Origin of the sequence: Buchnera aphidicola (Pemphigus obesinymphae) (genome assembly GCF_026122815.1) — a bacterium.
In the GTDB taxonomy this organism is placed as follows: domain Bacteria; phylum Pseudomonadota; class Gammaproteobacteria; order Enterobacterales; family Enterobacteriaceae; genus Buchnera_C; species Buchnera_C aphidicola_BJ.
In genome coordinates this window covers 1-57,671 of sequence record NZ_JAIWQW010000001.1, presented here as the reverse complement: position 1 = coordinate 57,671, position 57,671 = coordinate 1, and the positions used below count along the sequence as shown (strand labels likewise).

Below are 57,671 nucleotides of genomic sequence, written 5' to 3'. Positions count from 1 at the left end.
AGTGATGTACATGGTCTTAGTGTAGGTTTTTTTTGACAAAGACATCCTATATTATATGGATGGAATCCGTCTACATCTTTTTCAGGTAAAATTTTGCTAACTATGTTCATGGTGTTGATATGTTCAGGCAGAGGAAGTTGTATTAAAATTCCATCGATGCTATTATCTTTATTTAATAAATCAATTAAATCTAATATTTTTTTTTCAGAAGTTTTAATTGGTAAATTCCAATTTTTTGAAATAAATCCTACTTTTTTACAGGCAAGTATTTTTTTGTTAACATAAACTTCAGAAGAAGAATTATTTCCTATTAAAATAACTGCTAAACCGGGAATTCTTTTTCCGATTTTTAATCTTTCTTGTACTTTTTTTAAAATATTTAATTGTATAGAATTAGCTATTTTATTGCCATCTATAATTTTAGCGAATGACATAAGAGTACTCTTTCAGTATGTGAAATGTGATATTTATAATTGGTATAATGGAAATTATTTTTTTCTAAAATAGATTTTTAATCTAAATTGTGTTAATAATTATTTTACATACACATGTAAAATTTATATTATATATGGTATAATAATTTAATTGTTATTAATAAAATTATGCACCCTTAGCTCAGTTGGATAGAGCAACAGCCTTCTAAGCCGTAGGTCACAGGTTCAAATCCTGTAGGGTGCACCATATTATATCAGGTTTATTTTAATACATTATTTTTTATGATATTTTCTATATTTTTTTTTATTTCAAGTGTCGTATAAGATGCGTCTATTTTATAATATTTTATGTTATTTAATTTTGCTGTGTGTCTATAGTATTTTATTAAAGGTATAGTAAATTTTTTATATTCTTTTATTCTTTTTTTTATTTTTTCTTCTTTATCATCATCTCGAATTATTAATGGTTGTCCTGTAATATTATCTTTATTTTCTACAATAGGTGGATTGAAAATTATATGATAAATTCTACCTGATTCAATATGTATTCTTCTTCCTCGGATTCTTTCTAATATCAATTTTTCTGTCAGTGAAAATTCAATTATACAATCTATTTTTACATTTATTTTTTCTATAGCGTTGGCTTGGTTTACAGTGCGAGGAAATCCATCTAATAAAAATCCTTGATTACAGTCTTTTTCTTTAATTCTTTTTCTTATTAATTGAATCACAATATTATCATTGATTAATTTCCCACAGCTTATAATTTTTTTTATTTTTTTACTTAATTCAGTTTTTTTTAATGTCTCATTTCTTAATATATCACCAGTAGATATTTTAGGAATGTTATATTTATCTGTAATCCATTGAGCTTGAGTTCCTTTTCCTGTCCCAGGAGCACCAATAAAAATAATACGCATTATTATCAGTTCCTAAAAATACTAATTGTTGTTTTATATTATATATAATATTTTTATTGAAAATTGTTAATTAATAAGTAATTTATTAATTCTATTAATAAATTGATTAGGATTGTCTAAATTTCCTTTTTCAATTAGCAAAGCTTGTTCTAATAACAATTGTATCCAATCATATAGTAAAATATCATCTTTTAGATTCATTATTTTTTTTACCAAAATATGATTCGGGTTAATTTCAAATATATATTTTATTTGAGGAACTTTTTGTCCAGCAGCTGAAAATAATTTTGCCATTTGAGTGGTCATTTCGTTAACATCTGTTAATACTACAGCAGGAGTATCAATCAATCGGTATGTAAAACGTACATCCTTTACTTGATCTTTAAGTATTTCTTTTACTTTTTTTATGAAAATTTCAGAATTTATTTCTGAACAGTTTTCTTTCTTTTTATCTTTTTTTATTAATTCATTTAATGATTCATCGATTTTACTAATAGATTGAAATTTTTTTTCTTGAAATTCTGTTAAATAATTCATCATCCATTCGTCAATACGGTCAGAAAGTAGAAGAACATCTATTCCTTTTTTTCTAAAAAATTCTAAATGAGGACTAGTATTAGCTGATAGATAACTATCAGAGGTGATGTAGTATATTTTTTCTTGTTTAGGAATCATGTTTTTAACATAATCTTTTAACGATAATGTTTGTTCTGGACTATTGTTTTTGATTGAAGAAAATCTTAAAAGATTGGAGATAGTGATTTTATTTACAGTATCTTCGGCAGGTCCTTCTTTAAGAACTAATCCGAATTGATTCCAAAATATTTTATATTTTTTATTGTCATTTTTTGCTAATGATTCCAACATTTGCAAAACTCTTTTCGTCAGTGCTTGACGTAAATTATGAGTAATACGATTATCTTGTAATATTTCTCGAGATATGTTTAAAGGAAGATCATTAGAGTCTATTAAACCACGTACGAACCTTAAATAATTAGGTAAAAAATGTTCTGCATTATCCATTATATATACACGTTTTACATAAAGTTTTAATCCATGTTTATTTTCTCTATTCCATATATCCCAAGTTGCTTTTTCTGGAATATATAATAAACTTGTGTATTCGTTATGTCCTTCTACATGATTATGACTCCATATTAGAGGATTATTAAAATCATGAGTAATGTGTTTATAAAATTCTTTATATTCTTTTTCAGTAATATTGTTTTTATTTATAGTCCATAAAGCTTTTGCTTTATTAATTTGATCCCAGGTACCAATTTTCTTTTTTTCATCATAATTGAATATTTTTACAGGTACCGATATATGATCTGAATATTTGTTAACTATATTGCGAATCTTCCAGGTATCTAAAAATTCTTTTTCTTCTGATTTTAAAAATAAAATAATTTCTGTTCCTGTTTCTTTTTTAAGAATTTCTTTGACTGTGTATTCTCCATTTCCTGATGATTCCCATTGAACTCCTATTTCTTCGCTAGTAGTTACAGAACGAGACCGAACAATAACTTTGTTAGATACAATAAATGATGAATAAAAACCTACACCGAATTGTCCTATTAATTGGTGATCTTTTTTTTCTATTAAATTAATAAATTCTTTTGTTCCTGACTTTGCAATAGTACCTAAGTTTTCGATAATTTCTTGTCGATTCATACCAATACCATTATCACTGATAGTTAAAGTATTATCTTTTTTATCAATTGAAATATTGATCACAAAATTAGTATTTTTCTGATATAATTCAGGTGAAGAAATAGCTTTAAACCTGAGTTTATCTATTGCATCAGAAGCGTTGGATATTAATTCTCTAAGAAAAATTTCTTTATTAGAATAAAGAGAATGTATCATTAAATGAAGAAGTTGTTTTACCTCTGATTTAAATATGTATTTTTCTTTTTTTTCAATATTCATATATTTGTTCCAATTTACATATACATGTATTTTTTACAATGACTTATAAATAATAGGAGAGTGGCATTCATATATTTGATTTTTACTGCTTTACAATGGTAAATTGAATTCAGGAGGTAAATTTACTCCGGTAGAAATAGATGCCATTTTTTGTTTATGGGCTTCAGAAATTCTTCTTTCAGCATCATTGAATGCAGCTGCAGTTAAATCTTCTAACATTTCTTTGTTATCTTTTAATAAACATGGATCTACTTCTACTTTTTTGCAATTATGTGCTCCATTGATAGTCACTTTAACTAATCCAGCTCCTGCTTCTCCTGTAACTTCCATGTTTGTAATTTCTTTTTTTATTTTTGCCATTTTTTCTTGCATTTTTTGTGCTTGTTGCATTAGATTACCTAATCCATTTTTAGTAAACATATTATTCTTCTTCAATTAAATTTGTTTTTTTAAATAAAAAATTTATTAGAATTATTTTACCATATTTTTTTATTTTAATTGCAGATTAATTCAATTTTTTATAGAAAACTTTGTTTTTTATTATATACATGTGTTTCAAATGCAGAATTATATTCTGTAACTTTTTTTATCCTAATTTATTTTTTTTAATTAAAGTTTTTTATAATTATGTAATTAAAATTGTATTAGTTTTTATATTTAATGTTCTTAATAAAATCATTTCTACGCCAATTTTATAATTAGGTGCCATGTAGAGTTCTTTTCTACCTAATATTAACATTTTATAGTAAGATTGAATATCTTTATGATCCATAGTATTCGTTATTTTTAATAATAAATTATTTTCAATTTTATTGTAAAGATTGTTATGCCATAATGAAGGAATATTTTTTAACATAGTTATGTGATGTAAAGTTCTTAGAATTTCGATGACAATTTTTTCCCAATTACTGCCTTGTAAATTTAGTGCATTAAGTGATGAGATAATTTTATGTGCATCTTTTTTTAATATAGCTACGGTTAAAATTAAAGATTGTGTTTTGTCGATAGTTCCTAACATATTAGTAACGTTTTTAATAGATATACTTCCTTGTCCTATAGATACTGCTTGTTCAATTAAATTTAAAGCGTCTCGTAAACTTCCAGAAGCATTTTGAGATATTATTGTTAAAGATTTTGAGTCATAAATTATTTTTTCGCTATCTAATATTTGTTTTATTTTTGTATATATTTCTTTGGGCGTTAATTCTTTTAAGTTAAATTGTAAACAACGTGAAATAACAGTTTTTGGAATTTTTTCAGGATTTGTTGTGGCTAGAATAAATTTAACATGTTCAGGTGGTTCTTCTAGAATTTTAAGAAGAGAATTGAAACTATGTCTTGATAACATATGAATTTCATCGATTAAGTAAATGATAAAACGACCTTGTACCGGTGAATATTTTATATTATCTAATAATTCTTTAATATCTTCTACTTTAGTTTTAGATGCTGCATCTATTTCTAATAAATCAAGACAAATACCTTTTTCTATATTTTTACAATTTGAACATGTTCTACATGGTGTAGGTGTAATTCCGCGTTCGCAGTTTAAACTTTTAGCTAGTAATCTTGATAAAGTTGTTTTTCCTGTTCCTTTTGGTCCGTAAAATAACCAAGCATGGTGAATTTGACCAATAGATAAAGCATTTGATATTGCAGTTAATACATATTCGTGACCAATAACTTGATCAAAAGATTGGGGTCTCCATTTTCTTGCCAGTACTTGATAATTCTTCATATATGTAAAATGTTGTTATAGGATGTTTTATCCTAGCATAATATTATATTTTTTTAATAGTAAAGATTGTTTATTTGAAAAATTAATTCAAAAATAAACTTGCAATTTGTAATTTTTTAGGTAATTATAGTTATGTTATAAATTTATTTTTTAATTTTTTGGTACTCTATTAGCGGTTTAGTACTGAACATTTAAAAATTTGGTCAGATTTGGAAAAAAGCAGCCATATTAAGTTATCAGGTACATAAATTTAGCTAATAGAGTCTTGTTTATGATTATAATCATATATTTCTTAATGTCTTATTTGATTGAGCTTGGTGCATATTCCAATATTTACCTTTTCTATCTATTAACATGTTATGATTTCCTTCTTCTATGATTTTCCCTTGATGTAATACCACTATTTTATCTGCTTTCATGATAGTAGATAGTCGATGGGCTATTACTACCAGAGTAGAAAATTTTTTTACTGAAAGTAATGTTTTTTGTATATTTTTTTCAGTTTCTGAATCTATATTTGCTGTAGCTTCGTCAAGAATTAATATTTTGGGATGAATAATTAATACTCTAGCAATAGCTAACAATTGTTTTTGTCCAATAGATAAATTGTTTCCTCTTTCCCGGAGATTTTCGTGTATTCCTTTTGACATCGATTTTACTAGATTGGCTAATTGTACTGTTTCTAGTATTTTCCAAATTTTATTTTCCGATATGTTTCGCCCAAGTGTTATATTCTTTAAGATGGTATCTGCTAGTATTAATGGTTCTTGTTGAACAATAGAGATTCCTTTTCTTAAAGTTTTATGACTTAAAGATTGAATAGGACGTTTATCTATATATATTTCTCCTTGATTAATAGGATAGTAACCCATAATTAAATTAGCAAGGGTGCTTTTCCCACTACCAGTGTGTCCGATAAAGGCAGTAAAACTTTTGGAAGGTATGGTGATATTAATATTATTTAAAATATTAGGTTGTTTTTTTTTATAACTAAAATTAAGGTTTTTAATCTGAATTAAACCGCTTTTTAGATGTGCACAATCGGATCCATAAATTTGTTTAGGTGTATCGATTAATTCGAAAATTCTTTCTCCTGCAACAATAGCTTGCTGTAATATAGATTGTTGAGTAGTGATAGCTATCAAAGGTTCATTTAATCTTCCTAAATAACTTATAAAGGCATATAAAATTCCTACTTCAAATAAATTTACAGAAAAGAATTTAAAAGATGTAATTAAACCACATAAAACAATAGCTGAAAATAAACTTAGTAGAGGTCTGAGTAGTAATCCATCTAATCTTAAAATTTTCATACGAGATAAATAATGTAAATTGCTGGTTTTTTGAATAGATTTTTGAAATTTAGATTCTTGACTGAATTGTTGAATAATTTGCATTCCATTAATAATTTCATTAAATTTATTGTTTATGTGTTCTACATATTCTCTAACTTTTCTTAAAATTGGAGTACTTTTTTTTTGGTAAAATAACATCACAATTATTACCATTGGAAAAATGATAGTTGCAATACTAGCCATATGCCATTCGAGAGTAAACATAGCAAATAATGTTACAACAATTAATACTATACTACGGAATACTGTTGCTATTACTGTATCATAAAGTTCTTTAACTATTTCTGTATCGTTAGTAATTCGAGATATGATTTGTCCTATAGGTTGAGTATCAAATACATGTAATGGTTGTTTTAAAGCAGATTTAATTACATCCAATCGTAAATTTTGGACAATGTTTACAGCAGTTTTATTAAAAATAATAGTTTGAAAGTAATTTAGAATTACCGAAGTTATTTGTAACATTATAAAAACAACGATTAATGATAACATTAATACGTTATTAATATTATGGGGTACGATTATATGATTTATAAAATAACTGATTAATATTGGTCCTAATACTTCAGTAATTGAAGCGGTTAATAAGCAGAAAAAAGCTATAATTAGCTTTTTTTTCCAAATTTTAATATATTTTAATAAACGTTTTAGAACTGTCCAAAATCTTATTAAATTAGGAGTATTATTTAATAACATATTAACATTTTATCCTTATTTATTTAAATGTTTAATTTTTGATAATTATACATTTTATTGTACCATTTTTTTTCTTTCATTAACTCAGAATGATTTCCTATTTGGGAAATTGATCCATTTTCTAATACAACGATATTATCAGCATTAATTAATGTGGATAATCTATGGGCAATTATTATTAAAGTATGCTTATTTGTTTTCCATTTATTAATATTTTTTAGTATTATTTGTTGACATTCTCCGTCTACAGCAGACAATGCGTCATCTAATATGAGTATTTCAGTATTTGTTAATAATGCTCTAGCAATGGCAATTCTTTGTTTTTGACCACCAGATAACATAATTCCTCTTTCACCAACTTGGGTATCGTATCCTTTAGGTAAGTTTAAAATTTCTTGGTGAATATTGGCTAAATAAGCTGATTTTTCAATTTCTTTTTTAGTAGCATGAGGTTTTCCTAAAGATATGTTATTGTATATGGTGTCTGAAAATAAAAACGAAGTTTGATTTACCATGGCAATGCGGTGACGCCATAGTTTTATTTCATAATGAGACAAAGGAATATTATTATAAGATATATTTCCATTTTTTATATCGAATTGTTTTTGTATTAAATTTAAAAGTGTACTTTTCCCTGATCCTGTTGGACCACATATTCCTAATATTTTCCCAGGATAAAGTTTAAAAAAAATTTTGTTTAATGCATTTTTTTTACTTTTTGGATAAGTAAAATTGTTAATTTTAATTTCTAAGATACATGGAGTAGATGGAAATTTTTTATTATTTTTTTGGGAATTAGATATTTTATCTCCTATAATTAATTGTATTCTTTCCCAAGCAGCACTACCTCTTTCTACGATATTAAACATCCAAGCTAAAGCCAACATCGGCCATACCATGAGTCCAAGATACATAATAAAACTAGTTAATTGTCCCAATGTAATTTCTTTATTCCAAATTAAATAACCACCACCTGTAATAGCAATGAGGTTAGACAATGAAATACCTAAATGTATGGTAGGATCAAACTTAGCATCTATTTTTGCTACTTCCATATTTTTTTGCCCAGCTATTTGCGCAACTTGATCAAATTTTTTACATTGTTCTAATTCTAATCCGAAAGCTTTTATCATGCGGATGTTAGTTAAACTTTCTTGTGTTTGATTTGTTAGTACGGAGAATGCTGCTTGTGCTTTACGAAAGGTACTGTGTAGTTCTTTCCCATATGTTTTTATAATTAAAGCCATAATAGGCATGGGTATTAAGGATAATAACGTTAATTTCCAGCTAATTTGGGTAAACATGATTATCAATACTGATATTCCCATTATTAATGAATCTACTAGTGTTAAAACTCCTTCTCCAGCAGCAAATACCACTTTATCTACATCGTTAGTTGCTCTGGCCATGAGATCACCAGTTCTATTTTTTAAATAAAACATAGAATTTTGAAAACTAAGATAATTATAGAATTGTATTCTTAACTCTACTGCTAATTTATAAGCTGCTCCAAAAAGTAAAACTCGCCACATATATCTAAGAATATAAACTAATAAAGCAGTAAACAACATAACAATAATCCAATATAAAATTTGCATGTTATTTATTTTATTTTTCATTACTAAATCAACAAGCATACCTACTACTTTAGGAGGTAATAATTGTAAAATAGCAATAATAATTAGTAGAAATATTGCTCCTAAATAACGTTTCCATTCACGTATGAAATACCAACTTAATTGATTAAATAATTGCACGAAAGAATCCTAAATTTTTTGTTTTTAATAATTGTTATATGTAATATATAATATTTTATTTATAATATCTAAATACATTGTAATAATTTATATATAGCTTTTTATTAGATATTTAGAAGGTATTAAAGATTAAATATATGATTTTATTGAATTAAAATTTGATTTTAAAAATTTTTTTATGATTTTTGCATTTTACTAAATAATAATTGATTTTATTAAGATAGTTAAAAAATAATTTAAATAAAAAATAAAAATATTTTAATTAGAAAAAATAGTTTAATAAAAAATTTTATATTAAAAAATAATTTTTTAAAACTATTAATATCATTTTTTGTAATATAATTATTACAATATGCAATTAAAGATTTATTTTTATTTTTTTAAAATTTATATGATAATATCATGTATATAATACTTAATTAATTATTATATGTTGAATTTTTTTATATGAATCGATATTTCATATGTTTAAAAAATTTTATTTATATAAATACATTTTAATTTATTTTAAATAAATTACTGTTATTTTGGAATTTTTATTTAATAAAAGTATTATATATAAAAAATTCTTAAAAAATATAAAAACAAGTTGAAAATTAATACATATGTTCAACTTGTTTTTGTTTTTTAAATAATATATTTTCAATTTTTTAAAAAAATATAAGGTTTATTTTCTAAAGCAATATTAAATACTTCTTCTATATTTTTTACAGGATGTATTTCTAAATTAGAAATAATATTTTTAGGTATTTCTTCTAAATCACGTTTATTTTCATAAGGGATTAATACTTTTTTTATTCCTCCACGATGAGCAGCTAACAATTTTTCTTTTAGTCCTCCTATTGTTAGAACTTCACCTCTCAGAGTAATTTCTCCTGTCATTGCAATATCAGCATGTACTGGATTTTTTGTAAGAGAAGAAACTATTGCTGTACACATAGCTATTCCTGCACTAGGTCCATCTTTGGGAGTAGCACCTTCTGGAACATGTACGTGTATATCGTGTTTTTCATAAAATTCTTTGTTTATTCCTAATTTTTTTGCTTGAGCTCTAACTACTGTTAAGGCAGCTTGTATAGATTCTTGCATTACTTCTCCTAGAGATCCGGTATAGGTAAGTTTACCTTTTCCTGAAACACAGGTAGTTTCGATGGTTAGTAAATCACCTCCAACTTCTGTCCATGCTAATCCTATCACTTGTCCAATTTGATTCTTATTTCCTGATTTTCCATAGTCAAATCTTTGAACACCAAGATATTTCTTTAAGTTTTTGCAGTTTATTTTAACTATTTTTAGTAATTTATTTAATACCAATGTTTTAACTGTCTTACGACATATTTTTGATATTTCTCTTTCAAGATTTCTTACTCCTGCTTCTCGGGTATAATAACGAATAATATCAGTAATAGCATTATCTGATATTATTAATTCATTTGAGTTTAAAGCATTTTCTTTCATTTGTTTTGGTTTTAAATATGCTTTAGCTATATTTAATTTTTCGTCCTCGGTATAACCAGATATGTGAATCACTTCCATTCTGTCTAGTAAGGCAGCTGGAATATTAGTTGAGTTAGAAGTAGCTACGAACATAACGTCAGAAAGATCATAGTCTATTTCTAAATAATGATCATTAAAAGCAAAGTTTTGTTCTGGATCTAATACTTCCAATAAAGCGGAAGCTGGATCTATTCTGATATCACATGACATTTTATCTATTTCATCTAATAAAAAAAGAGGATTTTTTACTCCTATTTTTGCCATTTTTTGAATTATTTTCCCAGGCATAGATCCAATATATGTACGGCGATGACCTCTGATTTCAGCTTCGTCTCTTATGCCACCTAATGCCATTCTAATATATTTTCTTCCTGTTGCTTTAGCAATAGATTTTCCTAAAGAAGTTTTACCTACTCCAGGAGGACCTACCAAACATAAAATAGGTCCTTTTATTTTACTTATTCTATTTTGTACAGCCAAATATTCTAAAATTCTTTCTTTGACTTTTTCTAATCCAAAATGATCTTTATCTAGTATTTCTTGAGCAACAAGAATATTTTTTTTTATTTTGCTTCTTAAATGCCATGGTACTTGAATCATCCAATCTATGTAACTTCGGACAACTGTAGCTTCTGCAGACATTGGTGACATTAATCTGAGTTTTTTTAATTCAGATTTTGTTTTTATTTTTGCTTCTTTTGGCATTTTAGCGGCATTAATTTTTCTTTTTAGAATTTCATTTTCATCGGGAGTATCATCTATTTCTCCTAGTTCTTTTTGAATAGCTTTCATTTGTTCATTTAAATAATATTCTCTTTGACTTTTTTCCATTTGTCTTTTTACACGGTTGCGTATTCTTTTTTCGACTTTTAATAAATCTATTTCTGATTCCATTATTGCCATTAAATATTCCAATCTTTTATCAATATTAGGAATTTCTAATATGGTTTGTTTATCTGATAATTTTAGAGGCATATGAGCTGCTATGGTGTCAGCGAGTCTAGCAGCATTATCTATATTTCCAAGAGAATTTAATATTTCTGGTGGTATTTTTTTATTTAGTTGTATATATGATTCAAATTGGTCAATAGTGGTACGTACTAGTACTTTTTGTTCTTTATTATGAATTTTGGGAGTTTTAATTATTTCTATCTCTGATGTAAAATAATGTCCATTATTGTTTAATTGATTTATTTTTGCTCTTTGTAATCCTTCTACAAGTACTTTTATAGTACCATCTGGTAATTTTAACATTTGCAAAATTGAAGCAATAGTTCCTATATTAAATAAATCTTCAAATTTTGGTTCATCTATTGATGCTTCTTTTTGTGAAACCAACATAATTTTCTTATTTTGAGCCATAGATGCTTCTATGCATTTAATTGATTTTTCACGACCTACGAATAGCGGAATTACCATGTATGGATATACGACAACATCACGCAATGGTAAAACAGGAATTTCTATCTTTTCGGAAGATATATTGTTCATAAATATTTCTCTGAGTTATATTTTTTTATTAGAAAGATACGATTAAGATAGATAAACATAAATTTTATAGTATGTGGTGAGTATATAGTAATGGATATCGGATATTCAATGATAAGTACTTAAAAAAATGAAAGGGGAAATTCCCCTTTCTAATAATATTACTGAGTATTTTAATTTATATTTTTTCAGATATTTTTTTTGATATATGATTTTCTTTTATTAATAATGGTAGTGATTTACCTTGTACTACTGATTTATCAATGATTATTTTTTTTACATTTTTCATAGAAGGTAATTGGTACATAATATCAAGTAAAATATTTTCAATAATTGAACGTAAACCTCTGGCTCCTATTTTTTTTGTTTTTGCTTTTTTTGCAATAGTTAAAATTGCTTCGTTGTGGAATTCTAATTCTACTCCTTCTAATTCAAATAAAATTTGGTATTGTTTTATTAAAGCGTTTTTAGGTTGACATAAAATTTTAATTAAATTTTCTTCGTTTAAATCATGTAATATGCTAATTACCGGCAGACGTCCTATAAATTCTGGAATTAAACCAAATTTAATTAAATCTTCTGGTTGTATTTTTTCTAATAATTTATTTTCGTTATTTTTTTCAGATTTGTTTTTTATAATTGCGTTGAAACCAATATTTATTCCTATTTCTGTTCTTTCTGAAATTATTTTATTTAAACCTGGGAATGTACCTCCACAGATAAATAGTATTTTTGATGTATCTACTTGTAAAAATTCTTGTTGAGGATGTTTTCTTCCGCCTTTAGGAGGTACAGATGCTAGAGTTCCTTCTATTAATTTTAATAAAGCTTGTTGTACACCTTCTCCAGATACATCTCGAGTGATAGAAGGATTATCTGATTTTCTTGATATTTTATCAATTTCATCTATATAAATAATGCCAATTTGGGCTTTTTGAATATTATAATTGCTTTTTTGTAGTAATTTTTGAATAATGTTTTCTACATCTTCACCTACATATCCTGCTTCTGTTAAAGTGGTAGCATCTGTTATTACAAATGGTACATCAAGAAATTTTGCTAATGTTTCTGCTAATAAAGTTTTTCCACTTCCTGTAGGACCAATTAATAAAATATTACTTTTACCTATTTCAATATTTTTTTTATTTGAAACATGATAAATTTTTTTATAGTGGTTATAAACAGCGACTGATAATATTTTTTTTGTTTTATTTTGTCCAATAACATAATTGTCAAGATGTGTTTTAATCGTATGAGGAGTAGGTAAAATTTTGTTTTTATTTTTTATTAATGTATCGTTTGTTTCTTCTTGTACAATTTCATTACATAAGGTAATGCATTTATCACAGATATATACTGAAGGGCCAGCTATTAACTTTGATACTGATTTTTGATTTTTTCCACAAAAGGAACAGTATAGTATGTTTGCAGTGTCGTCTTTTTTTTTGTCAGACATTAATTAACCTCTTTTTCTTATCGTTAATTCTTTTACTTAAAACTATTATAGATTAAATTACATATTTAATATGTAATGATATAAAAAATATGGCTAACTACAAAAATATTTTTTTATTTTCGATGAGTTAATATTTTGTCTACTAAGCCATAATTTACTGCTTCTGATGCGGAAAGAAAATAATCTCTTTCGGTATCTTTATTGATTTTCTTAATAGATTTTCCAGTATGTAAGGATAGAATTCTATTCATATTTTTTTTAATTTTTATTATTTCACGTGCATGTATATCAATATCTGATACTTGTCCTTGGTATCCTCCTAAAGGTTGATGAATCATTACTTTCGAATTAGGTAAACAGAATCTTTTTTCTTTTTCTCCACTTGCTAATAATAATGCCCCCATTGAGCAAGCTTGACCTATGCAAATGGTGTTTACTTGTGGTTTTATAAATTGCATAGTATCGTAAATAGACATGCCCGATGTAATGATTCCACCTGGAGAATTGATATATAAATGTATATCTTTTTCAGGATTTTCAGCTTCTAGAAATAACATTTGTGCTACAACAATATTAGCTTTAACGTCTTCAATATTACCGGTAATAAATATTATTCTTTCCTTTAAAAGACGAGAATAGATATCAAAATATCTTTCTCCTTGTGATGTTTTTTCTACAACAAAAGGTATTAAATTCATGTGAAATTTTTCTTTTTTATACGACATATAATCTCCAAAAACATTTTGATTTGTTAATATTGGATTTTAAAATATTAAAACATTTTATTGAAATTTTTAACGGTTATTTATTTTTTACATGTTCGTTTTTATAAGATGTATTTTTTATATTTAATAAATTAAAGATTAGATGTGTTTGTATACAAATTATTTTTTATAAAAAATAGTTAAATTTTATTTAATTAGCATTAAATTAATATTTTATTATACGATGTATAATAATTTTTATTATAAAAGATTATTATTTATTTTTTGATATGGACAATGAGCGATAATATTTTTGTATTTAATATTGTTTGTTAAAAAAAATAATATACATTAATTTATTTGATTTTTTAAAAAAATTATATTTTTTGTTAATTATTTTTTTAGATATATGATGATTTTATGAGGAATTGATTTACTAATCATTTAGTAGAAAACAAAAAATTTATGTAACTTTAAGATTTATGTTTTTAAAATAATTTTTTTTTTAATGGTTGTAAATGATCTTATTTTTTAATGTTAATATTCTTTTTGAGTAAATATTAAAGAGTACTTTTTATACACTTTATTAAAAATGTTTTTATGATAGTATTACGGTTTTATAATTAAAATTAATTTTAATAAGTTTTTAAAATACATATGCTATGTATAGCATAAAATTGATTAATAATTTTTACGTTTGTGATGTACTTTTTATTAAATGACAAAAAAATTTACATTACTATTAATATCGATTGGGATTAAATGATAATTTAATAAGAGTAATTTAAATAAGAAATATACATTTTCTGAAGTAGATAAAATGTAAATTTTTTATTTTTAACATTATTTCATTTTTTTATACAATGAGGAGATTTAAAATTTTTATTTTTTATATTATTAAATTCTTCTTTAGTGTAAGTATGAATAGATATTCCATGAATATTATATGTACAAATAATAGTCGATAATAAAGTATAAACTTTTTTATGTCTTATAATTAAACTCTTTTTAATAAATTTGTCACTTATTATTACAATTTTAAAATGACTAAATGGTCTATTTAATAAATTATGTTTTTTACTTTCATTATGAATAAATACGTTATTTTCACCAAATTCTTTTTCTAATTTTTTTAGTATTTTATATTTGATCATATTTTCACTTGATTATTTAGGATAATTAAAAATTTTAATATTTTAATGTTTATTAAACATTTTTATTTTGAATTTATTTAAAATCATTAATTTTATTTAATTAAATTAAAAAATTATAATGTTTAATTTTATACGATAATTTTGATCAATAATTTTTATTTTCGATGTTTTAAAATAATATATTTATATTATAGAATATAAATATATTATATGTATTTCATTTTTATGATTATTGTTTTTTAAATAAAAATATCAATTACATAAAATATATGTTATTTCATTATACTATATATAAATATATTTAGTAATTATATTCAGACTTGCAATCTATACTCTTTTGGAAAGCGTTATTTTTAAAGTATATAATTATGATATTAAGATTTTTGTTATTGAGATTACGGAATAAATATCAATGAAAGTAAAAAATTTTTTTAGGGTTTTATTATTAGTTTGTTCTTTTTTATTTTTAAGTGGTTGTCAAAGTGTTATATTAGATCCTAAAGGTTATATTTCAATGGAACAAAGTTCTTTGATTATTACATCTTTTTTGATGATGTTACTTGTTGTTGTTCCAGTTATTTTGATGACTTTATTTTTTGTGTGGAAATACAGAGATACAAGTAAAAATACGAAATATAGTCCTAATTGGGATCAATCATATAAAATAGAGATGTTTATTTGGATTTTACCTGTTTTAATTATTTTTTTCCTTGCTTGTTTATCATGGAATTCTGCTCATAAATTGGAACCTAGTAAACCTTTACATTCTTTGGTAAAACCGATAGAAATAGATGTGGTGGCATTAGATTGGAAATGGTTGTTTATATATCCCGCGTATAATGTTGCTACTATTAATGAAATATCATTTCCGATTAATACACCGATAGTTTTTAGGATCACTTCAAATTCAGTAATGAATTCATTTTTTATTCCTGCTCTTGGTAGTCAAATATATGCAATGGCAGGTATGGAAACAAAATTGCATTTATTAGCTAATGAATCAGGTCATTATAAAGGTTTTTCAGCGAACTATAGTGGTCGTGGTTTTTCTGATATGAAGTTTACAGCAATAGTAACTAGTAATAAAAAGTTATTTGATAAATGGATAAAAAATGTTAAAAAATCTCCTTATACGTTAAATACTATAAAAATGTTTCATTATATAGCTTTATGTAAAAATAAATTTTCTGTGCAATATTTTTCTCACGTGAATCATGATTTATTAAACAAAATTATACATCAATTCAATAAATAATTTTTTTATTAAAATGAAAAATAAAAATTTAATGTTCTTAACAGTGCGCATTACATTTAAGGAATAGATATGTTCGGTAAATTAACATTAGATGCAGTACCGTATAATGAGCCTATTATTATGGTGACTTGTGCTATTATATTTTTTGTTCTTTTATTTATATCAGTTAAATTAACTTATTCGGGTAATTGGAAGTATTTGTGGTCAGAATGGCTGACATCTGTTGATCATAAAAGAATAGCTGTAATGTATATTGTTCTTGCATTTGTGATGTTATTTCGTGGTTTTGTTGATGCTGTTATGATGCGTGTTCAACAAGTTTTAGCATCTTCAGGAAATGTTGGTTTTTTACCTCCTCATCATTATGATCAAATTTTTACTGCACACGGTGTGATTATGATTTTTTTCGTAGCTATGCCGTTGGTAATAGGATTGATGAATTTAGTAGTACCTTTACAGATAGGAGCTCGTGATGTTGCATTTCCTTTCCTTAATAATTTAAGTTTTTGGTTAACCGTTAGTGCTGCTGTTTTAATTAATTTATCTTTAGGTATAGGAGAATTTGCACAAACTGGTTGGTTAGCATATCCACCATTGTCCAGTATTCAATATAGCCCAGGGGTAGGTGTTGACTATTGGATTTGGAGTATCCAGATTTCTGGTATAGGAACAACTTTAACTGCCATTAATTTTTTAGTTACAATATTAAAAATGAGAGCACCGGGAATGACTATGTTTAAGATGCCAGTATTTACATGGACAGCTTTATGTACCAATGTATTAATGCTTGTATCTTTTCCTGTATTAACTTTAACTCTTTGTTTGTTATCTTTAGATCGTTACTTAAATTTTCATTTTTTTACTAACGATTTAGGAGGTAATGCTATGATTTATATTAATTTAATTTGGATTTGGGGACATCCTGAAGTATATATTTTAGTATTACCAGTATTTGGTGTTTTTTCTGAGATTGTTTCTACTTTTTCAAAAAAATCTTTATTTGGATATCATTCTCTTGTATGGGCGACTATTGTTATTACAATTTTGTCATTTATTGTGTGGTTACATCATTTTTTTACCATGGGTGCAGGTCCTGATGTAAACGCATTTTTTGGTATTACAACAATGATTATAGCTATACCTACAGGAGTTAAGATATTTAATTGGTTATTCACTATGTATGAAGGACGCATTTATATGCATTCTGCCATGTTGTGGACCATAGGATTTTTGATTACATTTTCGATTGGTGGCATGACGGGGGTATTACTTTCTTTACCAGCCGCTGATTTTGTATTGCATAATAGTTTATTTTTAATTGCTCATTTTCATAATGTTATTATAGGTGGTGTTGTTTTTGGTTGTTTTGCTGGAATTACATATTGGTTTCCGAAATTATTTGGATTTACTTTAGATGAAATTTGGGGGAAACGTGCATTTTGGTTTTGGTTTATTGGTTTTTTTGTTGCTTTTATGCCGTTATATTTTTTGGGGTTTATGGGGATGACTCGTCGTATTAGTCAAAATATTGATCCTGAATTTCACGTAATGTTGGTTATAGCATCTTTAGGTGTATTTTTAATTATGATAGGAATAATATGTCAAATTTTTCAAATTTATATTTCTATTCGAAATTCTCAAAATTATTTAGATAATACAGGAGATCCATGGGATGGTAGGACTTTGGAATGGTCTATTTCTTCTCCACCTCCTGTGTATAATTTTGCCAATATTCCCATAGTATGTGATAGAGATGATTTTTGGAGAATAAAAAAATTAAAAGAAAAAAGAATTAAAAAAGTTGTTTATTCTGAAATTATTATGCCTAAAAATACTTCTTTTGGTATATTTATTAGTTTTTTTTCTCTATTATGTGGTTTTTCAGCAGTGTGGTATATATGGTGGTTATTTTTATTTTCTTTAGTATCTATTTTATATTTGTTAATTTTAAAAAGTTTTAAAAATAGTACACATTATACTATTTCTATAGAACAAATTAAGAAAATTGAGAATAAACATTTAAACAATTTAAAAATAGCAGGTTTAAAATGATAACAAATGATTTAATACCTATTATTGAAATGAATAAAAAAAAATATATTAATGGTGTAATAGAATCAAAAAAAATATTTGGTTTTTGGTTATATTTAATTAGTGATTGTATTCTTTTTGCAACAATGTTTTCTGTTTATTTTGTTATGGTTAATAACATATCTGATGGTCCTGTTGGAAAAGATATTTTTAAATTATCTTTTATATTATCAGAAACTATTTTATTATTATTTAGTACTATTTTTTATGGTATAGTTAAAATATCAGTGTACCAAAAAAAAATAATGAATACTGTTATTTTTTTATTCATTACATTTTTTTTTGGTTTAGGTTTTATCGGATTAGAATTTTTTGAATTTTATAGTTTAATTATGGAAGGTTATGGTCCTAGTCGTAGTGGATTTTTATCTGCTATTTTTACTTTAGTAGGTGCTCATGGGATACATGTATTTTTTGGTATTATTTGGGTTTTGGTGATGATATGTCAGATAATTAAATTTGGTATATCAAAAATAACATATGTTCGTATAGTATGTCTTGGTTTATTTTGGCATTTTTTAGATTTAGTATGGATTTGTTTATTCACTTTTGTATACTTAATTTGTTTTATTTAATTTTAGGTTATTAAAATTTTATTATGAAAAATATCATTAAATTGTACATATTAGGAAGTATTTTTTCTATTATTTTAACAATGTTGCCGTTTGTATTTATTATGGGACATTATTTTTCTAAAGTAATGTTATTTTTTTTCATTTCTTTTTGTGCAATATTACAGATTATCGTGCATTTACGTTATTTTTTAAATTTAAATACTGCTATTGAGAATAGATGGAACTTTATATCAGTATTATTTTCTACTGTGATTATTTTTATTATTATTTCTGGTACAAGTTGGATTATGTCAAATTTAAATTCTAATTTAATGCAATGTTAAATAATATTTTTATGGTAAAAGTATATTTTTTATATTTCTTAGAGTTGATAAAACCAAAAATTATATTAGGTAATTTGATTTCCCTTATGGGTGCTTTTTTTTTAGCGTCAAAAGGTAATATTAATTATAATTTATTTTTCTTAACTATAATAGGAACATCATTGGTAATTGCATCGGCTTGTATGATGAATAACATCATAGATAGAGATATAGATGCAATAATGAACAGAACTAAAAATAGAATTTTAGTACAAAAATTATTATCAATAAAAATAATTTTTTGTGTTGCTATGGTGTTTTTTTTTATAGGGATATATATATTTTATTATTTTATAAATTTTTTATCAATGTTTTTTGTTTTAATAGCATTTTTTATATATGTTTTTATATATAGTATGTATATGAAGAGGAATAGTGTTTATTCTACTTTGATAGGTAGTTTATCAGGGTCTATTCCTCCAGTTATAGGATATTGTTCTGTTGTTAATTTTTTTGATTCTTGTGCTTTTTTTTTATTTTTTATGTTTGTTTTTTGGCAAATAGTTCATTCGTATTCCATTGCTATTCTTTATTTTAATGATTATGAAAGAGTTAATATACCTTTGTTCCCTATAGTAAAAGGTATATTAGTTGCTAAATATCATATTATTTTTTACATTTTATTTTTTATTTTTTTTTCATTGATGTTAACTATTTTTGGTTATACCGGTTATATATATTTTGTATGTGCATTTTTATCGGGGTTTTTTTGGCTGTATTTAGGATTAAAAGGATTTTATATTTTAGATAATGTTATTTGGTCTCGTAAATTATTTCGTTTTTCTATTGTTTTAATTTTTATAATTAGCATTATGATGTCTTTAGATTTTGTCCCTTGATTTTTAATATATTTATTTATTGTTTTTGATAGATTTTTATAAAGATGTATTTTATACATTTTTGCATATAAAATACGGTAATTGTTTGATAATTTTATTTTTTATAAACAAGATGACGGTTTAGGAATACCGGCAATATTACTAATTTTATGTAGAGCATTATCAGAGAAAAGTACAAATAAGTATGTACTATTTATTTTTTCTTTTTTTATTTTTTTTATATATGTTAGAAACATTCTCATCGATGGAGTCATTGAGAATTCTTTATAAAATTTTCTTATTATGTATATTATTTCCCAGTGTTTAGGGGTCATTTTTATTAGTTCTTTTTGCGCAATTTTTTCAGCTGCAAATTTATTCCATGTTTGATATTTTCCTAAATAGTTTCTGTAATTATTATCTTTTTTTTCATGTATATGTGTCATATTATATAATTAATATTAATTTAATATAAATAGAAAGAAAAATTATAAAATGAAAAGAAAAGAATTACAAGCTGTAGTTGGTTTATGCCTTGTTTTAAATTTAAGAATTTTTGGCGTTTTTATGGTCCTTCCAGTAATCAGTACTTATGGTTTATTATTAGAACATGGAAATAAATTTTTAGTTGGTGTAGCTATTGGTATTTATGGATTAACACAGTCTTTTTTTCAGATTCCATTTGGTTTTTTTTCAGATAAAATTGGTAGAAAATCAGTTATTTTATTTGGTTTGATTTTATTTTTTTTGGGTAGTTGTATAGCTGGTATGACTTATTCTATTTGGGGTTTGATAATAGGAAGAGCATTACAAGGGTCTGGAGCTATTTCTGCTACTTGTATGGCTTACATATCGGATTTTGTTGAAGACGTACAGTATACCAAAGTAATGTCTTTAATCGGTATTACTTATGGATTGACATTTGCATTATCAATTATAATTGGACCCATGATTATTAGTTTTTTAAATTTTCAAGCTTTATTTTGGATTACTGTTTTTTTAGCTTTTGTAGCTATTTTGATAACTTATTTTTTTATTCCAAATATTGTAGTATCATCTAGTAATTTTAATTACTTTAGTTTTAAAAAAGGTATTTATAGTATTTTACAAAAATATGATTTGATGAGATTATATTTTGGTATTTTTATATTACATGTGTTATTGATGTTTATTTTTATTTTATTGCCCTTACAATTAGTTTTTTTTAAATTTTCTTTAGATGAACATTGGAAATTGTATTTAGTTATTATTTTTATTTCTTTTATTTTTGTTACAGGAATATTTTTATGTACTGAAATGAAATTAAAAATAATGTCAATATTTTTAATTTCAAATATTTTTATTATTTTGTCTGAAGTAATTTGTTATAGTTTTATTTTTTCATGTTATATTTTTCTACTTGGTATTGAAATATTTTTTATAGCTTTTAATGTTTTAGAATCTTTAATTCCGTCTTTAGTTGGTAAAAAGTCTTGTAGTCACTATAGAGGTACAGCTATGGGTACATATTCTACAGCACAATTTTTAGGAATAGCTTGTGGTGGAATATTAGGTGGATGGATACTAAGTATGTTTGATATATTAGGTTTATTAATATCAGGACTATTTTTTTCTATATTATGGTTTTTAGTCAGTGTTGGAATAAAAAATGAAATGTAATTTCAAGAATTAAAAGATCAAAAAATGGATAGATGTAAATTAAAAATATTTTTTTTTAAATAATATAATTAGTATTATTTTATTTTAAATATGTTTTTATTGTAATTATTTTTGACAAAAATAGATTAGATGAATATGTTTATTTTTTAAAATTGATTTTTTAATATTTATATTTATTTTTATAAATAATTTAAAATATGCGTTTTTTATGAAAAATGGATTTTTTAATATTATAAAAATAAATTATAAACACATATTTTTTAAGAAACTTAATGTTTTGAGTAGTTATATAAATGATAGTAGAACAACATTTTTTAAAATATTTAATTAAATCGTATTATTGTATTAAATAAAAATTTATTTAAAAATAATTTTTATTTTTTAAGAGATTAGTTTATTTTATTTATGTTTTAAGTTATTTGTATTTTATTATTTTAATATAGGTACATTAAAATAATATCATCAAATATTTATTTTGGATTTTATATGTTTATTGAGATTATGAGAATTTTATTCTATATTAATTAATATTATTTTTTATTGCTGTTGTTAATTAAATGAATTAGTTAATGATTAATGAATCATATATATAAATATATTATTTTTAGCGAAAAAGATTTATTTTTTAGAAAATATAAGTAATTTTTTACAAATTTTAATATTATTGTATTTTTTTAATAACATTGAATGTTATGTTTATTTTTTAAAATGTATTTTTGATACGTAAGAAGATATTAATTTTATTTACTAAATAAATGTATAAAATTTATTTTGCTTTATGGATTCTAATTTTCCAAGCTGCTTTGTCGAGTACTCCATTGATAAATTTATGACTGTCTTCAGCTCCAAAAGATTTAGCTAATTCTATGCTTTCATTAATAGAAACTCTATAAGGAATATCTAATCTTTTTAATAATTCATAAAAGGATAGTCTTAGAATGGATTTTTCTACTTGTCCTACTTCTTCTAGTGTACGAGAAAGAAAAGGTCGTATTGATTCATCAATATATTTGCAATTTTTAACAATACCAATAATTATTTCATGAAAATAATTTATATCTATTTGTTTAATGTTTTTTTCTTCTAAAAATTGCGAAATAATATAATCAATGTTATTTTTAGATATTTGCCAAGAGTACAGAACTTGTATGATACATTCACGAGCTTTTCTACGAGAATTGGGTTTCATATGTATTCCTAATTATATATAATTTATTTTAAAAAATGGAAATTTGTTTTTAAACTATTCGGTTTATTATCAAATTTTATTTTTATGTATTTTTAAAATAAAACGTATGTCAGTTCCTATTTTAGTAACGTCTTTAAATGTAAATGTTGGTACTTTATTTAAATCTAGATATTTTTCTAGCATACATAGTGGTTTTGCGTGATGACCTAATAATTTAGGTGCTACGTAAAGAATTAATTCGTCTATTATGTTTAATTTTATTAAGGATCCTGATAGAGAAGCTCCTGCTTCTATCCATATATTATTGATATTACAATTTCCTAGATATGATATTAAATGTTTTAAATTTATTTGATTATTTCTTTGAGAGAAAATTACTTGTTTCACATTGTTAGGCCAAATATTTTTATCTTGTTTTAGTCTAGCTAACCAAATTTCTCCTTTACTGTTAACACATTTATGAAATGGTTGTATTCTATTTTTGCTGTCTATAATTACTCGTATAGGTTGATTTTTTGCTTCATTAGATACAGATAAAATATTTGTATCTTTTCTTACGTTCAATAATGGATTATCGATTAGGATTGTTTGACTAGTGCTGAGTATTACTCCAGATTTTTTTCTAAAATATTGTACATCTTTTCGTGATTCAGGAGAAGTAATCCATTTACTTTTACCATTTTTTAAAGCAGAACGTCCGTCAATAGAAATTCCTAATTTTAATTGTATCCATGGAATTCCAGTTTTCATTCTTTTAAAAAAACCTTGATTGAGGTTTTGAGATTCTTTAGACATAATCCCTATTTTTATTAATATTCCTGCTTTTTTTAACTCTATTATTCCTTTTCCAGATACTTTAGGATTAGGATCTGATACAGCTATAACTACGCGTATTATTCCTGCTTGAATTAATGCAAGACAGCAAGGAGGAGTGAGTCCAAAGTGACTACAAGGTTCTAAAGTTACGTAAGCAGTAGCTCCTTTGGTTTTTCCCTTTGCCATAGATAAAGCGTGTATTTCTGCATGTTTCTCTCCTTGTTTTCTATGCCATCCTTTTCCAATAATAATGTTATTTTTTACGATGATACAACCTACGTTAGGATTAGGGGAGGTTGTAAATTCTCCTAGTTTAGCTAATTTTATAGCTTTTTTCATATAAAAAATATCTTTCATAATTCTTGGTTGATATTATTAAAATTCTATTTTAATTTATATATATATAAATATTTTTATTTAGTATCATATTAAAATATATGAAAATGTGCAATATTTACAATATTATGTAATTAATTTTTATTTTTTTTAAAATGATTGAAACCATTTATAGTGTATTTTATTTTTTTTCCGTTTTTAAATATATTAAATTTATTTTTATATTTAGTAATACGTCCTATGCAAGTATAAGGTACTTTAATTTTATTTAGAGTTTTTTTTAAAATGTTTTTTTTAAATTCAGGTACTGTAAAACATAATTCATAATCTTCTCCTCCATTCAATGCCCAATCTAACCATACTTTTGGATAAAAATTTTTTTTTAGTATGTTAGAAACAGGTATTTTATTTAAATTTATATCAGCTCCACATTGACTTTCATATAATATATGTCTTAAATCAACCAGTAATCCGTCAGAAATATCAATAGCAGAGTGTGCAATTTTCCTTAAAGCTATACCTTGTAGGATTCTTGGATAGGGATGTAAATGTTTTTTTATTAAAAATTTATATATGTTTTTTTTTCGTAAAAGTATTTTTTTTTGTAAAATAGCTAATCCAGCAGCACTTGCTCCCAATGTACCAGTAACATAAATCAAATCTCCTATTTTAGCTCCGTGACGAAATAAAATTTGTTTTTTAAAGTTATATCCAAAAACACTTATTGTAATACTTAGTGGGCCTTGAGTAGTATCTCCTCCTATTAATTGCATGTCATATTTATTTACTGTTTTTAGTAAACTTTGACTAAAATCTTTTAACCATGTGGTATTTATTTTAGGAATAGTTAAGGATAGTGTTAGCCATTTGGGTTTAGAACCCATAGCGGCTAAATCACTGAGATTGACTGCTATGGCTTTGTATCCTAAATCTATCGGGGAAATATTACGTAAAAAATGAATACCTTCTACGAGAGTGTCAGTGCTAATAGAAATTATTTGTCCATTTGGTATTTTAATAATTGCGCAATCATCTCCAATGCCCTTTATCACATTATCTTTTGTTTTAATTTTATTGAAATATTTTTCTATGATTTTAAATTCATTATATAACATATTTAAAAAATTTTTAAAATAAATTTTAATTAGTGAAATGGACCGATAATAATTTTTTAAAATTAAGCGGTATTAGCTTTATATTATCATGTAAGTGTTGCTATATATTTCTATTTTTTATTATAAAATATAATGTTTTTATTTTTTTATTGAAAGTGTTTGATGATATTAATCATTTCTAATGCACATAATGCTGCTTCAATTCCTTTGTTACCCATTTTAGAACCGGATCTTTCGATAGCTTGTTCTAAATTTTCAGTGGTAAGTATTCCAAAAGAAATGGGAATATTATGTTTTAGACTTACTTTTGCTAAACCAGCACTTACTTCTTGTGATATATGTGTAGAATGAGAAGTATTTCCTTTAATAATAGTTCCTAATGCAATGATGGCATTGTATTTTTTTAAGTTAGCTATATTTTTCGCAATTAATGGTAATTCGTAAGCACCTGGTACTTTTACAACTAAAATATTTTCTTCTTTTATTTGACCCATTCTTTTTAATGTATCTATGGCTCCTTTTAACAAGTTTTGGTTAATGAATTCGTTGAAACGGGACACGATGATGCTTATTAATGAATCTTTGGATGATATTCCTTTTTCAATTAATGTCATTTGATCCTTATTAAAAATAATAATTAATTTATTGTGAATGGTATAATAACACAAATTTTTATTTAGTGTTTATATACTATATTGATTTTTTAATATTATAGAAAATATAAATTAGATAATAACACTATATTTAACATGATGAATTAATGAGTTTTTTATTGTTTATTTTTTATTTTTTTTAAAAAAATATTTCAGTATTTTTTATAATTTTAAAAATTAGTTTATTTACTATATTTTATTTTAATTTATTGATAAATATGTAATTTAAATAGATGTGTTAATCTTAAATTTTATTTAATAAATTTTATTTGTATTTATTTTAAAAATTTTTTAATATTTTGAAATTTATTTTTTAGGTAATATTTTTTTTTGTATGATATTATGAATTATAGAGTCGAAGAGTTGTTTAATTAATATGACATTATTAAATGATTTATTGTTTTAGCATAAAGTGAAGTTTTTTTTATCATAATTTTTGTATGTAATTATTTTTTGATTTTTTTTAAAAAATAATATTTTTACAGAATGAATAATAATTTTTTATCTTTATAAAAATTTTTATTTTTTAAATCAGTAAATCTTAAAAAAGACAGAAATAGGATAACTAAGTTATTTATTTTACAAAATTGATTTTACAATTTATTCATAATTTTTTATAAGTTTACATTTATAAAATATATTTTTTGTTTAAAAAACAAACGATTGAATCAAAATTTAATAATTTTTAAAAAAAAAGGTTGCATGATAATTCTATAGGAGTATAGTTAGTATATTAACGAACGCGGGATGGAGCAGTCTGGTAGCTCGTCGGGCTCATAACCCGAAGGTCGTCGGTTCAAATCCGGCTCCCGCAACCAATCTTAAAAATATATTTAAAAATATTAAGTTAATGTTTTAATGAAATTTTTTATTTTTTATCATAATTTTTAAAAATATTATTTATACTTTTAATTTTAATAATTTTTTAATACCATATCTTTCTTAAAATCAATTTTTTATGATAAAAATTTATAATTTATATGTACTTTATTTATATTTTTTTAAAATAAAGAGAGATCGGATTTAGAAAATTTTAACTGAATTAGTTTAAATATGTTTTTATATTAAATTTATTTTTAAATAAAGAAATTATTAAATATAAAAATTTTTTATTATTAATTTCAGAATAAATTTTGTTTTATAAAAAATACATTGAAATAAAATGTTATAAAAACTTTTATATTATAGGTTTTGAATTTGTTTAAATAATTAAAAAAGAAAAAATTGATTTTATGAGAGATCATAAACATATTTATTGATAAATGTATATGATTTTTTCTTGTTATCTGGTGTTTATGTTGTAATGAAATTTATTTTTATTTAAATATAAGAGTATAGATATTTTTAAATTATTATTATTTTAATGATTTGATTAGTAACTGAAAACATTTTTATTTAATTTTACTAAATAATCAAAATAAATAGTTATAAAATTATATATACGAAAGATTACAAAATTTGCTATTGAATAAGATTCAATAAGTATTTATATATAAAATGTTATTTTTAATTTTTTATATTTTTTAAAATAATTTTATTATTATCAGAATTTAATGATCTATTTATGTTTATTTTATTTTAAAAATTATTAAATATGTGAATATTTAGGTAATAAATTAATCTTATTTAGTTTGTTATAAAAATATTTTTTATTAAAAGAATTATTCTTTTAGATAGGATATGAGATTGTTTTAAACAATAAAAACGAAATTGGAAAAATAATAATACATTGAATATATACACTTTTATTAATTTATTTTATAAAAAAATTATTTTTTAAGGGAAAATTAGAAATTAAGATTTTAGATTTTTTAAAAAAATACTAAAAATAAAATTTTAAAAACTACTTAAATATGATGAGTTTATTGATTCAAAATTTATATTTCTTAAGAGATATTTTTTTTATCTGATTTTATTTTTAATAATTCAATTATAAATTATTTAATCCACTGTATCTTACATTCTTTTTCTTTATTATTTTAGATAATATTTTCTTTTTAGAATATATTGTTAATTTATTACGTGCTCTTGTTATAGCCGTATAAAATAGTTCTTTGGTCAAAACTTTTTGGTCTTTATCAGGTAAAATAATTACTGTATGTTCAAATTCTGATCCTTGTGATTTATGAATTGTCATTGCCCAAGTTGTTTCATATTCATAAATAAGTTCAATTGGTATGATTTTAATATTGTTGCATGGTAAGACAAAAAAAATTTTTAATATTTTTTTATTATCTAATAAAGTGATTCCTATATCTCCATTAAATAATCCTAAGGATTTATTATTTTTGGTAATTAAAATAGGTTTTCCGATATACCAGGTATTATTATTAATTTGAATAGATTCAATTAAATTCATTTTTTCCATTGTTTCTTCTATAAATATGTTAATTTTTTTTATTCCATAAATTCCATTTTTAACTGCACAGATAACACGATATTTGTTGAATTTTTTCATTATATCTTTTATATTTTTGTTTTTCTTTATATAATTTAAATATTTAATGTATCCTTTTATAATATTTTTAATCATATTAATGTATTCTTTATTATTATTGATTTCATAATGGATAATATTTTTATATTTATTAAAGAATATTTTATTTACTAGATTTAATTTGTTTTTATTTAAGTCTTCTTCTAATTTAGAAATATTTGATATGGAATTGAATCTGTATTTTTTTTTTAGAATACAAATGCTGTCATTAATATCATTGTTTGAAAGATTATCGATAGTATTAATTTTGCATTCTGTAATTTTTTCTAATGTTTTTGCAGTTTTTTGACTATAAGCATAATGATAATTATTATATATATCTTTTAAGATACTTCCAGGTTCAACTGGAGGTAATTGATTGATATCTCCTAAAAAAATGACTTTGGTTTTTTTAGGTAATGCATCGATTAATTTTTCCATCAGTAATAAATCAAGCATTGAAGATTCGTCTATAATTAATACATCTATGTTTAATAAATTATTTCTATTAAAGAATGGTTTTTTGTTTTTTTTTGTAATTCCTAATAGTGTATGTAATGTGACAGCATGTTTTGGTAACATATTTTTTTCTAATGGGTTTGATTTTATTTTTTTTAAAGCATGGGTTAAAGATTCAGATAAACGTGCTGTAGATTTTCCTGTTGGAGCAGTTAGCTTTATTTTCATTTTTTTTTTAGATATGCGTATCAATGCCAATAATATTTTAGCAACAACAGTAGTTTTTCCTGTTCCAGGTCCTCCTATAATAAAGGTTGTTTTCCGAATCATTGTCATAGCTACAGCAATTTTTTGAAAATTATCGTTTTTTCCATTAAATAATGATTTTAGTGTTTTTTTAGATAATTTAACATTGTTTTTTTCTTCTTTATTATTTAATATAAATAAAGAAACTTTTTTTTCAGCCTGCCATAAATAATTTAAGTACAAATTATTTTTAAGTAATACCAAAGGAGTTAAATTAGTATCATAACTGACGATGCTACTATTTAGCAATATTTTGGTCCAATTTTTAGGATTTCCTGCTAAATTCCATAATTTGTTAGTGAATTTTTTTTCTTTTTTAGGAAATACCAGTTGATTTTCAAGATTAAAAATTGGTAAACATACATGACCACAATTAGTTGTATAACTTACGCAAACAGCCGCTAACATCAATTCTGGTTGATTTTCAGTTGTTATATGAGTAGCAAAGTGAAAATCAATGTCATTGATTATTTTTTTTTTTAATGCTTGATTTAATAAAGCAATAATTTTCATTATTTTAATTTTTGATGTTTTTTAAAAAATTTGATCCAATTTTTCAATAAATATTTTTTTAGGAAGAGTATAAAATATTCCTTTATTTTTATGATTATTATCGATTGCTCGCAAAAACCAAAAAAATATTCCTCCAAAATGTAAATTAAATTGATAATCCTTAACTTTTTGTTGCAGATATCTATGTAATGCTAAACTGTACAATTGGTATTGTAAATCATATCTATTTTTTATCATATGATATTTTATTCTTTTGTTGTCATAGAAATGATGAGAATTTCCTAACCAATTGGTTTTGTAATCTATAAAATAATATTTTTTTTCCCAAAAAAATACTAGATCAATGGATCCTGTTAAAATTCCTGTAATAGAATTAAATTTCAAATTAGGAGATAGTTTAGAAATAGAATCATAAAATTTCGTTAATTTATTAATTTTAGTATCGGTAATAGTATTTTTAATTGATAAATAAAATTCCAGTTCTTGAACATATTTTTGTATATCTAATTTAGATAAACTAAATGCGTTATTGATTAATGGAGTTTTACTAATATTAGATATCCATTCTGATAACGTTAATAACCATTTATCACTTAAATTATTTTTTTTTAGTTCTGTTTTTAACCATATTGTGTCTATTTTTTTAAAATTTTGTTTTTTAAGAATTTTATGTAAAAATGTTCCGTATATTTTTCCTTTAGGAAAATTATGAACATTGTATTCTTTGTTCTTAATAACATTTTTATTTTTTATTAAAAATTCATCATAGATGATATTTTTTTCTTTTTTTAATATTTGATTTTTTTTTAATGCAGAATAACTGGTTATGCCCCAATTATTATTTATATTTTTATTTGTTGGTACCGATAAAATATTTTTGTATTTTTTTTCTATGATGTTAAATTTTTTATTTTCTTTATTATTGAAAACTAGTTCTATGCATTTATTAGAACTGATTTTTTTTAATACAATTAGCAATTGTTCGGCATTATATATGTTATTTGACTGAATAATATATCCTAACGCGCTTTTATGTAAATCTGTAAAATTGTTTTCTTTTTTTTTCTTTTGTATTACAGGAGCAATTCCTATGCTACAGTGTAATATAGATCGTGTTAGTGCAACATATAATAATCTTATATCTTCAGATAAGTGTTCTATTTTTGCTTTTTTTTCTTTCTTTTTATTAGTATTTAAATCAAATACTGTTTGTAGTGTTTTTTTATTGTGATACAAAATATACTTTGATTTAAAAAAATTAATAGGAAAAGGTATCCATGTGATGTTATATTCTAATCCTTTAGATTTGTAGAAAGTAATAATTTTTATGGAATTTTTATCATAATATGGTTTGATGTATATTTTTTTTAAATTATCATTAGAATATAAAATTTTATTTTTGAACCAAAAAATTAATGAATTATGTTCTGTAATAACTCTGGATTTTTCTTGTAATAATTCTGCTAATTGTAATAATATAAAAATATTACATTGATTATTTTTGTATATATTATCTTCATTAATATGATTCATAAAAATTTTTTTGATCATATTAAATATTCCTTTTTTTTCCCAAATAATTTTATATTTATTGAATTTTTTTATTAATGATGACCAGAATTCATATTTTTTATTTATATTTTTAATTTCATGAATGTTAAATTTTAATATGTTGGTAGACATAGCTTTTTTAAGTAATCTTTCTTTATTCGGATATAAAATAGATTGTAATATCCAAAGTAGTTCTTGTGCTTCTATGGTATTGTAGATATCTTTTTTATCAGAATGATAATAAGAATTAATGTTAACGTCACTTAAAGCCTTTTTTATTATTTCTGATTCATTTTTGTTTCTAACTAGGATAGTAATATCTTCTGCTTTAAGCGACATGGTTTTATTTCCTTTTTTTATTATAGCTTTACCGTTTGTGCTTTTTTCTAACCACTGAGCTATACTTTGAGCACATTTATTAGCGATCCATTGTTGATATTCATTGATACATATGTTTTTTCCTTTTTTCATAAAAAAACGTAATGCAGGTTGATTGTTTCCATTAATTTCAAATTTTATATCTTTTTTACCAGAATGTGTTGGTTGAAAATGAATTTGAGATAAATAAAAGGGATTTTTGTTTTGGGTGAAAAGTAAATTAATACTATGATTCATATCGTTTGATGCACGCCAATTTGTATCAAGAAAATAGAGTTCTTTAATTTCATTTTTAGATTTTAAATAGGTAAAAATGTTAGCTCCGCGAAAGCTATAAATTGATTGTTTTGGATCTCCTATTAATACCAGTAGATAATTATTTTCTTTTATATATATTTTTTTGAAAATATTATATTGCAATTTAGTAGTATCTTGAAATTCGTCTATTAATGTTACTGGATATTTTTTACATATTATTTGAGATAAGTTGTTTTTTTTTAAAGCATTTGAAAGAAAAATTAATAAATCATCATATTCTAAATATGCTTGTTTTTCTTTTTCTTTTTTTAAAATATTTGGAATATCAGTTAATGCATGAAATAAGAAAATTTCTTTAAGTGAAAATTTTATTTTTAAAAAAATGTCAATTTTGTCAAACAAAATATTTTTAGGAATTATTCCTGTTTTTGTTTTTTCGTATAAGAAACTTTGTTTAAAGTAATTAAGTTCTTTTGGTATGAAATAATTTTCTGTATTTTCATTGGCCCAAATTGTAATTTTTTTTATCCATTTTAATAGATTAGTTTTATGATATATGCGTTTATTTATATTCGAAAGAGTTATTAATGATATAATTTTTTCTTTCTTTTTTAACCATATTATTTTAAAATTATTAATTATTTTTATTAATTCTTCATGGTATTCGGTAATTGTCTTTGCTTCTTTTAATATAGGTTTAATGATTTTAGGAGAAATTTTTAGTATTGTTAAGATATCTTTTAAAAGTGATTCAGGATTCTTCCAATATTGAGAAATTATTTTTGAAATTGTAATAGATAATAAAAAACTCTGTTTTCTCCAAAAATCGCAAGTTGCTTGAAAATACAGAGGGTATGTATTTTCTATAATTTTTTTGGGTAAATATATATTAGAAGAATATTGATATATATTTAAGATATGATTACAGAAAGCATGAATTGTAAAAATTGCTGCTTGATCTATTTGATGTTCTGCTTTTAGTAGCAACATGTTGGCATAATTAAAATTAGAAATTTTACTTATTAATTTTTTAAAAAAAGTGTTGTGACTATTTTTTTTTATGCACGCTATTCGAAAATTATAAATATTTTTTTTAATTCTATTTCGTAATTCTTCTTGCATGTTTTTCGTGAATGTTACAATTAAAATTTCTTTTACTGAAAATGCACGTGTATCTTTAGTATTATTATTTATTCCTAATAGTAATCTTAGGTATAACATAATTATAGTAAATGTTTTCCCGGTGCCAGCAGAAGCTTCTATTATTTTTTTCCCGCGTAAAGATATATTTAATATATCTAATTTTTTTTTTATTTTACACATTTTAAAATAAGTTCAATTTTTTATTAAAAACATATATTGTTAGATGAATTTAATATTCAGTATACTGTAATATTAATTAATTAATTGATAATTTAATATAGGAATCCACCAAAATTTTGATATTTGATATATATCATTGATATAATTTTCGTTTAATATCGGAATAATTTTTTTTATATAGGGATCATATTTTTCACCAATATGATATTGATTTCCGTGCCATGTACTGAGCATTTTTTCGTAACCTTTATTTTTTGTTTTGTTGTCTAGTATTATTTTTTTATTGATTTTGTCATATATTATGTTGATCCAATTAGCACCTGATTTAATTAATAACAGAGGTTTTTTTAATCCTTCTATGTATCCGGATACATATTTTTCAATATGTCGATAGGCTTCTTCTTTTTCCATATTATAAAAATTCCATTTACTATTGTTTATTCCTAAAATTGTACTTTTTTCTTTTCCACCCAAATAACAATAGATTAAGTGTTCTAACCATAATTGCATGCTGTCGTTTAAATGAAGTATTTTAGGTTTCCATCGAACAAGACCAACATTATGTATTTCGTATAGAGAACCTCGTAAACAATAATTATGTATTTTGATACAAAAATTTTTTTTTATAACTGGTAATGTATTTATGACATATATTTTTTTTGCTAAAGATACAATTTTTTCCTTTTGTTTTTCTAAAAAAGAAAAACTAAAATTATCATTAGATAATAATCCAACATCAGTAAAATATTGAAAAATATTAGATGTGTCTTTGTTTTCAATTAATTTTTTCGTTATATGTAATCTAATTTTATAAATATCTAAAGCACTGGGTTGAAAATTTTCTGTGATTTTGAATTTATTAGAATTTAGTTGAATATTAAGTTGATTATGAAAAAAATAACGAATAGGATTATTCCAAAAAGATATGAAATTTTTAAAATTTATATCTTTTTTTATTATATGGGGAGTGGGTTTTATAAATGTGTATTTTTTATTTTTTTTTGAATTAATTATTTTTAACCATGTTACATCAAAACTTTGATAATGATTGTTTTTTACAAAATTTTTTATATCAAAACCTGTTTTTGTGTGTAAATGGCATAAGAATGAAAAAACATCTTTTGAATTTTTATTTGATTTTTTTCTTTCTTTTTCTAAAAGATAAAAGTTATTAGTAATGTAGTTTATTAATTCTTCTAATAATATCGATGGATAATTTTTTGAAGAAAGAGATTTTTTTTCTCCTATGTAACTAATATATAGATATTTTTTTATAGAAAGAATTGTTTCTAGAAATAGATATCGATCTTGATTACGTCTATTAGGATCACATATTCTTGGTTTTTTTTGTATCAAATTGAGTTCTTGTGATATTGTTCTTTTTGGAAAATGGTTATGATTAAAACCGATAATATACATAAATTTAAAAGGTATTGTCGGTAGTGCAGAAAAATTAGAAAAAATAACAGGTCCAGAAAATAATTTTTTATAATTTTTGTTATTACAAAAATTATTTAAGGATAGTTTATTTCGTAATATTGAAATAGGAATTTTTTTTTATAATTTAATTGAATTCCAGTATGGACAATTTTTATCCATTTTTCTTCAATTTTATTAAATATATTTTCTGTTTCATCGCTTTTATAAAAAAAGTCATTTATTAATTGACGACACAAAGGTAACCATGTTTTTAGTAATTTTGGTGTTGATAATTTTTTTTTCCATTTATGTAACATTTTAACTAAATTTATAATTTTGCATATTAATTTAATATTAGATTTATTTTCTATGTTGTATGGAAAAGTATTTTCCCAAGCAATATGTTTATTATTCATTGAATAACCTAACATTATTTTTTTTATTCCATATTCCCAGGTACATTTTACGTTATTCGGTAATGATAAATTTTTAATATGTTTTTTATCCAAACCCCATCGGATTCCTGATTCACATATCAAAGTAAATAATGTAGATAGATCTTTATTATCAATACGGAAATTTTTTGCTAATTCTGATATCTGTAACAAGTTAAATATTTCTTGATTATATAATCTGTTCTTTTCTAAATGTAATAATTTATTAAAAACAGATATAATTTCATGATTTTTATCAGATAATTCGTTAAAAATGATAAAAGGAATACGATTTTTTTTAGATGTAGAGTTAAATACGCTGTTAATGAAAGGTATATATAGGTGTAATTGAAAAGATTTAACAATAATATCTTTTGGTAAGATTAAAGGATCTTTGTTTAATATATACAATAAATTATCGTGTAGTATTTCGATTTCTCTTTGTAGATTATAACAGATATGTATTGAAATGGATTTATCTTTTGGATTAAATATAATTTTTTTTATTTTTTTATCGGTATTTTTTTTATTTTTTTTCTTATTTATTGGTTTTAAAATATTTTTTTGAATTGTATTCAATAAATTGTTTTTATAAGTACTTGTATAACAATTGGTATATTTATTTTTCATAAAAAATAAAAAGCAAATATACTCATATCCATATTGTCCGCATGATAATAAAAGTGGGTTGACTTGATCTATAATATCTAATTGGTGATATTGTTCATATAAATTGTGGTATTTTTCTTTGGAATAAAGAGATAAATTTAGTTTTACTTCATTATTTTCTTTTTTTGTAATAAATTTGTGATTTACGTAAGGTGTTGTCATTAATAGATATATTTGGTAATTTTTACTTAAAGAATATAATATGGATAGATGAGATATAGGTACATCAGAAATATTACAGATAAAAAATCGAAAAGGAACATATTTAAAAGTAGATTTTGAAATATTTATTTTTTTTAATAATGTAGGTAATATATTTAAAATATTGGAATACTTTTTATTTTTTATATAATCGAGGGTTAATTTATTCCATATTTTTTTTTGCCATTTTTTCTCTGGTGTGGAATTAATAAAATTATTATTTTTTTCCCAAGAATCAAACCAATCTGGACGGTAAATTAAGTATTGTTCAAATAATTCAGATAAATGAGAAGCAAACATAAATTTTTTTAATTGAGCGTCTTTTTTATCAATTAAATTAGTAATTTCTTTTTCTTCTATTAATGTCATTATTTTCCATACAATACTAGATTTATGTAATTTTTTTAGATGAATATTATCTGGAATAAATATTTCTAAAAATTTCCATATGAAATCAGATATCGTGAAAAATTTAATGTTTGCCGATATTTTTAATTTTTCTGCTATGCAAATTTTAATCCATTGGGTATTTTCGACATTATTGACTAGAAATATTTCGTGTTGTAGAGGATTGGATAACGGGTTTTTTTTAATAATATTACATGCTTGATGTATAAGAAGATCTAATCTATTGGATTTATATATTAAAAACATAATTTTTTAATCTTGTTAATTATACAATTAAGAGATAATTGTGAATTTATTTTTAATTTTTATAAGTAATTTAAAATTAAATACGAATTAAATTTATTTAAATTTTTTTTTAGAAGTTTTTCTTGCTTTATAAACATGAATATTCATTTTAGGATAAGGTGCATCAATATTATTAGAATCTAAGGCTTTTTTGAATTTAGCCATTAAATCCCAATAAACTATATTAAGATCATCTGTGTTGCTCCAGCATCTTACTATAAAATTAAGGGAGAATGGTCCTAATTCGCTTAATCCAATAATTACGCCACGATCTTTCAAAACTCTGTGATCGGTATCAATGACTTTATGTAGTGTATTAATAACTAAATCAATATCAGAATTATAAGAAACACAAATAATAAATTCATTTCTTCTAGCAGGTTCTCTAGAATAGTTGATGATATTTCCGGATACAATTTTTCCGTTTGGCACAATAGCTATTTTCCCATCAAGAGTACGTAGTGTAGTATAAAAAATATGTACATTTGTGACTGTTCCTGCAATAGTGCCCAAATCTACATATTCTCCGGTACGAAGAGGTCTTAGTGTTACTAATAAAACACCTGCTGCAAAGTTGGATAGAGATCCTTGTAATGCTAATCCTATAGCCATACCAGCAGCACCCAGTATAGTAATTACTGATGTAGTTTGTATACCGATGCAACCTAAGCTTGCAATGAGGGTAAATGTAATTATAACATATCTAGCTAAGGCCGCAAGAAAACCAGAAATAGTCGAATCAATATTCCTGGTAATTAAAACTTTATTCACTCCATTAGCGATGATCCTTGCAACAAATAATCCTATTATTAATATAACAATAGCGGAAGTAAGATTAATTATGTATCCAAGTAGTAGTTTCTGATTTTGTATTAACCAATTTTCAGCATGATTAATATCATTCACTACATTTAAGTCTTCCATTTTTGTCCTTATTAGTTCGCTTTTTTTTAAATATATTGGTAGATTTTAAAATATAGATAATAGAGTAATATTTTTGTACGAGTATATTTTTTATAAATAGTATTATTTTTTAGACAAAAAACAGTATATGAGATATTATGGTATTGAAAATTATATCTCTATTTATTTTTTAATAATTTAATATATATGTACAATATAGTAAAAATTATATTTTATTTTTTTTGAAAAAACAAGAAAAAGTGAGTATACGAATATATGTTATTTGGAATACATATTTGATTATTTATCATAATTAATAGTATTATGATTGGGTAAATTGATAAAAACAAATTTTTATTAATTGATTAAAAATCAGGGAGAATACAATTCTATTCTCCTCTAATTTTATTTTAAGAAAAATGAAATTAAAAAACAGTTATAAAGTGTAGCAAGCGTTTAATTTTTTAAAAACTTTTTTTAAATATGTAGACATTGATGTTTGAGATTCTCTGATCCACATACGTGGATCATAATATTTTTTGTTAGGTTCGTTATTTCCATTGGGATTACCAAGTTGATTATGTAGATAATTTTTATTTTTTTTGTAAAATTCTAAAATACCTTTCCATGATGCCCATTGTACATCTGTGTCGATATTCATTTTTACTACACCATATTCGATAGATTTTTTAATATCTAATGCAGATGATCCAGAACCACCATGAAATACAAAGTTTAAATAATTATGTGGTAAGTTGTGTTTTTTACTAATGTATTCTTGTGATTTTTTTAAAATGATAGGTTTTAGTTGAATATTTCCAGTTTGATATACACCATGTACATTACCAAAAGCAGCTGCAATAGTAAAATATGGACTAATAGAGTGTAATATTTCATAAGCGTAATTTACTTCTTCAGGACGAGTATATAAAGAAGAACTATGTAAGTGATTGTTATCTATGCCGTCTTCTTCTCCTCCAGTACAACCAAGTTCTATTTCTAGAAAAATTTTCATTTTTTTCATTATTTTTAGATATTTAGCACAGATATCTAAATTTATTTCTATTTTTTCTTTTGATAAATCTATCATATGTGATGAGAAAAGTGGTACTCCATTTTCTTTAAAATGATTTTCACTAGATATTAATAATCCGTTTATCCATGGTAATATTTCTTTGTGGCAATGATCTGTATGTATGATTACTGGTATTCCATAATATTTTGCCATTAAATGTACATGTTGAGCACCGGAAATAGCTCCTATAATGGCTTGCTCTTCTGTTTTTTTTGTTTTTATACCTTTTCCGGATATGAAAGAAGCTCCTCCGTGAGAAAATTGTATGATTACTGGTCCTTGAATTTCGGCTGCTGTTTCTAGCACGGAATTGATAGAATCTGTACCTATACAATTTACTGCAGGTATGGCAAATTTATTTAATTTAGCAAATTGAAATAATTTTTGAATATCATGTCCAAAAATAACTCCTGGTTTTAGGAAATCTAATACTTTTGACATAGTTGTTTTCCTATTAACAAATTATTTATTTTTATAAAAATAATTTTTATATTTTTTCTAGTGATCTTTGTTGTAATATTTTTACTGTTGGTAAAGTATTTCCTTCAAGAAATTGCAAAAAAGCACCTCCTCCAGTTGAAACATATGAAATATTTTTTTTTATATTAAACATATCTATCACAGATAATGTATCGCCACCTCCTGCTATAGAAAATGCGTTACTATTTGCAATAGTCATCGCTAGCATTTGAGTTCCTTTTCTAAAATTTGGGAATTCGAATACTCCTACTGGTCCATTCCAAAGAATGGTTTTAGCTTTCTTTAAAATATGTATCATGTTTTTTATAGTTTGATCTCCGAAATCCATAATTTCTTCATTTTTTTTGATTTCATTGATTTTTTTTATTGTGACAGGACTATTTTTACTGAAGTGTGTTCCAACTCTTGAATCAACTGGAATAATGATATTGTTATTTTCTTTTAATATTTTGGCTTGATTTATAAATTCTGGTTCATGCAATGATTTTCCTACCGAGTAATCAGCGGCTATAAAAGTATTTGCTATCCCACCTCCTACAATAATAGTGTCTGCTATTTTTGTTAATGAGTTTAAAATATTAAATTTTGTAGAAACTTTTGCACCTCCCACAATAGCTATTAGAGGACGTTGAGGATTTTTTAAAGCTTGAGATAATATTTTTAATTCTGATTTTAATAACGGACCTGCGCATGCTATCGGTGCAAATTCTGCTATTCCATAAGTAGATGATTCTATTCGATGAGAGGTTCCAAATGCATCCATAACAAAAATATCACATAAATTGGCATATTTTTTAGATAGAGAAATATTGTTATTTTTTTCTCCTGGATTAAATCTTACATTTTCTAGAATTAACAGTTCACCTGCATTAATGTTAACTCCACTGAGATAATTGTTACTAAAATTGACTTTAGTATGTTTTATTTTTTTTTTGAGATATTCATAAATAGGAAATAAAGATAATTTTTTTTCATATTTTTCGTATTTCGGTCTTCCTAAATGTGACATAATTATAACTTTTGCGTTTTTTTTTAATGCAAATTCGATTGTTGGTAATGCTGCTAGAATACGGGATTCAGATTCTATAATATTATTTTTGATAGGTACATTAAGATCTAATCTTATAAGGACACGTTTATTAGAAATATCTAAATCGGACAGATTTATCATATATTAGCTCTTTTAAATTATTTTATCGATTATTTTAAATATGCTATTATTAATATAATATTTTTTGTTATTTGAACTATAATTTTATTATTGTTAAATTATAATTTAAATAATTATTAAAATATGAAGTATATCATAATTTGATTATTATTATCTTGAATATATACATGTTGTTGAGAATATAAAGACTGAAAGATGTTAACATATTGAATGTTAATTTTATATTTTTATAAATATTTTATTTGTTTTTTGTTAAATAAAAATTATTATATTATTAATATGTAATATAATTTTTTTAAAAAATAAATTTATTTATTTTATCTTAAATGAAATTAATTTATTAATGTATGATTATTTATGAATAATATATTTTTTATTAAAATAAATTAAATTTATTTATATATAATATTTATGTAAAAACAAATATTATATATAATATTTTTAGAAAATAATTTGGTATATAATAAGTTATAATTATGTATTATACATAATATATTAATTAATTAGATTCATTGAAATGACTGTGTTGAACTTATCTTTAATTTAATGTTGAAACCAAGATTGAATTCCATCCAGAAACATTTGAGTAGATAACATAATTAATATTAAACCCATTAATCTTTCTAAAGCGTTTACTCCTTTTTTACTAAATAAACGTAAGAATAATTCGGATAATAGTAATATTATTACTGTTGTACTCCATGCAATAATTAATGCTCCTGATAAATATAATATTTTGTTAGGGTATTGGTGAGATAATAGCATTAGTGTTGCTAATAAAGAAGGTCCAGCTATAAGTGGTACTGCTAAAGGTACTAAAAAAGGTTCTTCTTGAGAATCAATGACATTGTTGATGTTTTCTTCGGAAGGAAAAATCATTTTAATAGCAATTAAAAATAAAATAATACCGCCAGATATAGACACTGTTTCAGTTCTTAAATTAAGAGCAGATAATATTTTTTCACCTGCAAATAGAAATAGTAGCATAATTAATAAAGAAATAATCATTTCTCTAATTAAGACTATTTTACGTCGATCAGGTTTAATGTTTTTTAAAACTGACATAAAAATAGGTAAATTACCAAGAGGATCCATTATTAATATTAACAGTATAGTTGCAGAAATTATTTCGGTCATTTTTAGTACTTTATCCCGTTTTTAGAATTAATATATTTACACGTTTTTTAATCTATATTTTTACTTATATGTATGGAAAATTTACTTTTTAACTTAAATACATCAAATAATTACTATTATATATATAATTTTTTAAATAAATTATTTTATAATAAATATTTTTTGTTTCTTATATATATAAAATATTTTATTTTGATGATTATCAAAAATATATTAATATTTATAATTTATAGAATATATGAAATTGAATATTTTAATACAATATTTAATTTATATTTTTATTTATTGAATATAAAGATATTAAAGAAAAACGAATACAATAATCAATTGTGTTATTTCAGATAATACGTATTTTTTGTTTTATTAGATAGTAAATATTTTTATGTATAATATTTTTTGAATAAATAATGTTAGGTTAACATAAAGTGTTATTTTAAAATAGAGGATAAGATGGTATATAAATAATATAGTTAGTTTATTTATTTCAAAATATGTTTTATAATTTAATTATTTATTTTAAAAATGATAAAATCTGGGGTAAATTACATTATTATTTTTATAAATTTGCATTTATTTTTTTATATAAGAGTATATATAATATCTATTATTATATAAATAACAACTAATCTAACATATTGTAAAAAAAATGAAAAAAAAAGTCGGTTTTATAGGTTGGAGAGGAATGGTAGGATCAGTGTTATTAAATAGAATGTGCGAAGAAAATGATTTTGAAAAAATTGTTCCTGTTTTTTTTTCTACATCTCAAAAAGGTCAAATTGGTCCTAAAATACAAGGAGTTATTCAATCTAAATTAGAGGATGCTTATAATATTGAAGCTTTAAAAGCATTAGATGTTGTTGTTACCTGTCAAGGAGGAGAATATACTAATGTTATTTTTTACAAGTTAAGGAAGATAGGTTGGAATGGTTATTGGATAGATGCTGCCTCAACGTTAAGAATGCAAAAAGATTCTGTTATAGTTTTAGATCCAGTTAATAAAAATATAATAGAAAAAAGTATACAACGTGGTATAAAAAATTTTATAGGTGGCAATTGTACAGTTAGTTTAATGTTAATGTCTTTAGGTGGTTTGTTTGTTTCTGATTTAATAGAATGGGTAACTGTTTCTACTTATCAAGCTGCTTCTGGTAGTGGTGCTCAACACATGATCGAATTATTAAATCAAATGGGAGTTATATATACAGCGGTATCTCAAGAATTAAAAAGTATGCTTGTGTCACCTTTATCTATTGAACAAAAAGTTACCAAAATTACCCGGTCAGAAGTATTGCCAAAAAATTATTTTCAAGTACCATTAGTTGGTAGTGTTCTTCCTTGGATTGATACGCATGTAAAATACGGACAAACTAAAGAAGAATGGAAAGCACAAACAGAAACTAATAAAATATTAGGTTACAAAGATAAAATTTTAATTGATGGTGTATGTGTAAGAGTAGGATCACTCCGTTGTCATAGCCAATCTTTTACTATAAAATTAAAAAAAGATATCTCAATGTCGGAAATAGAAACAATTTTATCTAGTCATAATGAATGGGTACGTGTGATTCCAAATAATTATAATGATACTGTACATGATTTGACACCTACTGCAGTTACCGGAAAATTAATAACTCCTGTTGGAAGATTGCGTAAGTTAAGTTTAGGTAAAAAATATTTATCTGCTTTCACGGTTGGCGATCAATTATTGTGGGGAGCTGCTGAACCACTGCGTCGTATTTTAAAATTATTAACTTAACATATGCATTTTCCTGTAAACAAAATAGAATATTTTTTTTTAATCAAAGTTTAATGTTTTTAATATGATAAATTTTTATGGAAAGTATATATTTAAAAATGGATAAACATTTAATTTTTAAATGGTTAAATTAAAGCAATAGACATTATAAATAAAATTTTTTTGAATTATTTTAGTTACATAAAATTATATATATTTTTGAATAAAAAAATATTTCAATCAATGAGAAAATTGATTGAAATCTATTTTTATCATAAATTAATCATAAAAATTTTTATAATTTTGATAATGTTAATATTTTAAACAAGTATGTTTTTAATTATTAAAATTGATAAAATCTTCGGTATTTATTTAATTTTTAAATATATTACCTTTTTTTAATAAATATTGATAAGGAATTTTATTTATATCGCTGTGTATTAATGTATGGCCCATAAACAGACATAGTTGAGGAATTTCTCTTTTGGTAGAAGGATCATCTGCTATAATAAGTATTACTTCATTTTTTTTTATTTTTCTTAATTTTTCTCTTATTTTCATGATAGGATCAGGACAACGCAAGTTAACTAAATTTAAAATATAATTTTCTTTAATGAACATAATTATCCTTATTGAAAATTTTTTTATTAACATAATTTTAATAGTGTTTTATTATTTCAATAAATATGATAAAAATTTTTAAAATTTAAGATGATGAATAATAATGATATGGTTTATCTTTATTATTTTTTATAATAACAAAATTGTAAAGACAGTAACTTTAATTGTGTCCATAATGATTTATCGTTATATTCTCCTTTTATTTTTAATTCTAAATTAGTAATTATTTTTATTATTTTATATAAATTTTCATCTGTGTTGTTAATACAAGCGTTAATAAAAATTATATGTCTTTTATTACAAATTTTTTTTTTATTTAAAAATAGATAGTAATTTATATTTTTATTTTTTTTCATATAAATTAATGTTAGTAAATCTTTTTGTAAATGTCTGATTAAAACAACAGGATTATATTTTTGTTCACTAAATCTGTTTATTATTTTCATAGATCTTTTTTTATTTTTTTCAAATAGGGAATTAATCCATTCTACAGGTGTAAATAATGATAAATTTTCTATTATTTTTTTAGATTTATTTAATGTAATCTCGTTAGATGAATAAAGTAACATTAATATATTTAATATGTTCGATAATGCGAACAAATTACCTTCGTAGTTTTTATACAGTAATTTTTTTACATCGTTATGCATATTTAATTGCATTTTTTTTATTTTTTTTTCTATCCAATTATTCCAATTTTCAGATGTAATTTTATTACAGTAAATAATTGTTACGTTTATTTGTGATAAATTAAGAAAAATTTTTTTTTGATAATCGGTATTATGATTTTCTAATTGCATTATTAAAAAGATGTTTTCATTCAATATGTTAGATATTTTTTTTAAATTTTTAAAAAATTCATTATCAAATGTATTTTTTTTGTATTTAAGAATCAAGATTTTTTTTTTAGAAAAAAAACACATTTTTTGGTATATTTTAATGACATTTATCCAATCTATATCAAATTTAATATATACTGTATTTATTTCTAAATATTGTTTTTTTTTCGCGAATTTTAATAAAAAAATTTTGCTTTCTTGAATAAAAAATTCTTCTTCTCCAATAAGTAAATATGAGTAATTTAGTTTTTTTAGTAAAGATTTCTCTAAATTATCTGCATTAATGATATGCATAATAGATTATTTATCCTTTATTCTAATACGTTATTTGTTTTCTATGAAATTTAAAAAATGTATAAGTATCATTTAATATTTTCAGATATAACTAAATTTAATATTTTTTTCGGTATATAAATAATTTTATTAATTTTGTTGTTTTTAATAAATTTGAGGATTCGTGGATTTTTTTTTACTTGAGATAATATTTGTTCTTTAGATAAATTTATATTGACTGATATTTTACAACGTGTTTTACCATTAATTTGAATTGCAATGATATTTGATGTTTCTAACATTGCTTCTTTATCAGGAACAGGCCATAAAATTTCATCTGGTATATTACTATTTTTTTTTAATATTTGCCAAGTAAAGAAACTAAAATGTGGTGTAAATGGATATAGCATTTTTATTATAATAATTAAAGCTTCTTGCATTAATGGGACATCTTGTTCATTTTCTTTATTTTTTTTTGTGACACTATTTACTAATTCCATAATTGCTGCGATAGCTGTATTAAACGTTTGACGTCGGTTAATATCATCGGATACTTTAATAATAGTTTTGTGTAATTTACAACGTATTTTTTTTTGTTGTTCTGTGAATAATTTTGGATTTAAACTAATATCAATGTTTTTTTGTTTTACATGGTGATATATGAGTTTCCATAGTTTTTGTAAAAAACGATAAATTCCTTTTATGCCTGATTCTCTCCATTCAAGAGAAGCGTCCACAGGTGCTGCAAACATAATAAATAGCCTAACAGTATCGGCTCCATATTTTTTAATTATTAATTCTGGTTCTATCCCATTGTTTTTTGATTTCGACATTTTTATCATGCCAGCATAAATTATTTTTTTTCCATCTTTAGTACATGCTTGTAAGATTTTTCCATATTCATCTCTTTTTATTTGTACCAATTTAGGGGAAATCCAATGACGTTGTTTTTTTTCAGTTAAATAATAAAAAGCTTCTGAAAGTACCATTCCTTGACATAGTAATTTTTTTATTGGTTCGTTACTATTTACTAATCCAAAATCTCGTAATAATTTATGGTAAAGTCGAATATATATTAAGTGCATAGTAGCATGTTCTATTCCTCCTACATATTGGTCTATAGGTAACCAATAATTAGCAGATTTAGTGTTAACCATTGCGTTAAAATGTGGATCTGTATATCTAACGTAATACCAAGATGATTCCATAAATGTATCGAAAGTGTCTATTTCTTGAAATACTGGTTGACCATTTATATTGATTTGATTTGATTTTTTTTCTTTTTTTAAAAAATTTTGAATTTCTTGTATGTTGTTTATTTCAGGCAAAAGAATAGGTAATTGATCATCAGGTATAGGTATGATTTCATTTTTTTTATTTGTTGCCATGGGAATTGGAGTACCCCAATATCTTTGTCTAGAAACTGTCCAATCTTTTAATTTATAATTGATTTTTCTTTGTGCAATTCCTTTTTTAAGTAATTGATCACTTATACTTAAGACATTTTCTTCATTATTTAAATTACTAGATAGTCTAAGGTTCAACGATTCATTTTTTTTTATTGTGTTATCTTTTATAATTTTGGGAAAAGAATTATTTGATTTATCAGTAACAGGTTTTATTTTTAATTTATATTTTATGGCAAAAGATAAATCATTTTGATTATACGAAGGTATTGAAATAGTTTCATTGGCTACATTATCAATTAATAAGTTGTTGTTTATCCAAATAGGTAATGGGGTATTTGTTAACGGATGAATAACATATCTTTCTGTGTTTTTCCCTAAATTTTTTATAGAATTGATGAGGGATTTTAAATTCATAATTTCATATGATTTTTTTATAAATTTTTTTATTTCTTGATTTTTTTTTGCTAATTTTTGTGTTAGTTCATGGAAAGGAGATATAGAGATATATGTCGCTTCCATAAGTAAATCAGGTTGAGTTGTAAATATAATTAATTTTTTTTTACTATTAACTATATTAAAGGTAATATTTAATCCTTTAGAACGACCAATCCAGTTTTTTTGCATTTTTTTTACTTTTTCGGGCCAATATTTTAATTTTTCAATATTATTTAGTAGTTCTTCAGCATATTGTTTCGTTTTTATAAACCATTGTGGGATATTGCGTAATGTTATTTTGGTATTACAACGCCAGCAACATCCGTCAATCACTTGCTCATTGGCTAATACTGTTTTGTCGGTAGGACACCAGTTTACAAATGATATTTTTTTATAAACAAGTTTTTTTTTATAGAGTTTAGTAAAGAACCATTGTTCCCATTTATAAAAATTGGGTTCACAAGTAGTTATTTCTCGACTCCAATCATAACTAAATCCTAATGATTGTAGTTGTTTTTTCATTTTTTCAATATTTCTGTAAGTCCATAATTTTGGGGATATGTTGTTTTTAATAGCAGTTTCTTCAGCTGGTAATCCAAAAGCATCCCAACCCATAGGATGTAAAACGTTTTTACCTAACATTCTTTGGTAACGGGCAATTACATCACTAATAGTATAGTTTCTAACATGACCCATATGCAAATTACCAGAAGGATAAGGAAGCATGGCTAAACAGTAGTATTTTTCTTTTTCTTTGTTTTCAGTAACTTTGAAGGTGTTATTTTTATGCCAAATATTTTGTACGTATTTTTCTATTTCTTCGGGCTGATATGTTTTTTTCATGGTATAATTTAATACAATTAAGATTTAAAATTCTATTTTAAAGCAGAATTTAAAAATAATCATTATTTATTATTGCTATATATATAAATTATATTTAATTTATAAATAATGAAAATATGTTTGATTTATTAATTTTTTATATATATTTATATTTTATGAAATTTTTGTCAGATATATATAAAATAATTATATAATTTTATTTTTTTGTTTTATTTATTTCTATGTTTTTCGGAAAATTAACATGAAGTTGTATTATGCGTCTGCTATTTGCTGTATGTATTTTAAATTTGTAGCCTTTTATATTGATAATATCACCTCTTCTTGGAAGATGTCCACATTGTTGCATAACTAATCCACCGACAGTATCTACTCCTTTGTGTTTAAAATTGGTATTAAAAGTTTCATTAAATTCTTTAATATGGGTCAACGCTTTAATACTAAATGTATTTTGATTTAATTGAAGAATATTGATATTTGCAGTGTTATCGTATTCATCTTCTATTTTCCCGACAATTAATTCTAAAATATCTTCTATGGTTACTAAACCAGATACAGCTCCAAATTCATCTATTACTATTGCCATATGATATCTTTTTAAACGAAATTCTTTTAACATATGATTAACATATTTACTTTCGGGGACTACTATAGCTGGACGTAAAATATTTTTAATAGAGAATTCTTCTTGTGATTTTTTCATGAAAGACAGTAAATCTTTAGCCATAAGTAAACCTTCAACATAATTAGTATCATTACTCATGACAGGAAATCGTGAATGAGCTGATTTAATGATTATATTTAAACATTTATTGATATTATAATTTGGCTTTAATGTAATCATTTGTGAACGTGGAATCATAATTTCACGTACACGTTGTTTAGTTATATCAATAACACCTTCTAACATATCGCGTGTTTCTTGATCTATTAGTTCATTTTCTTCTGAATCTCTTATTAGGTTTAATAAATCTTCTTTGTTTTTCGGTTCGTCATGGAAAATATGGTGCAATAAAATAGAAAAAAAACCTTTCCGATTTTCTTTGTTTTGTGTATTTTCATCATTCATAGTATTTCAATATATATTCTAAAATATGTTTTATTATGTGATTTTAAATACAAGTAGTTTTTTTCAGTAACATGTTTATCAAAATAAATATGGATTTTGATATCCTAATGCAAGCATTATATTGGTCTCTAAAAATTCCATTTTTTTTTGTTGAATATGATTTTCGTGATTATATCCCAATAGATGTAAAGTTCCGTGTATGATTATATGTGCCCAATGAGATTTTAGTAATTTTTTTTGTATTTTTGCTTCTTCTTGTAAGATAGTGTTGCAAATAATTAAATCTCCTAAAAAAATTACACTTTTTTTTTCGTTTTCAGAATATGTAAATGATAATATATTTGTAGGTTTTTTTTTACCTCTGTATTTTAAATTCATTTCTTGTATTTCTGTTTTATCCACTATTCTTATGGTAATTTCATACATTTTTTTTTTGTCTTTTAAAATTTTTTTTAACCATATTTCAAAATCTTTTTTTTCTGGTCTATAAATTTTATTTGAACAGGCTATTTGTATATCTAGTATTATATTTTTCATTTTGGTGAAAATAAGATTAATATCTTAAAATTTTTACATTGATAAATTATGATATACGTGTTAAATAAGTATTTGAATTATTAAAATATATTTTTAAAACTTTGTATATATCTTTTACGTTCTAGTACTATTTAATAAGCTTTAAATTTAGATAATATGTCCTTTCAAAGTGTTTCTATAATAATCAGTAATTTTTAAATTTATAAATTTTCCTATCATATTGGGTGATCCTGTAAAGTGTACAATTCTATTATTTTCTGTTCTTCCACATAGTTGCATAATGTTTTTTTTGGAAACACCTTCCACAAGTACCGATTGAGTACTATGTAACAATTTTTTATTCCAATATACGGTTTGTTGATTAATCAAATTTTGTAAAATATATAATCGTTTTTTTTTCGTATCTTTTTTTACGGTATCTTTTAAATCAGCAGCTGGAGTACCTGGTCTTGGTGAGTACAAGAAACTATAACTCATATCAAATTTAACATCATGAATCAATTTTAAGGTATCTTGGAAATCTTTTTCAGTTTCTCCTGGAAATCCAATGATAAAATCAGAACTGATTTGAATGTTTGGTCGTACATACAATAATTTATTAATAATTGTTTTGTATTCTGATACGGTATGAGATCTTTTCATTAATTTTAAAATTTTATCAGATCCACTTTGTACTGGTAAATGTAAAAAGCTTACTAGCTTAGGAGTATCGCGGTAAACATTAATTATATCATCTGTAAATTCGATAGGATTACTAGTAGTGAAACGGATTCGATCGATTCCATCTATTTCTGAAATTATGCGTAATAGTTCTGCAAATGTACATATTTTCCCATTATAAGTACTTCCTTTATAAGCATTGACGTTTTGTCCTAATAAATTTATTTCTCTTACCCCTTTTTGAGCTAAAACAGATATTTCAAATATAATATCGTCACAAGGTCTGCTGACTTCTTTACCTCGTGTATAAGGTACAATACAGAAAGAGCAATATTTATTACATCCTTCCATAATAGATACAAAAGAAGATATATTAGGAGTACATGGTTCTGGTAGATAATCGAATTTTTCTATTTCAGGAAATGTGATATCTATTGTGGTATCTTTTAGTACACGAGAAGTGTTTATCATTTTTGGTAAACGGTGTAAAGTTTGAGTGCCAAATATAATGTCAACGTATTTTGCGCGTTTTTTTATTTCTTGTCCCTCTTGTGTGGCGACACATCCTCCAACAGCAATAATTAAATTAGGTTTATTTTTTTTTAGGTTTTTCCATCTTCCCAATTGGTGAAATACTTTTTCTTGTGCTTTCTCTCTTATAGAACAAGTATTTAAAATTAGAATATCTGCTTTTTCTGGTATTTCTGTAACTTCGTAATTTTTTTCTTTTTTTAGTATGCCTATAATCATTGATGAATCATATTCATTCATTTGGCAACCCCAAGTTTTAACATATATTTTTTTTTTCATTTTCTTTAATTTTTTATAATTTTATTAATGGATATATTCCAAACACATTTTTATATTTTAAATAAAGCATTTTTATTATAATAATTTTTATCATTAATAAAGTATCTTTTAAATTTTTTTTAAAACAATTTATTATAATAAACAGTACCTATTTTATTTTCATGATATAAAATATGTGTTATTTACTGTATATTAATATCTGTTTTTATCAAATGTAGATATTTTTATATTTTAAAAAAATAAAAAAATTAATGTTTTATTGAAATGGCAGATTGTAGTTTTTAAAATAACAAAAGTGGTTTTTTAGGATTTTTAATATTTTATTATGTGATTATTATTTAATAATAATTATATATGTGAATAACTACAACTGTCCATAAAAAATATTCTTCTTTAAATTATATTTTGAAGAAGAATATTTATTTTCATTTTATAAATAATAATGTTAAATAGAAATTTAAAATAATGTCGAAATATTTTTGATAAATTTAGTTATTTAAATTTTTTATTTAAATTAATATTTATATATTTTTTATTTTTTTTTGGAAAAAGTTTAATTTTATCATTTTTATGATCCTATTTATTTCAAGTTAATATGTATTTTTTATTAATATTTTTTCTTTTTTAAGTTTTTTTTTGAATTTAAATTTTTTTTTAAATTTATTGGACGATAATTATTATTTATATTTGACATAATTTTTAACAATTATAGCTATACCAATTATAATCATTGGACATGAAAGCATTTGGCCCATAGTAATAATGCCAAATAATAAACCAATTTGTGGATCAGGTTGTCGAAAAAATTCAGCAATAATACGTAACATACCATAACTAATAAGAAATATTGCTGAAATAGTTCCTTCTTTTGTTTTTATTTTTGTAAACAGATGTAAGATAATAAAAAGTATCACTCCTTCTAAGAAGAATTCGTATATTTGAGAAGGATGTCTGGGAAGTACTCCAAATTTTTTTATTAAAATTTGCAATTCTGGATTAGATTGACTGAGTGTTAAATCTATTTCTTTGGATCCCGGAAATAACATTGATAAAGGCATGTTGATGGCAATTCTACCCCATAATTCTCCATTAATAAAATTGCCAATACGTCCAGCTCCTAATCCAAAAGGGACTAAGGGAGCAATAAAATCTGTAATTTGTAGAAAAGATTTTTTTGTTTTTTTTGAAAAAAAAACACAGTTATTACAACTCCGATGAATCCTCCATGAAAAGACATTCCTCCTTCCCATATTTTAAATATATTATTTATGTTATTTAAGTAATACGACGGATTATAGAAAATAATGTACCCTAATTTTCCGCCTATTAAGAGAGAAAAAAAAGAATTATAAATAAGATTTTCTATTTCTTGTTGAGTCCATTCATTTTTTTTATTTTTTTTTTACTGATATATAAAGCAAACAATAAACTTAAAAGATACATAATTCCATACCAATGTAAAGAAATTTTTCCTATAGAAAAAACTATAGGATTTAAATTTGGAAATGGTATATAAATATGATTCATTTCGGACCCTTATGTTATTAATTTTTAATAATTTTTTGTTTAATAGGTTATGTTATTAAACATTCAGTTTCTAATTTAAGCATATCTGATATGGTTTGACGTTTTCTTATTGTATAAAATTTATTATTTTTAAATAATATTTCAGCAATTAATGGTCGACTGTTATAATTTGAAGACATAGAAGCACCATAAGCTCCTGTATCATGGAAAACTAGATAATCTCCTGCTTTTAAGATAGGTAATTTTCTAGCTTTAATATTTCCTTCTTTTGTTTGTGTAAAAATATCTCCTGATTCGCATAATGGTCCTCCTACGACAGTATCAATTTTTTTTTCTGTTTTTATTAAATCGCCACTTTTAGAAAATGCAGATATACGGTGATAACTACCATACATAGTAGGTCTTATTAGATCGTTAAATCCAGCATCTATTAGAACAAAATTATTTTTGCCCATTTTTTTTACGGCTCTAACTTCAGTTAATAATATACCAGATTCTGCAACTAAAAAACGACCGGGTTCAATTTCTAATTCTATGGGACGTTTTAAATGTTGGGCGATTTTCCCCCGTGCTTCGTTCCAAATTTGAAAGTAATTTTTTGTGTTTATTTTTTTATCGTTGGAGTGATATGGAATAGGTAATCCTCCACCTGCTGATATAGATGCAATGTTTTGATTTAATTTTAGGACTTCATTTACCATTGCATCACAAACTTTTTTTAAATGGTTATAATTGGAGCCTGATCCAATATGCATGTGAAGACCGATTAAATTTAATTTATATTTTTTTATGATTTCTAAAGCAGAATGAGTGTTCCATATTCCGTGTTTACTGTTTTCACCACCTGTATTGGTTTTTTTATTATGACCATGTCCAAATTTAGGATTGATTCTTAACCAAATATGGTGACCAGGAGAAATTTTCCCAATTTGTTCTAACATATCAATTGATCCGGCATTAATAGTAATTTTTAAATCTACTATTTTTAATAATGTTTCTTTGTCAAATAAATCTGCTGTAAAAACTATTTCATTATTTTTTGGTGTAAATCCTGCAGCAAGAGCTCTTTCTATTTCTCCTATGGAAACAGCATCTATTTTTATGTTAGACTTGCGCATTATTTTTAAAATATGAATATTTGAACATGCTTTTTGTGCATATCTGATAATATCAAACTTTTTTAGTTCTTTTATTTTTTTTAGTATTGTTTCTGCATCATAAATCCATATTGGGGTATGGTTTTTTTTTATCAATGATAAAATATTTTTTATGTTTATAGATTTTTTATTTTTTTCAAAAAATATTGTCATGCATATCCTTTTTTAATTTATTTTTATATTTTTTTGTGTAAAAATTTATACTAATATATTTTATTAAATATATTAGTATAATCTATAGAGGACGAAGAGTAGGGAATAAGATAACATCTTTGATACTGTGTTGATTTGTAAAAATCATAATTAAACGATCTAATCCAATACCTAATCCGGCTGTTGGAGGTAAACCGTATTCAAGAGCCGTAATGTAATCTTTGTCATATAAAATATGTTGTTCATTTTCAGATAATTTATTTAAAATTTGTTCATTAAATCTGTTTTTTTGATCTTCTGCATCATTTAATTCAGAAAAACCATTTCCTATTTCATTTCCGCCGATAAATAATTCAAAACGATCGGCAATAGTATTATCAATACTATTCCTTTTTGCAAGAGGTGATATTTCTATTGGATAATCTGTGATAAATGTAGGTTCTATTAATTTTTTTTCTACTGTTTTTTCAAAAATTTGTGCAATATAATGTCCTAATTTCCAATTTTTGTTAACTTTAATTTTTAGTTTTAATGTAATATTTTTTAATATTTCTATATTTTTTAGATCTAAAGGTGCTATATTTTTGTTAAATAAAAGAATAGCTTGTTTCATAGTTAATCTTTTAAATTTTTTGGAAAAATCGAATGTATATTCTCCATAGTATACTTTCGTACTATTATTGATTTTTTTAGATATATGTTTAAAAAGATTTTCTGTGAATTGCATCATATCTTTATAATCAGCGTAAGTTATATACGTTTCCATCATAGTGAATTCAGGATTATGTTTTGTCGATAGTCCTTCATTCCTAAAGTTTCGATTAATTTCAAATATTTTATTAAAACCTCCAATAATTAATTGTTTTAAATATAATTCAGGTGCTATTCGTAAGTATAAATTTATTTTTAAAGCATTATGGTGTGTAATAAAAGGACGAGCTGTAGCTCCTCCAGGAATACTGTGCATCATGGGTGTTTCTACTTCTAAAAAATTATTGTTTAACATAAAAGTACGGATTATATTTAAAATGATAGAACGTTTTTTAAATATTTTTAGTGATTCTTCATTACTAATTAAGTCTAAGTAACGTTTTCTATATTTAATTTCTGGATCAGATAATCCATGAAATTTATTTGGAAGAGGACGCAGTGTTTTAGTAAGTAATGTTAATGTATGTGAATATATTGTGAGTTCTCCAGTTTTAGTTTTAAAAACATGACCAGTGACACCTATAATATCTCCTAAATTCCATTTTTTAAATTGGTCTGAATAAAAATTAAGAGGACATATATTTTTTGTAACGTAAATTTGTATTTTCCCATCAGAATCTTGTAATGTAAAAAAAGAACTTTTCCCCATGATTCTTTTTTGTGTCATCCTTCCTGCAATACTAATTTTAATATTTTTTGTTTTTAGATATTCATTGGTTTTTAAAAAATACAGTTCATGAATTTGAATAATGGTTGTATTAGGTTTAAAATTATTTGGAAAATTGAATCCTTCTTGACAAATATCCATTAATTTTTTTTTTCTTATTTTTTCTTCTTGATTTAATGGTTTTTGAATTTTATTTTTTAGAATGTTTTTTTTTAACATATTTTTTCCTAAAATCCTAATTTTAAATTAGTTGTAATAAATTGATCTAATTTCCCGTTAAGTACGGATTGTACATCTCGTGTTTCTATACCAGTGCGTATATCTTTTATTCTAGAATCGTCTAATATATAAGAACGTATTTGCTGTCCCCAACCTATATCTGATTTATTACCATTTAATTCTTTTTTTTCTATTTTCTTTTTCTGAATTTCTAATTGGTATAATTTTGCTTGCATTTGTTTCATAGCTTGTTCTTTATTTTTATGTTGTGAACGATCATTTTGACATTGAGTGGTTACACCAGTAGGTAAATGAGTGATTCTTACTGCAGATTCTGTTCTATTGACATGTTGACCACCTGCTCCTGATGCTCGGTAAACATCTATACGTAGATCTACAGTGTTTATGTTAACACAAACGGTGTGATCTATATCCGGATATATAAAAGCAGAACAAAATGAGGTATGTCTTCGATTATTTGCATTAAAAGGACTTTTCCGAACTAAACGATGAATTCCGTTTTCTGTACGTAACCATCCAAAAGCATATTCTCCACTAATTTTTATAGTAGCTGATTTGATACCTGCTATATCTCCTTCTGATTCTTCAATAATATTTGTTTTAAAACCTTTTTCATTACTCCATTTTAAATACATACGAAGCAACATTTTTGCCCAATCTTGAGCTTCTGTACCTCCAGATCCAGCTTGTAAATCAATATAACAATTTAAATGATCGTGTTTTTTAGAAAACATACGATAAAATTCTAACATATTAATTTTTTTTTCTGTTATTTGTAATTCTTTTTTAATATCATACAAAATATTTTTATTGGATTTTATTACATTAAGGTGTAAAAAATGAATAATTTCTTTAATATTTTTTTTTATTTCTTTAATTGAATTGATAGTTCTTTTTAATCGAAAAGATTCTTGATTGATATTCTTTATTAGTTGAGAATTGTTCCATATTTTAGGATTTTCTAATTCGCAATTAAGTTCAATTACGCGTTCTTTTATTGTATTATATTTTAAAATTTTTTCTAATATTTTTGTTCGTTCATCAAGATTTTTTATCTTGTTTCTTATGAAATTAATTTCAAACATATTTTTATTATCCTTTTAAATTTATTTTAAACAAAGTTTAGTTATATTTATAAAATTTATTACTTGTAGTAATAAATATTTTTATTATAAATAAAATAATGTTAATTTATAATAAATGTTTTTTTAAACAATTGTTTTTTTTAAATCGAAATAATTTTATGTGCAATGCGTATAAAATATTGTAAAAAACAATATATATTAATTTTTATAAATGTTCTAATAATGTAATAATAGGTCACTTAAAATTATTGCAGGTAACAGTATAATGACAAAAATAAAATTTGAAAAATTAGTTTATCCTTCTAAAAGATTGTCATTTAATGTAATTGAATTAGAAGATTGGTCATTAATCAAAATATCTGGAGATGATAGTAAGGTATATTTGCAAAGTCAGCTTACAATTAATATGAATTCATTACAATTTAATAAACACATTATTTGCGCTCATTGTAATGTTAATGGTAAAGTATGGGGCGTTTTACGTTTATTCCATTTTAATAATGGTTACGCATATATTATAAAAAATGATGTTACTGAAATACAAATTAGCGAATTAAAAAAATATTCAATTTTTTCTAAAATCACAATTAGTGAAGAAAATAATTTTTCATTATTTGGTATAGTCGGTTGTAAATCTCGAGAAATATTGACAGAATTATTTATTAATCTTCCAGACAAAAATAATATGTTAATAACAGAAAAAAATATAACTATATTATGTATCAATGTACCAGAAGAACGTTTTTTATTAATTATTCCTAAAGATCATAAAATAATTCATTTTTTAAAACAAAAAAATAATTTTTTAACTACAAGTCAACAATGGTTATCGTTAGATATTGAAGCTAACTTTCCTGTTGTTAGTAAAAAAATGATGAATAAATTTGTTCCTTTGTCTATAAATTTAGAAAAATTGAAAGGAATAGATTTTAAAAAAGGTTGTTATTGTGGTCAAGAAGTAATTGCGAAAATGAAATTTCGATCGATTAATAAGCATTCTTTGTATCGGTTATTTAGTGTATCTAATTCGAATATTCCAGAGATTGGTTCTGTTGTAGAACTAAAAAAAAATGAATCTTGGTATGCAATAGGTTATGTACTGGTATCTATTGCTATGTATGATGGTTCTGTTTGGATTCAAGCTATTTTACGTAATAACTTAGATATTCATAGTATATTACGAGTGTATGGTGATAAAAATAGTTTGTTGTATATAATTAATTAAATTTTATAAAAAAATAAAATGTTTTTATATTTTAAATGATTTAATTATTTATGTTTTTTTTATTTAAAATATTTTAATTAATTGCATATATAGACTATATTTGCACAATAGAATAGTATATTATTTTGATTAAACATATTCATTATCGATGATATGAGTAAAAATTTGTAAACGTATTTTAAAATTATGAATAAAGGTATACTTTTTATCGTTTCTGCTCCTAGTGGTACAG

Annotated in this window: 41 protein-coding genes, 2 tRNA genes, 1 other RNA gene and 1 pseudogene (1 of these 45 running past the window's edge); 11 read left to right on the top strand and 34 right to left on the bottom strand. The window is 23.5% G+C overall.

All coding sequences use genetic code 11. The features are described from left to right. Nucleotides 1-434: the 5' portion of a bifunctional methylenetetrahydrofolate dehydrogenase/methenyltetrahydrofolate cyclohydrolase FolD gene (folD, locus tag LDP10_RS00225; RefSeq protein WP_265196740.1), read on the bottom strand. The gene continues 427 nt to the left of window position 1, outside the view; 434 of the gene's 861 nt are visible here — the first part of the coding sequence; it begins with the start codon at nucleotides 432-434; the stop codon falls past the left edge of the window. Nucleotides 435-604: 170 nt separating this feature from the next. On the opposite strand from folD, the gene LDP10_RS00220 reads away from it, so the two are divergent. Next, nucleotides 605-681 (top strand) — tRNA-Arg (locus LDP10_RS00220). A 13-nt stretch (nucleotides 682-694) separates the two neighbouring features. Here LDP10_RS00220 and adk read toward each other — a convergent pair. The 4 genes from adk to dnaX all read right to left on the bottom strand — a co-directional run bounded on the left by adk (nucleotide 695) and on the right by dnaX (nucleotide 5,024). Next, nucleotides 695-1,354, bottom strand: coding sequence for an adenylate kinase (gene adk, locus LDP10_RS00215; RefSeq protein ID WP_265196738.1), 660 nt, complete (start codon nucleotides 1,352-1,354; stop codon nucleotides 695-697). Between the two features lie 66 nt (nucleotides 1,355-1,420). Next, a complete protein-coding gene (htpG, locus tag LDP10_RS00210; RefSeq protein ID WP_265196818.1) occupies nucleotides 1,421-3,280 on the bottom strand; it encodes a molecular chaperone HtpG in 1,860 nt (619 codons plus the stop codon). A 96-nt stretch (nucleotides 3,281-3,376) separates the two neighbouring features. After that, a complete protein-coding gene (locus LDP10_RS00205; RefSeq protein ID WP_265196736.1) occupies nucleotides 3,377-3,706 on the bottom strand; it encodes a YbaB/EbfC family nucleoid-associated protein in 330 nt (109 codons plus the stop codon). A gap of 205 nt (nucleotides 3,707-3,911) precedes the next feature. Then, on the bottom strand, nucleotides 3,912-5,024 hold the full coding sequence (gene dnaX, locus LDP10_RS00200; protein WP_265196735.1) for a DNA polymerase III subunit gamma/tau: 1,113 nt from the start codon (nucleotides 5,022-5,024) through the stop codon (nucleotides 3,912-3,914). 167 nt (nucleotides 5,025-5,191) lie between these two features. Here dnaX and ffs point away from each other — a divergent pair. Beyond that, nucleotides 5,192-5,287, top strand: an RNA gene (ffs, locus tag LDP10_RS00195) — signal recognition particle sRNA small type. Nucleotides 5,288-5,305: 18 nt separating this feature from the next. Here ffs and LDP10_RS00190 read toward each other — a convergent pair. From LDP10_RS00190 to LDP10_RS00165, 6 genes are all read right to left on the bottom strand, one after another. Further along, a complete protein-coding gene (locus LDP10_RS00190) occupies nucleotides 5,306-7,075 on the bottom strand; it encodes a SmdB family multidrug efflux ABC transporter permease/ATP-binding protein (protein ID WP_265196734.1) in 1,770 nt (589 codons plus the stop codon). 23 nt (nucleotides 7,076-7,098) lie between these two features. Beyond that, nucleotides 7,099-8,832: a SmdA family multidrug ABC transporter permease/ATP-binding protein gene (locus LDP10_RS00185; RefSeq protein WP_265196733.1), complete on the bottom strand. Its 1,734-nt coding sequence runs from the start codon at nucleotides 8,830-8,832 to the stop codon at nucleotides 7,099-7,101. 642 nt (nucleotides 8,833-9,474) lie between these two features. Next, nucleotides 9,475-11,820, bottom strand: a complete 2,346-nt coding sequence (lon, locus tag LDP10_RS00180; RefSeq protein ID WP_265196732.1) for an endopeptidase La — start codon at nucleotides 11,818-11,820, stop codon at nucleotides 9,475-9,477. Nucleotides 11,821-11,995: 175 nt separating this feature from the next. Then, nucleotides 11,996-13,273, bottom strand: a complete 1,278-nt coding sequence (gene clpX / locus LDP10_RS00175; protein ID WP_265196731.1) for an ATP-dependent Clp protease ATP-binding subunit ClpX — start codon at nucleotides 13,271-13,273, stop codon at nucleotides 11,996-11,998. Nucleotides 13,274-13,386: 113 nt separating this feature from the next. Further along, the gene (clpP, locus tag LDP10_RS00170) at nucleotides 13,387-13,998 is read right to left on the bottom strand and encodes an ATP-dependent Clp endopeptidase proteolytic subunit ClpP (RefSeq protein ID WP_265196730.1); all 612 of its coding nucleotides are present in this window, start codon (nucleotides 13,996-13,998) and stop codon (nucleotides 13,387-13,389) included. Nucleotides 13,999-14,825: 827 nt separating this feature from the next. Beyond that, a complete protein-coding gene (locus LDP10_RS00165; protein WP_265196729.1) occupies nucleotides 14,826-15,131 on the bottom strand; it encodes a BolA/IbaG family iron-sulfur metabolism protein in 306 nt (101 codons plus the stop codon). A gap of 412 nt (nucleotides 15,132-15,543) precedes the next feature. On the opposite strand from LDP10_RS00165, the gene cyoA reads away from it, so the two are divergent. The 5 genes from cyoA (at nucleotide 15,544) to cyoE (ending at nucleotide 20,253) form a co-directional block, all read left to right on the top strand. Next, nucleotides 15,544-16,386, top strand: a complete 843-nt coding sequence (gene cyoA / locus LDP10_RS00160; RefSeq protein ID WP_265196728.1) for a ubiquinol oxidase subunit II — start codon at nucleotides 15,544-15,546, stop codon at nucleotides 16,384-16,386. A 69-nt stretch (nucleotides 16,387-16,455) separates the two neighbouring features. Then, the gene (gene cyoB / locus LDP10_RS00155) at nucleotides 16,456-18,438 is read left to right on the top strand and encodes a cytochrome o ubiquinol oxidase subunit I (RefSeq protein WP_265196727.1); all 1,983 of its coding nucleotides are present in this window, start codon (nucleotides 16,456-16,458) and stop codon (nucleotides 18,436-18,438) included. Beyond that, nucleotides 18,435-19,052 carry a cytochrome o ubiquinol oxidase subunit III gene (gene cyoC, locus LDP10_RS00150; protein WP_265196726.1) on the top strand — a complete coding sequence of 206 codons (618 nt, stop codon included), beginning with the start codon at nucleotides 18,435-18,437 and terminating at the stop codon, nucleotides 19,050-19,052. The genes cyoB and cyoC overlap by 4 nt, the downstream gene beginning before the upstream one ends. 23 nt (nucleotides 19,053-19,075) lie before the next feature. Then, entirely contained in the window at nucleotides 19,076-19,375 is a 300-nt protein-coding gene (gene cyoD, locus LDP10_RS00145) for a cytochrome o ubiquinol oxidase subunit IV (protein WP_265196725.1), read from the top strand. Nucleotides 19,376-19,386: 11 nt separating this feature from the next. After that, entirely contained in the window at nucleotides 19,387-20,253 is an 867-nt protein-coding gene (gene cyoE / locus LDP10_RS00140; RefSeq protein ID WP_265196724.1) for a heme o synthase, read from the top strand. A 101-nt stretch (nucleotides 20,254-20,354) separates the two neighbouring features. Here the strand turns inward: cyoE and LDP10_RS00135 are convergent, their stop codons facing one another. Then, complete coding sequence (locus LDP10_RS00135) at nucleotides 20,355-20,678, bottom strand: TusE/DsrC/DsvC family sulfur relay protein (RefSeq protein ID WP_265196723.1); 324 nt, start codon at nucleotides 20,676-20,678, stop codon at nucleotides 20,355-20,357. A 49-nt stretch (nucleotides 20,679-20,727) separates the two neighbouring features. On the opposite strand from LDP10_RS00135, the gene LDP10_RS00130 reads away from it, so the two are divergent. Continuing rightward, nucleotides 20,728-21,891 carry an MFS transporter gene (locus tag LDP10_RS00130; RefSeq protein WP_265196722.1) on the top strand — a complete coding sequence of 388 codons (1,164 nt, stop codon included), beginning with the start codon at nucleotides 20,728-20,730 and terminating at the stop codon, nucleotides 21,889-21,891. A 766-nt stretch (nucleotides 21,892-22,657) separates the two neighbouring features. Here LDP10_RS00130 and nusB read toward each other — a convergent pair. The 4 genes from nusB to ribE all read right to left on the bottom strand — a co-directional run bounded on the left by nusB (nucleotide 22,658) and on the right by ribE (nucleotide 25,961). Then, on the bottom strand, nucleotides 22,658-23,080 hold the full coding sequence (gene nusB, locus LDP10_RS00125) for a transcription antitermination factor NusB (protein ID WP_265196721.1): 423 nt from the start codon (nucleotides 23,078-23,080) through the stop codon (nucleotides 22,658-22,660). Nucleotides 23,081-23,149: 69 nt separating this feature from the next. Continuing rightward, complete coding sequence (gene ribD / locus LDP10_RS00120) at nucleotides 23,150-24,256, bottom strand: bifunctional diaminohydroxyphosphoribosylaminopyrimidine deaminase/5-amino-6-(5-phosphoribosylamino)uracil reductase RibD (RefSeq protein WP_265196817.1); 1,107 nt, start codon at nucleotides 24,254-24,256, stop codon at nucleotides 23,150-23,152. A 110-nt stretch (nucleotides 24,257-24,366) separates the two neighbouring features. Continuing rightward, on the bottom strand, nucleotides 24,367-25,347 hold the full coding sequence (gene thiL / locus LDP10_RS00115; RefSeq protein ID WP_265196720.1) for a thiamine-phosphate kinase: 981 nt from the start codon (nucleotides 25,345-25,347) through the stop codon (nucleotides 24,367-24,369). Between the two features lie 146 nt (nucleotides 25,348-25,493). Beyond that, nucleotides 25,494-25,961 (bottom strand): 6,7-dimethyl-8-ribityllumazine synthase, encoded by a 468-nt coding sequence (ribE, locus tag LDP10_RS00110; protein ID WP_265196719.1) that lies wholly within the window; start codon nucleotides 25,959-25,961, stop codon nucleotides 25,494-25,496. 780 nt (nucleotides 25,962-26,741) lie between these two features. Here ribE and LDP10_RS00105 point away from each other — a divergent pair. Next, nucleotides 26,742-26,818, top strand: a tRNA-Met gene (locus LDP10_RS00105). Between the two features lie 1,112 nt (nucleotides 26,819-27,930). Here the strand turns inward: LDP10_RS00105 and recD are convergent. From recD to LDP10_RS00065, 8 genes are all read right to left on the bottom strand, one after another. Then, entirely contained in the window at nucleotides 27,931-29,754 is a 1,824-nt protein-coding gene (gene recD / locus LDP10_RS00100; RefSeq protein WP_265196718.1) for an exodeoxyribonuclease V subunit alpha, read from the bottom strand. Nucleotides 29,755-29,775: 21 nt separating this feature from the next. Further along, complete coding sequence (recB, locus tag LDP10_RS00095; RefSeq protein WP_265196717.1) at nucleotides 29,776-33,264, bottom strand: exodeoxyribonuclease V subunit beta; 3,489 nt, start codon at nucleotides 33,262-33,264, stop codon at nucleotides 29,776-29,778. A 72-nt stretch (nucleotides 33,265-33,336) separates the two neighbouring features. After that, nucleotides 33,337-34,620: a hypothetical protein gene (locus tag LDP10_RS00090; RefSeq protein WP_321160486.1), complete on the bottom strand. Its 1,284-nt coding sequence runs from the start codon at nucleotides 34,618-34,620 to the stop codon at nucleotides 33,337-33,339. A gap of 158 nt (nucleotides 34,621-34,778) precedes the next feature. Beyond that, nucleotides 34,779-36,641: an exodeoxyribonuclease V subunit gamma gene (locus tag LDP10_RS00085; protein WP_321160485.1), complete on the bottom strand. Its 1,863-nt coding sequence runs from the start codon at nucleotides 36,639-36,641 to the stop codon at nucleotides 34,779-34,781. A gap of 93 nt (nucleotides 36,642-36,734) precedes the next feature. Beyond that, complete coding sequence (mscS, locus tag LDP10_RS00080) at nucleotides 36,735-37,604, bottom strand: small-conductance mechanosensitive channel MscS (protein WP_265196716.1); 870 nt, start codon at nucleotides 37,602-37,604, stop codon at nucleotides 36,735-36,737. 415 nt (nucleotides 37,605-38,019) lie between these two features. Continuing rightward, a complete protein-coding gene (fbaA, locus tag LDP10_RS00075; protein WP_265196715.1) occupies nucleotides 38,020-39,099 on the bottom strand; it encodes a class II fructose-bisphosphate aldolase in 1,080 nt (359 codons plus the stop codon). Between the two features lie 46 nt (nucleotides 39,100-39,145). Continuing rightward, complete coding sequence (locus tag LDP10_RS00070; protein ID WP_265196714.1) at nucleotides 39,146-40,309, bottom strand: phosphoglycerate kinase; 1,164 nt, start codon at nucleotides 40,307-40,309, stop codon at nucleotides 39,146-39,148. Nucleotides 40,310-40,852: 543 nt separating this feature from the next. Further along, nucleotides 40,853-41,446: a YhgN family NAAT transporter gene (locus LDP10_RS00065; RefSeq protein WP_265196713.1), complete on the bottom strand. Its 594-nt coding sequence runs from the start codon at nucleotides 41,444-41,446 to the stop codon at nucleotides 40,853-40,855. Between the two features lie 646 nt (nucleotides 41,447-42,092). Here LDP10_RS00065 and asd point away from each other — a divergent pair. Continuing rightward, nucleotides 42,093-43,202: an aspartate-semialdehyde dehydrogenase gene (asd, locus tag LDP10_RS00060; RefSeq protein WP_265196712.1), complete on the top strand. Its 1,110-nt coding sequence runs from the start codon at nucleotides 42,093-42,095 to the stop codon at nucleotides 43,200-43,202. A 351-nt stretch (nucleotides 43,203-43,553) separates the two neighbouring features. Here the strand turns inward: asd and tusA are convergent, their stop codons facing one another. The 10 genes and pseudogenes from tusA to prfB all read right to left on the bottom strand — a co-directional run bounded on the left by tusA (nucleotide 43,554) and on the right by prfB (nucleotide 56,214). Next, a complete protein-coding gene (gene tusA, locus LDP10_RS00055; protein ID WP_414734430.1) occupies nucleotides 43,554-43,802 on the bottom strand; it encodes a sulfurtransferase TusA in 249 nt (82 codons plus the stop codon). A 122-nt stretch (nucleotides 43,803-43,924) separates the two neighbouring features. After that, nucleotides 43,925-44,935 carry a DNA polymerase III subunit delta gene (holA, locus tag LDP10_RS00050; protein WP_265196711.1) on the bottom strand — a complete coding sequence of 337 codons (1,011 nt, stop codon included), beginning with the start codon at nucleotides 44,933-44,935 and terminating at the stop codon, nucleotides 43,925-43,927. 68 nt (nucleotides 44,936-45,003) lie between these two features. Beyond that, complete coding sequence (leuS, locus tag LDP10_RS00045) at nucleotides 45,004-47,601, bottom strand: leucine--tRNA ligase (RefSeq protein WP_265196710.1); 2,598 nt, start codon at nucleotides 47,599-47,601, stop codon at nucleotides 45,004-45,006. Between the two features lie 196 nt (nucleotides 47,602-47,797). After that, nucleotides 47,798-48,667, bottom strand: coding sequence for a CNNM family magnesium/cobalt transport protein CorC (corC, locus tag LDP10_RS00040; protein WP_265196709.1), 870 nt, complete (start codon nucleotides 48,665-48,667; stop codon nucleotides 47,798-47,800). Nucleotides 48,668-48,745: 78 nt separating this feature from the next. Further along, nucleotides 48,746-49,204, bottom strand: a complete 459-nt coding sequence (gene ybeY / locus LDP10_RS00035; protein WP_265196708.1) for an rRNA maturation RNase YbeY — start codon at nucleotides 49,202-49,204, stop codon at nucleotides 48,746-48,748. 147 nt (nucleotides 49,205-49,351) lie between these two features. Next, nucleotides 49,352-50,674, bottom strand: coding sequence for a tRNA (N6-isopentenyl adenosine(37)-C2)-methylthiotransferase MiaB (gene miaB, locus LDP10_RS00030; protein ID WP_265196707.1), 1,323 nt, complete (start codon nucleotides 50,672-50,674; stop codon nucleotides 49,352-49,354). Nucleotides 50,675-51,351: 677 nt separating this feature from the next. Next, nucleotides 51,352-52,201, bottom strand: a pseudogene (gene lgt / locus LDP10_RS00025) (prolipoprotein diacylglyceryl transferase). A gap of 47 nt (nucleotides 52,202-52,248) precedes the next feature. Beyond that, nucleotides 52,249-53,511 (bottom strand): diaminopimelate decarboxylase, encoded by a 1,263-nt coding sequence (gene lysA / locus LDP10_RS00020; protein WP_265196706.1) that lies wholly within the window; start codon nucleotides 53,509-53,511, stop codon nucleotides 52,249-52,251. Between the two features lie 82 nt (nucleotides 53,512-53,593). Further along, nucleotides 53,594-55,108 (bottom strand): lysine--tRNA ligase, encoded by a 1,515-nt coding sequence (gene lysS / locus LDP10_RS00015; protein WP_265196705.1) that lies wholly within the window; start codon nucleotides 55,106-55,108, stop codon nucleotides 53,594-53,596. Between the two features lie 8 nt (nucleotides 55,109-55,116). Next, a complete protein-coding gene (gene prfB / locus LDP10_RS00010) occupies nucleotides 55,117-56,214 on the bottom strand; it encodes a peptide chain release factor 2 (RefSeq protein WP_265196704.1) in 1,098 nt (365 codons plus the stop codon). Nucleotides 56,215-56,479: 265 nt separating this feature from the next. On the opposite strand from prfB, the gene ygfZ reads away from it, so the two are divergent. Next, a complete protein-coding gene (gene ygfZ, locus LDP10_RS00005; RefSeq protein WP_265196703.1) occupies nucleotides 56,480-57,439 on the top strand; it encodes a tRNA-modifying protein YgfZ in 960 nt (319 codons plus the stop codon). Nucleotides 57,440-57,671: the final 232 nt, after the last annotated feature.

What these genes read in the sequence shown, in the direction of transcription:
- holA (WP_265196711.1), bottom strand. Translation starts at nt 44,935, where the DNA reads ATGCATATCATTAATGCAGATAATTTAGAGAAATCTTTACTAAAAAAA.
- cyoE (WP_265196724.1), top strand. Translation starts at nt 19,387, where the DNA reads ATGGTAAAAGTATATTTTTTATATTTCTTAGAGTTGATAAAACCAAAA.
- LDP10_RS00205 (WP_265196736.1), bottom strand. Translation starts at nt 3,706, where the DNA reads ATGTTTACTAAAAATGGATTAGGTAATCTAATGCAACAAGCACAAAAA.
- lysS (WP_265196705.1), bottom strand. Translation starts at nt 55,108, where the DNA reads ATGTTAAAAAAAAACATTCTAAAAAATAAAATTCAAAAACCATTAAAT.
- ribE (WP_265196719.1), bottom strand. Translation starts at nt 25,961, where the DNA reads ATGACATTAATTGAAAAAGGAATATCATCCAAAGATTCATTAATAAGC.
- LDP10_RS00190 (WP_265196734.1), bottom strand. Translation starts at nt 7,075, where the DNA reads ATGTTATTAAATAATACTCCTAATTTAATAAGATTTTGGACAGTTCTA.
- cyoB (WP_265196727.1), top strand. Translation starts at nt 16,456, where the DNA reads ATGTTCGGTAAATTAACATTAGATGCAGTACCGTATAATGAGCCTATT.
- LDP10_RS00085 (WP_321160485.1), bottom strand. Translation starts at nt 36,641, where the DNA reads ATGTTTTTAATATATAAATCCAATAGATTAGATCTTCTTATACATCAA.
- mscS (WP_265196716.1), bottom strand. Translation starts at nt 37,604, where the DNA reads ATGGAAGACTTAAATGTAGTGAATGATATTAATCATGCTGAAAATTGG.
- miaB (WP_265196707.1), bottom strand. Translation starts at nt 50,674, where the DNA reads ATGAAAAAAAAAATATATGTTAAAACTTGGGGTTGCCAAATGAATGAA.
- asd (WP_265196712.1), top strand. Translation starts at nt 42,093, where the DNA reads ATGAAAAAAAAAGTCGGTTTTATAGGTTGGAGAGGAATGGTAGGATCA.
- adk (WP_265196738.1), bottom strand. Translation starts at nt 1,354, where the DNA reads ATGCGTATTATTTTTATTGGTGCTCCTGGGACAGGAAAAGGAACTCAA.
- thiL (WP_265196720.1), bottom strand. Translation starts at nt 25,347, where the DNA reads ATGTTATATAATGAATTTAAAATCATAGAAAAATATTTCAATAAAATT.
- dnaX (WP_265196735.1), bottom strand. Translation starts at nt 5,024, where the DNA reads ATGAAGAATTATCAAGTACTGGCAAGAAAATGGAGACCCCAATCTTTT.
- lysA (WP_265196706.1), bottom strand. Translation starts at nt 53,511, where the DNA reads ATGACAATATTTTTTGAAAAAAATAAAAAATCTATAAACATAAAAAAT.
- tusA (WP_414734430.1), bottom strand. Translation starts at nt 43,802, where the DNA reads ATGTTCATTAAAGAAAATTATATTTTAAATTTAGTTAACTTGCGTTGT.
- LDP10_RS00065 (WP_265196713.1), bottom strand. Translation starts at nt 41,446, where the DNA reads ATGACCGAAATAATTTCTGCAACTATACTGTTAATATTAATAATGGAT.
- recD (WP_265196718.1), bottom strand. Translation starts at nt 29,754, where the DNA reads ATGAAAATTATTGCTTTATTAAATCAAGCATTAAAAAAAAAAATAATC.
- ybeY (WP_265196708.1), bottom strand. Translation starts at nt 49,204, where the DNA reads ATGAAAAATATAATACTAGATATACAAATAGCCTGTTCAAATAAAATT.
- LDP10_RS00165 (WP_265196729.1), bottom strand. Translation starts at nt 15,131, where the DNA reads ATGATCAAATATAAAATACTAAAAAAATTAGAAAAAGAATTTGGTGAA.
- LDP10_RS00130 (WP_265196722.1), top strand. Translation starts at nt 20,728, where the DNA reads ATGAAAAGAAAAGAATTACAAGCTGTAGTTGGTTTATGCCTTGTTTTA.
- prfB (WP_265196704.1), bottom strand. Translation starts at nt 56,214, where the DNA reads ATGTTTGAAATTAATTTCATAAGAAACAAGATAAAAAATCTTGATGAA.
- cyoC (WP_265196726.1), top strand. Translation starts at nt 18,435, where the DNA reads ATGATAACAAATGATTTAATACCTATTATTGAAATGAATAAAAAAAAA.
- ygfZ (WP_265196703.1), top strand. Translation starts at nt 56,480, where the DNA reads ATGACAAAAATAAAATTTGAAAAATTAGTTTATCCTTCTAAAAGATTG.
- LDP10_RS00135 (WP_265196723.1), bottom strand. Translation starts at nt 20,678, where the DNA reads ATGACACATATACATGAAAAAAAAGATAATAATTACAGAAACTATTTA.
- fbaA (WP_265196715.1), bottom strand. Translation starts at nt 39,099, where the DNA reads ATGTCAAAAGTATTAGATTTCCTAAAACCAGGAGTTATTTTTGGACAT.
- cyoA (WP_265196728.1), top strand. Translation starts at nt 15,544, where the DNA reads ATGAAAGTAAAAAATTTTTTTAGGGTTTTATTATTAGTTTGTTCTTTT.
- corC (WP_265196709.1), bottom strand. Translation starts at nt 48,667, where the DNA reads ATGAATGATGAAAATACACAAAACAAAGAAAATCGGAAAGGTTTTTTT.
- clpP (WP_265196730.1), bottom strand. Translation starts at nt 13,998, where the DNA reads ATGTCGTATAAAAAAGAAAAATTTCACATGAATTTAATACCTTTTGTT.
- recB (WP_265196717.1), bottom strand. Translation starts at nt 33,264, where the DNA reads ATGTGTAAAATAAAAAAAAAATTAGATATATTAAATATATCTTTACGC.
- LDP10_RS00070 (WP_265196714.1), bottom strand. Translation starts at nt 40,309, where the DNA reads ATGATAAATCTGTCCGATTTAGATATTTCTAATAAACGTGTCCTTATA.
- lon (WP_265196732.1), bottom strand. Translation starts at nt 11,820, where the DNA reads ATGAACAATATATCTTCCGAAAAGATAGAAATTCCTGTTTTACCATTG.
- nusB (WP_265196721.1), bottom strand. Translation starts at nt 23,080, where the DNA reads ATGAAACCCAATTCTCGTAGAAAAGCTCGTGAATGTATCATACAAGTT.
- clpX (WP_265196731.1), bottom strand. Translation starts at nt 13,273, where the DNA reads ATGTCTGACAAAAAAAAAGACGACACTGCAAACATACTATACTGTTCC.
- leuS (WP_265196710.1), bottom strand. Translation starts at nt 47,601, where the DNA reads ATGAAAAAAACATATCAGCCCGAAGAAATAGAAAAATACGTACAAAAT.
- cyoD (WP_265196725.1), top strand. Translation starts at nt 19,076, where the DNA reads ATGAAAAATATCATTAAATTGTACATATTAGGAAGTATTTTTTCTATT.